This is a genomic window from Pseudomonas sp. MG-9 (genome assembly GCF_018729515.1).
In the GTDB taxonomy this organism is placed as follows: Bacteria; Pseudomonadota; Gammaproteobacteria; order Pseudomonadales; family Pseudomonadaceae; genus Aquipseudomonas; species Aquipseudomonas serboccidentalis.
Map to the genome: position 1 here is coordinate 278,815 of NZ_JAHHZH010000005.1, position 57,671 is coordinate 336,485.

A 57,671-nucleotide genomic window follows, 5' to 3' on the forward strand; every position below is an offset into this window, starting at 1 on the left:
TGCTGATCGCACTGTTTCAGTGGGGCTGGAGCGATCAGTTCATCTATCTGATGGCGGTCTACGGGATCATTCAGACGTTGGATGGCAACGTGCTGGTGCCGTTGCTGTTTTCCGAAGCGGTCAACTTGCATCCGGTGGCAATCATCTGCGCGGTGTTGCTGTTTGGCGGATTATGGGGCTTCTGGGGCGTGTTCTTTGCGATCCCCCTGGCGACGCTGTTCAAGGCCGTTCTGGATGCTTGGCCGCGCAAGGAACCTGTTGTAGCTCCATTGCTATAAAAGCAAAAAAGATCGCAGCCTTCGGCAGCTCCTACAGGAAATGCATCCCCAATGCAGGAGTCGCCGCAAGCTGCGATTTTTTGATCTTCAGGCCTTGTTCAGGGCCTGAGCCGCAGCCAGCACCGCATCCACATGCCCCGGTACTTTCACGCCGCGCCATTCCTGACGCAGTACACCGTTCTTGTCGATCAGGAACGTGCTGCGATCAACGCCCAGGTATTCCTTGCCGTAGAGTTTTTTCAGCTTGATCACGTCGAACAGCTGGCAGACAGCTTCGTCCTTATCGCTGATCAGCTCGAACGGAAACGCCTGCTTGCACTTGAAGTTCTCGTGGGACTTCAGGCTGTCGCGGGAAATACCGAAGATTTCCGTATTGGCTGCCTGAAATGCGGCGTATTGATCACGAAAGCCCTGGCCTTCCGTGGTGCAGCCCGGGGTGCTGTCCTTCGGGTAGAAGTAGATCACCACTTGCTTGCCTTTCAGGGCAGACAGGCTGACGGTCTGCCCGCTGGTGGCAGGCGCTTCGAAATCTGCAACCGGTTGGTCGATGACAACGGCCATGAAAGCTTCCTTACATTGGGTTTTGTGGGCGCCAAGGCTCGATCAGCGCATCCAGGTTCATCGCGTCGGCGAAATCCAGGAACTGGTCGCGCAGCCAACTGATCTGGGTGCCGGCCGGCAGCGTCACGGTGAACGTGGCGTTGAGCATGGTGCCGCCGGTCTGCGGGGCCTGATAGGTATCACAGGTCAGGTTTTCCAGTTCGACATTGTGATCCATGAAGAACTGGCACAGCTCATTGATGATGTCCGGGCGATACGCCGAGCTGACATAAGCCACGTACGGCAGCGCTTGCGGGCGGTTTTCCAGCGCCGCGCTGCGCACCACGTTGACGGTGAAGGCGTGGCGCTTGGCCAAGGTCGGCAGGCTGCCTTCGAGGCGGGCCAGGGCGTCCCAGCTGCCGGAGATCTCCAGCACCAGGGCGCTGCACTCGCCGTGGCGGGTCAGGCGGGAGGTGACGACGGCGCAGCGATTTTCATGGCTGGCGCGGCACAGGACGTTAGTCAGCTCCATGGGGTTGGCGCCAAGGGCACTGATGACAAGGAATTGTTCGCGAACTGTGGGGGTGGACATGCAGCATTCCTAAAGCGATGAGCGGTCGGTAGGTCGATGGGCGTTGGGCGTCGGGATGCGTCCGCGCGTGCCGATTCAGAAAGCCCCGGGCCACGGCTCGCAATTCGCTCCAATATATAGTGGAGCGCGCAGCAGCGACGCTGGAACGGGACCTGGGAGGCCGAAAAGGGAGGCTGGAACCCGGCGTACAAGCTGATCTGTACCGATCAAAGTCTGAAGGGTAGCGAAAAGCGACGCCAAGGGGAATGGCGGCGGCGCAGTACTTCGCTTGTGCAAGCATCTTGGCGCCAGTACCATTACCGCTCTCTTTTTCCGGCAGGAGCGGTTTCATGATTGCGGGCAGTATGGTGGCACTGGTCACTCCCATGGATGCACAAGGGCGTCTTGACTGGGACAGCCTCAGCAAACTCGTGGACTTCCACCTCAAGAACGGCACCCATGCCATTGTCGCGGTCGGTACTACCGGCGAGTCGGCAACCCTTGATGTAGAAGAACACATTGCCGTCATCAAAGCCGTGGTCAAGCAGGTTGCAGGCCGCATTCCGGTGATCGCCGGGACTGGCGCCAACTCGACCCGCGAAGCCGTCGAACTGACTCGTAACGCCAAGGCAGCCGGCGCCGATGCCTGCCTGCTGGTTGTGCCGTACTACAACAAACCGACCCAGGAAGGTCTGTACCAGCACTTCAAGCACATTGCCGAAGCGGTCGACATTCCACAGATTCTCTACAACGTTCCCGGCCGCACCTCCTGCGACATGCAGGCCGAGACCGTGATTCGCCTGTCCACCGTGCCGAACATCATTGGCATCAAGGAAGCCACCGGCGACCTGAAACGCGCCAAAGCCATCATCGACGGCGTGAGCAAGGACTTCATCGTGCTGTCCGGCGATGATCCGACCGCCGTCGAGCTGATCCTGCTGGGTGGCAAAGGCAACATCTCCGTGACTGCCAACGTCGCCCCGCGCGAAATGGCAGACCTGTGCGAGGCCGCGCTGAAGGGCGATGCCGAGACCGCACGGGCGATCAACGAAAAACTGATGCCGCTGCACAAGGATCTGTTCATCGAAGCCAACCCGATTCCGGTGAAATGGGCTTTGGTTGAAATGGGCCTGATGCACGAAGGCATCCGCCTGCCGCTGACCTGGCTGAGCGCACCTTGTCATGAAACGCTTCGCACGGCCCTGCGCCAGTGCGGCGTCCTGGTTTAATTGAGGAAGTACAACGCATGAAGCGAATGGCCGGACTTTCCGCACTTGCCTTGATTATCTCCAGCACCAGTGGCTGCGGATGGGTCTGGGGCCCGGAAGGTTATTTCCGTGACCGTGGTAGCGATTACCTGGAAGCGCAACAGACTGCACCGATGCAACTGCCACCGAATGTCAGCACCTCCAAGCGTCTGGATCCGCTGTTGCCGATCCCGCGCAATGTGGCTGACGACACTGCCAAGGGCGAATACGTGGTACCGCGCCCGCAACCGCTGACGGCCATTGCCGATGCGACCGATTATTCGCTGCAGAAGAGCGGTGACTCGCGTTGGGTCATGGCTCAGCACCCACCGGCCGAAGTCTGGCCAGTGGCGGTGCAGTTCTTTCAGGACAACGGTTTTCGTCTGGATGAACAGCGCCCGCAAACCGGCGAATTCACCACCACCTGGCAGCATTCCGACGAACTGTCCGCAGCCATGGCCAAGCGCCTGAGCGCGGCGGGTGTCGGCGCCGACAGCGAAACCCGCGTGCGGGTGCGTATCGAGCCGGGCGTGCAGCGCAATACCAGTGAAATCTACGTGGTCAGCGCCGAGCGTCCTGCTGGCAGCACCGCTGACGTCGACTTCACCAATCGTTCGGTCAACACTGGCCTGGACGCCGCGCTGGTCGACGACATGCTCGCGAGCATGAGCCGGACCTCCGAGAAGGGTGGTTCGGTGTCGATGCTGGCTTCGCGTGATTTCGATACCCCAAGCCGTGTCAGCCTCAGCGAAGACGGCAGCGGCAACCCGGTACTGAACGTCGGTCCGGACCTGGATCGTGCCTGGTCGAGCGTCGGTCGTGCGCTGGAGCAAGGTCAGTGGCGTGTTGAAGACATCAACCGCAGCCTGGGCCTGTACTACATCAACCTGGCCGAAAAAGCCGAGAAGAAAGACGACAAGCCTGGTTTCTTCAGCAGCCTGTTCGGCAGCGCGCCGACCAAGGAAGAAGTTGAAGCCCGCGCCGAGCGTTATCAGGTTCGCCTGAGCAAGGTCGGTGAAAACGTTCAGGTGACCGTCGAGAAAAACATCAACACCGTTGCGCCGGCCGATGTGGCCCGCAAAGTGTTGAGCGTGATTCAGGACAACCTGGGCTGATCACATGCGCTTTGCCGTTCTCGGCAGCGGTAGCCAAGGGAACGGCACGCTGATCGCCAGTGCTGATACGTATGTGCTGGTGGATTGTGGTTTTTCCCTGCGGGAAACCGAAAAACGCCTGTTGCGCCTGGGTGTGAACCCGGCGCAACTGAGCGCGATACTCGTAACCCACGAACATGCCGACCACGTGCATGGCGTGGGTTTGCTGTCTCGGCGCTACAATCTGCCGGTCTACCTCAGTCGCGGCACACTGCGCGGGATGCGCAAACCGATCGAACCCGCAGGCTTTCTGGCCGGCGGCGAGCAGCTGCAGATCGGCGCTCTGAACATCCGGGTCATTGCCGTGGCCCATGATGCGCAGGAGCCGACCCAGTATGTATTCAGCGATAACGAGCAGCGACGCTTCGGCTTGCTGACCGACCTGGGTTCCTACTGCGAGCGGGTGCTGGACGGCTATCGGGATCTCGATGCATTGATGATCGAGTCCAACCATTGCCGCGACATGCTGGCCCGTGGTCACTATCCGTACTTTCTCAAGCAGCGGGTGGGCGGCGAGCTGGGACATTTGAATAACCATCAGGCGGCATTCCTGGTGGCCGAGTTGGGGTGGCAGGGCTTGCAGCATCTGGTCCTCGCCCACCTGAGCAGCAAGAACAACCTGCCGCAGCTGGCCCGGCAATGTTTCGTCGACACCCTCGGGTGCGACCCGGACTGGCTGCAACTGGCCGATCAAGATTCAGGGCTCGACTGGCGCCATATCGCCTAGCCCATCTACTTAGCAAGCGGAGCCCATCATGGAAAAACGTGAAGAACTCTACCGCGGCAAAGCCAAATCGGTTTACAAGACCGACGACGCTGACCGCTTGATCCTGCTGTTTCGTAACGACACCTCGGCGTTCGACGGCAAGCGCATCGAGCAGCTCGACCGCAAAGGCATGGTGAACAACAAGTTCAACGCCTTCATCATGCAGAAACTCGAAGCGGCCGGCATTCCGACCCAATTCGACAAACTGCTGGGCGACAACGAGTGCCTGGTGAAGAAGCTGGACATGATCCCGGTCGAGTGCGTCGTGCGTAACTACGCCGCCGGCAGCCTGGTAAAACGTCTGGGCGTCGAAGAGGGCATGAAGCTCAACCCGTACACCTTCGAGCTGTTCCTGAAGGACGACGCCAAGGGCGACCCGTTCATCAACGAATCCCACGTCGTGGCATTCGGCTGGGGCACCGCCGAGCAACTGGCGCGCATGAAGGAACTGTCGCTCAAGGTCAACGAAGTCCTGAGCAAACTGTTCGACGACGCAGGCCTCTTGCTGGTCGACTTCAAGCTTGAGTTCGGCGTGTTCAGCGACGGCTCCATCGTCCTGGGCGACGAGTTCAGCCCGGACGGCTGCCGTCTGTGGGACAAGGACACCAAGAAGAAAATGGACAAGGACCGCTTCCGCCAGGGCCTCGGTGACGTCATCGAAGCCTACGAAGAAGTCGCCAATCGTCTGGGTGTACCGCTTTAATCGACGCAAGCATCTGATAGCACGAAGAAATTTTGCGAAAGAGGGTTTGCTTTCAGCAAAAGTGTTGTTATGATGCGCGCCGTTGGAGAGATGCCAGAGTGGCCGAATGGGACGGATTCGAAATCCGTTGTACCTTCACCGGTACCTAGGGTTCGAATCCCTATCTCTCCGCCATACGTACAAAACCCTCGCAAGTCGTTGATTTGCGGGGGTTTTTCGTTTTCGGATTTTTATCATTGTACGTAGGGATAGTACGTAAAATGTTTGCCGTCTTTATGAGATTTTAATCAATCCCTCGGCTGTTTATTGCTAATTTAGGCCAGTAACGTAATGGCCTAGGGGTTCAAGGTTCTAAGCCCATTGCATCGGCCATGCGTGATGTCAGCAGTGCGGCACGGTGCTTACTTGTTCAGTGTGTTGGCGCTGATTGAAAACTGACCCACCCTGCCGATTGAAAATTGACCCAGGACGGATTACTGATTTTTGCCCCAGCAATTGTGGATAAGCTTAGCAGCAGTGTTCCGATTGAAGACGCATCAAGCCCCACCGCATGCAGCAGGGCATTTATGGTGCGGATTAAAATGGCTCATCGTCCTCGACATCATCTCCGTCCTTGCGCTTTCGTTCCCGTGACTTGATCTTTGTCTGGGCGGCCAAGGTGCTGTGTTGTAGGCGGTAGGACTCGTTGCCCGTTTCGACGATGTGGCAGTGGTGTGTCAGCCGATCCAGCAACGCGGTGGTCATCTTGGCGTCGCCAAACACACTCGACCATTCCGAGAAGCTCAGGTTGGTGGTGATGACCACGCTGGTGTGTTCGTACAGTTTGGACAGCAGGTGAAATAACAGGGCGCCACCGCTTTGGCTGAAGGGCAAATATCCGAGTTCATCCAGTATCACCAGGTCTGTGCGCAGCAGTGCCTGGGCGATTCGCCCTGCCTTGCCATCGTACTTCTCACGCTCCAGCAGATTCACCAGATCCACCGTGGAAAAGAAGCGCACGCGTTTGTTGTGGGCCGTGATTCCGGATACAGCCAAGGCACTGGCCAGGTGTGTTTTCCCGGTTCCAGGGCCGCCGATGAACACGACATTCTGCGCGGTTTCAGTGAACGCTAAGCTGGATAGATCGCTGACCAGCCGGGCATCAGCGCTGGAAGCGCTGAAGTCAAAGCCAGCTAAGTCACGGTGCATGGGGAGTTTTGCCATGTTCATCTGATGATTCACCGAGCGCACCGCGCGATCCGCATGTTCCTGCTGAAGCAGATGTTCCAGCAGCCATTTCGATGAAGCCGTCGACGCTGTTCCTTGAGAGACCAGTTCTTCCCAAGCACTGGCCATGCCGTGCAGGCGAAGTTCTTTGAGTTCAGTCATTAGGTCACGCATTGCGATTCTCCTCATCGGTCGCACGGAGCCGGTCGTAGCGTGCCGTATTGGCAACAGGCGCGACCTTGAGTTGCAGGCTGGTTTCTACACAGGGAGGTGGTGCGGTGGAGGTCAGGCGGGCAACGACATTGAGGATGTGATCGGCGCTCAGACTTCCCGATTCAAGTACCAGCTCCACCGCCACCAGCACTGGTTCGAGACCCGCAATTGGCACAGCAGCCAGTACCTGCATCATGATTCGATCACCGTTGGTGTGACGCCTCAGTCCTCGTTTGAGAAGCCGTAACGGTTTTGGCAGATCAGCAAATGGCGCGCCGTTGCGCAATGCACCAGGCTTGCGTTCGATGAGTGGGATGTAGTGCTGCCAGTCAAAACTGACCTGATCTCGATCAAAGAGGCGCTCGTGACTGGCGATCACCGTTTCGTCGGCAATGACCACGATCCGCGAAGGGTACAAACGGCTGCTGACCCACTGGCCGACTCGCTCACATGGCACTGAATAGCGATTTCGCGCCACGCTGATCAGACAGGTGCTGGAGACCCGCACGGTACGCTCGACGTAGCCATCAAATGCCGCCGGCATTGGCATCATTTCGACCTGCTCCAGCTCCAAGACCTCGGCCACCGTCAGCCCGTTGTACTGCGGATGCACCAGTTCGCTCCAGAGCGACCGGCAACGTTGGCCGAGCCAGACATTCAGTTCCTCGAAGGTATGGAACATGCAATTTTGAGCATCGAGCCAGATTCGCCTCCGGCTGTCCTGCACGTTCTTTTCGACGATGCCTTTCTCCCAGCCAGAGGCCACGTTGCAGAAGTCCGGATCGAACAGATAGTGCGCGCACATCACGGAAAACCGGGCGTTGACCGTGCGGCCTTTGCCTTTGTTAACCTTGTCGACAGCCGTTTTCATGTTGTCGTAGATGCCGCGACGCGGCACACCACCCAAGGCTCCAAACGAACGGGTATGGGCATCAAACAGCATCTCGTGGCCTTGGCTGGGGTACGCAACCAACCAGAATGCGCGGCTGGCGCACAGCTTCATGTGTGAGACCTGGATACGTCGAAAAAGACCACCGATCAGCAGACCTTCTTCGCTCCAGTCAAATTGAAAGGCCTCACCGAGCGCAAACGTCAGCGGTACAAAAGCGCGTAAAGACTTGCCTTGCTCGCCTCGCCAAGAGCGCACAAACGCCGTGAGCTGGCTGTAACCGCCGTCATAACCCTTGGCCTTGATCTGCTCAAAAAGTGCTTTGGCGCTCCTGCGGTTGTGTTTTGGCCGGAACGAATCGGCCTTGAGCGCCTGCTCCAGGGTCTCGTGAAAAGGGCTGAGCTTATTGAAGGTTGCGCACCGTTGGTACGCTGGCTGAGTGGCTTCGGGCGCTCTGACCCATTTTCGGATGGTGTTTCTCGACAGCCCGGTACGCTTGGCTATCTGATGCAGCGAGAGCTTGTCGCGGAAGTACATCCGCCGGATTTTTCCCAACATTTCCATGCTGATCACCCTGTGTTCTCCTGCTCGAAAAGTGAGCAGAAGCAGTTGAACACCTGGGTCAGTTCTCAGTCGGCAGAAGAGCCTCTACTGGGTCAGTTTTCGGTCAGCGGCAACACATAGCCAGACATGCGGCTTCCTTTCGTCCTTGGAGGATTCCAGCGTGAGGCTGGGGCAGAGTGACCATACTGGGATACTCAGGGGCTAGCTGTAGGACAAATCCCAAAAACCATTCTGAATTTCCCAAATGTTCCGTGTCATTTGCTTTAGTGCGGAGAATACCGGGTCGGTTATTGCCTTTGAATGGTGGCAGTTAGCCGTACTTCTTTTTATGAATACTCTAGGCGCAAACATGAAACGTTGGACTGGAAGCTAATGGCAACAGCGCAGTTATGCAGCCAAACAGTGCAAGTATCATCAAACGACCGTTTGGTGATGCGCAAGATTAGCCGTCATAAACGTATCAATAAAATAGCATTTCATATTTTTGATACCGAATTATAGTGATGCCACGTTTAATGATACGTGAGCACATCCCATGTCTCGCACGTTTCTATACTGCCGAGTTTCAACATCCACTCAGTTCACTGCAAACCAAGTGCAAGAAGTGAAAACAGCCGGATTCGACGTACAGGCAAGCCGGGTAATAGAAGAGGTCATATCGGGCAGCATCGCCGCCAATGAACGCCAAGAGTTTCAAAAGCTATTAAATCGGATAGAATCAGGTGACCTACTGATAGTGACCAAACTCGACCGTTGGGCCGAAACGCAATAGATGTGCGTCAGACTGTTGAACATCTAGCTAGAGTTGGAATTCACGTACAATGGCTAGCTTTAAGCGGCGTAGACCTGACCAGTCCAGTAGGCAAGATGACAAAGCAGGGTTTGAGCACCGTAGCTGAGTTTGAACCTGACCTGCAGATAGAGCGCACGCAACAGGGGATGATGCGAGCCAAGGCTGAAGGAAAGCAGCTTGGTCGTCCAGTGGCTGTTAAAACAACGATTAACGTCCAGCGTTTGAAGGTGAAGGGTTACATTACAACCCAGGTATCAGCAGAATTAGGCATTGGCATTGCCACTGTGAAACGTCACTGGAATGTCAAAAACGTTTTTCCTGATACACGGTTGTCATCTTAACCTATATTACGCAAGCAATAGCGATATCCGTGGGTTGTTTTGTCTGAATTGTATGATGTTGTGCATGTATGTTGTAAGCGCGCATAAAAAGTCTGTTGTGGCATTGCGTGAGGCGAATAAAGCTAAGTGATTACACTTTGTACATATCCATGGATATTTTTAAAAAAAAATGGTGATGTTGCCCCAGCTAAAGCTTGAACCTAAGAAGTGCTTAGAATCCACAATGACTTTGGATAATTTCTGGCTTTGGCCGTAACCATCAATTCCGCGGGCTGAATGTCCACGTGCAATAAAGGGCCCATTTCAATCGTATAACGGATTTTAACGTTCATGTCCGGAGCAATGATGTCCGACGAGCGAGGCATTTCGAATGCCGTAATCATCAAGGCTCAAGTTAGCATTAGGTTCGCAGAAACGAATTCTTTCCATGCGAGCATTTCTTTACGAACCATAGCGTCCGATGAATCACGCTCTTTCACCTCTTTTTCAATAGAGTCAAGAATTGAGCTTGTGGTAATGACTATGGATTTCAAATCCAAGGCTAATCAATGTTGAGTTGAATCATCCATTATTTCTGTGATTTCAGATATTGGAGATTTTTTGACATTTCCACTGCTGCCTGTGTGCTGTGTGAGTATCGTTATCCGCAGCAAGTACTTGAGAAATTTTTTCAGATGATGGTGCCAGGTGCATGTTTTTCCGGAGTGGGGACCTAGGCCACTCGGCGCTATCGAGACGTTATTCCAGCAGCGTCACAAGGCATACTTAAACGATTTCAATGATGATCCCTGGCTATTGCAACCTTGAGCAACTGCTGGACAACCCATTTGCCTGCGAGGCGACCAAGTTTCGGGCGCTGCATGATGTATTCACGCTTTTGGCTGGCTCGCGTCATTGCTTTCCCGCTATTTATCGATGACAGGTGCGCCCGACGCGATCCAGGAGCGGTTGCTGTTTGTCAAAGAAGCCGGCGTACTTAAAGGGTTGATGGTAATGGCGCAGATCACCGGCAAAGTTCGCCGTCGCGATTTGATCGAGCGTTGTCTAGCCTTGGCAGAACTTGAGGCCCACTACCTGTATGAATTGCGTCTAACCCATCAGCAGGACATAGCCCATGTATGACAGCCAATGCAGCGCAGCTAGCCATTCCGATGACCCGGATGAGCCTGATGGTTAATTGTACGTCTTTGGCTTAATGATCGTTATTGGAATGTAGTTTCCATCCCGCTGACCGGTGTGCATCGGCCAGAGAACACAGCCTTCTATGCTGCGCCCCCGATATTTTCAGTTGCTACGGGTTACGCAGCACCCACCATCGCGCCTGTTTGATGGGCAATCAGATCGATTTTAGAATATTGCTATCAGGCTTGATCGTGACAAAAAAACTCACCCAAAGAAAGGTAAACATTGAGAACACATATAAAAATATCGATTTGTCAGATGTGTCTGCTCACGCGAAGATCATCAAACAAATTGGCGTTCTTTCTTCTGCATATGTCATGGATTTGTGTGGAGGGAGGATTTTTAGGAGTAATCCTATTGTTTTTCTGTTGCGCGATTAGCGATTGTTTTTAGTTGTGGTAAAGGGGTTTTGGATGATTGTATAAGCAACCGGAAAATCGCTAGGGGTAATATGAAAAAACTACAGAAGAAATTTTTCTCGAAAGCGAAAGTCTTGGTAATTTTAGTGTCGAATACGACGGTGTTTTCACCGCTCGTGCTTGCCGAAGAAGAAATACCCAAAAATTTTTCTTTGAAGCTTATGGTGTTCAATATATGGAATCGTCACGAGGACTCCAAAATGTGGGCTCCGAAAAAAAAAGATCCAAAGCATCGAGAATACACAGAGGCTACAATAAATTTATTCCGTGAGGTGTCGCCAGATATCCTGGTTTTGCCAGAACTTTTCAATAATGGTAAGGTCAATAACGAGAAAGAGGGTGACAGATATATATACGAATTTGAGCGGAATACGATTGATGTTCTAAATGATCGTCCTCTAAAGCAGAGTAACTTTGTTGTCGCGCGAAGAAATAAGGATGAGGATATAAATAAAGAGAGGACTACAGGAAGCATTTTTTCCACTGTGCGTTTTGAAGATCTGCCCGGGGATTCGATCCGGATTAGTCCGGGCAATGGCTTTCCTGAGTCTGTCGTAAATGCCATACATTTGAGTCACTCGGACGAGTCTGTTGTTCGGCTGGATCAGGCAAAAGCTCTCAATAAAGCTGCGGAAGCCAGTAACATACCAGTAATTTTGATGGGTGACTTCAATGCAGGAGAGATTTCTGAACGAGGGTTGCACAGTAAAGAACAGCAATTATTTTTGATTAGAAATGCTACAACCCCGTTGCGCACAGATCTTGCGTATGACTACCTCGGTCCTGAGAAGCTCTATTTGCCAGTAATCAAGAAATATTATTCCGGTAAAAAGGATGTTAAGGAGTTATCATGGGCGGAATGGGCAGATGCTTTGCTTAAAGATATAAAAAGGTCTGAGAAAAAAAGCATATTGCAGGATGAGCTTTATCCTGTAAAACATAATCGTCCGGTCACTATAAGTACCCTCAAGAAGCAGTATAAAATCTTCCGTCTTGACAAAAACAAGGAGCAATACAAACCTAGTGAAGAAAAAGATGAGCGTGCTACTTGGCCGAGTGATGGCGAGATGAAAGAGAATACTTACGCAGCTTGGACCCGGGCAACAATCGATCACATCTTGGTGTCATATCCCTTCGCAAAATGGATAGAGATTGCTGACGATGGAAGACCAACGGGCAATCTCAGTCTACTCGCCCGCGATGCTGAAGGCAGATCACTCTCAGACCATGAGCCAGTGGCGCAGAACCTGCGTTGGATTGGGCCGGACCTTGAAGTATATAGAGACGGTAGCGAGAGTAAAACAAGAATTGTATGGGGGAAGGAATCCTACGACTTTGCAGGTAGAAACAAGACATACTATTTCACACGTAATAACTATCGCAACGATGTCGAAGTTGGACAGGTCATAGATGACGAAGGTAATCCCGTATTTGCGGATTTGACAGTAGAGCAGGCGAAAGCCACTCTCGATTGCAACGGCAGGGACGCACGTTTCAAACAGGCTGCTAAGGATCTATGTATTGATGATCATTCCTTCATCAGTGAAGTACTTGTAAAAGACGACGGGACACTGATTGTTGATGAAGATGAAGCTTTGGGAGGGCGTAACGCTAAGTTGCTCTTGACCAACGGCGGATTGAAGGTGACTGGCACTTCAATGTCTGGGCTCGACCGAAAAATTGTTCTGGAACAGCGTGGATGGATCGATATTGCGGAACCCGGCCATGAGGTATCTGCGAATCAAGTTTTGATGGGCCCGGGTAGCCTCACGAAACTGGGGGCAGGGACGCTGCGATTTTCGTCGCCAAACAGCTATACGGGAGGAACATTTGTCGAGGAGGGAATCCTCAGGTCCGACATTGCAGATGGTTTTGTGAATAATACCGCCTACACCATCAATGGCGGTGCGATTGACCTCAATGGGTTTGACCTGACAGCGTCGAGACTCGAAGGAAAAGGAGGCAGCCTCCAGCTTGGAGCGGGCTCACTGACTGTGGATCAAGCTGTCGATACACATTATGACGGCGCCATCACGGGGCTGGGTGGGTTGATCAAAACAGGCAGTGGGAAGCTCACTCTCAACGGACAAAGTAGCTATGCCGGTGAAACCCTGATCCGTGAGGGGCATCTGGGCATCGGTGACAGCGATCATCCTCTCGCTCGCCTGCAAAGCGCAGTAACCATAGGCGAGGGCGCTAAACTTAGTGGCATCGGTACGCTGGGTGATTTGGTTATCAAATCTGGCGGAACCATTGCGCCGGGGAACTCCATAGGCACGCTACGCACCGGTAATGTAACTTTCGATGCGGGCTCGGTTTATGAAGTGGAAGTCGGTCCCGACGGACGTAGCGATAGGATCGACAGTAGTGGTGTCGTGACGCTTAATGGCGGTGATATCAGAGTTTCTCTAGAGAATCACACCAACCTTCTGACGGCGAATGAAGCCCAAACGCTGGTTGGACAGACCTTCAATATTCTTACAGCCGAAAAAGGAATAGTGGGTCAGTTTTCATCCGTCACGCCTGACTACCTGTTCATGGACACTCGGATCACTGGACCACGGACACAACAACAGCTCATCCCGGTTGCGCTCAACCCTTCCGAGCCAGGTGTTCAATCCAGCCCGATCGAGACGAGCGTGAGCGTCGCTCTTGAGCGAAATAGCACCAGCTTTGCCAGTGTTGCACAAGACCAAAATGAGCGTGCTGTCGCGACCTCGATTGAGACATTACCCTTGGGAAATCCGGTGTATGAGAGTCTGTTGACCTCCCTTACAGCCGAACAGGCTCGTCAGGCATTCAAACAGCTGGACGGCCAGGTTCATGCCGATGTCGCCGCGGCGCAGGTTGCTGACAGTCGTTATATTCGGGATGCGACCAATGCTCGCTTGCAACAGGCTCAAGCGTTGCGGCCGCAAGAAAATATTCGTGTCGATGACAGTAGCGGCGGTTGGGTGCAGTTGCTCGGAGGTCGCTCGCAATTTGAGTCCGATCACAACGCTTCCGGCTTCAGCTCATCTACAACCGGCGTCCTGATGGGCCTGGACACTGATATCGGTGATGGATGGCGATTCGGCGGGGCGGCGGGCTATACCCAGACCCGTCTGGGGGGGGCCTCCAAAAAGTCGGCCGACGCAGACAACTATCACCTGTCGGTCTATGGTGGAAAACGCTTTGACAGCATTGCACTACGCTTGGGCGGAGCAACGACATGGCATCACATTGAAACCTCCCGTCACGTGAGCTACGGCAATCAATCGGCGCATCCAACAGCCGCCTACACGGCGCGCACGGATCAGGTGTTTGGTGAGGTGGGCTATGTTGCGTGGTCAGGTTGGGAGCCTTTTGCAAATTTGACTTACGTTAACTTCCAGAGTGGCTCGTTCCAGGAAAAAGGAAAAGGAGCAGCATTGCGCGCTGGCAAGCAAAGTCAGGACGCTATCGTCTCCACGACTGGGCTGCGCGGGCATCTGCAATTGCCAATGGGTTCCAGTCGCTCGGTGAGGCTGCGCGGCGAGCTGGGATGGGAGCATCAGTACAAAGAAACTGACCGCACAAAAACAATGAAATTTATCGGCAATGATACTGAGTTTGGAGTGAGCAGTGTGGCAGCGTCCCGAGACGGTGTGCTGGTCAGGGCCTCAGCAGAAATGAACCTGACCAAGGACACTGTGGTGTCGCTGAACTACACCGGACAGGTGTCCGGCCAGGACAGTGGCAATGCGCTCAACTTCGGGGTCAGCTTCCAGTTCTGACGCTGGTATCGGTGATGAGCCATGAGGGCATTGAGTTTTCAGTGCCTTCATTTTATCACTACCTCGACAGGTTCTCCGAGCAGCTCGGCACAGGTCGTGTAGCCGGTGCTGAATTGCCCTTCATTCAGCCGCCCGCAATTATCTCCCGCCCATGAGCCAGATGAGCTTTCCGATTTTGAGCGCGCAGTTAAGCACCAACAAACCTGGCTATCGCGTTTCCAGGCCGAGATGTAACAGTGGCCTTCAGTGGTTTGCCGGCGACCAAATACAGCCAAGCAAGCACGATGCCGAAAATGCATCGGACGAAGAAAGGTAACCAGCACGGCTTCTACATGAAAGCACATATGCGTAGCGGCAGGTGATCAGTCAACACGACTGAAGGGCGTCACCTACCTGTTTCGATGAAGTCGGGATGTCAATGTTTTGGACAGGGCCCGAAGGGACCATGCTTCGCAGCGCAGGTTTTCGATGATGCACACGATACTGTTGGCATCGGAAGGACTAAGTTTATGTAATATGTCAAGAAGATCTGTTGCGCAACTTTCACTTACTGCGGCTGACTCAACAAGACGTAGTTGTATGGTTTGAGTATCTATAATCGATTGCATAGGAATAGATTTAAGCGCAGTTGTTGAAGTTTGAAATTGATTTGAACTTTTCCTGAAGTGCGCTGGTGTCGTCTATAAGACTAGTCCGATTTTTCGAATGGTGCTTGTTAGGGGTGCGAAGGTTTATTTGGAACTGTCGTCGAGCGGCGATCAGCACAAGCTGGAGCAGGTGAGTCAATGATCGGTATCAGCCATCAACGCTCAGTCGATTTGATCGAAGCCCCTTTCGTGCGAGGTGTGCTCAGTGCCATGGATTCTGTTTTTAGTCCTAGTCCTATTTCATTTTTTGAAGGGGTTGATAAGCTTTATTAGAGACAGTAAACACGGAATATTATTTCATGCGATTGAATATAATTGCGCCCAGCACGTTTGCAACATTGCGCGTCATTATATTGGCGGCGGGCGGAGTTCCTGCTCAACGTATGAGGGGCATGCTTAAGGCTGACAGTATTAAGCCTCTGGCGAGCTTTGCTACACTGGGCGAGCTTGAAGCTTATTTGAGTAAAGGTACTGTCGATGTGATCCTTTGCCAGATTTGCCCCGCTTGCGATGCCGGCCTGTTGTTGCTGAGCGTGCTAAATCGCATGCATAAAAGCGGTCAATTGGAGCAGTTACCTAGCCTGTTCTGGATGGGGGAGACATCAATGATCGCGTTGGCTCGCCCCGGCGATGTAAGTTGCGCGTCTGGGCTGCCTGCAATTGGCAAGACAGCGTGGATCAAGTGCATGGGCGGGGTGCCCATGACTGCGCTGGAGTCTCTAGCGCGTTTGGCCAGGGCGGCAGGTATTCATGTGGAAATTCTGCATCAGGGTGATGCAATGGCCTTGAATGATGCCTTGCGGGCGGCGCTGCTGATCCATACCAAGATCGATGCAGTGCCTGCCCAAGCGACCTTCGATGCATTGGCTGAAGATGAACTTATCAATGCACTCACGACGGGGGAGGGGCTGCGTTTCGTGTTTCAGCCACAATTCGATCTGTTGAGTCGGCGTGTGGTCGGGGCCGAGGCGTTGGTACGCTGGAAGCATCAGCGGTTTGGTGACATCCCGCCTTCTTTGATGATCCCGCTGGTCAACCGACTGGGGTTGGATTTGCTGTTGTTCAGCTTGGTGGAGATGTGGGCGATCAAGGTCATGCTCGCGCTCAAGCACGAGAACTGCCAGATTCCCATCGCCGTCAATGCTTCGGCAAAGACGCTCTGTACACCGCAATTCGCCGAGCGGCTAGCAGCGCGCATGCGTGGAGTCGGTTTGTCGACCCGTTTGTTGAAGCTAGAGTTGACCGAGGACGTGCCCGAGCCGGACGAGCTCTTGTTGTCAGCAGCGTTGACTGCTATCAGAGCCAAGGGCTTTCAAATATCACTGGATGATTTTGGCGTTGGGGCGGCAACGATGAACCTGTTGGTCAACATTTCATTTGATGAAATGAAAATAGATGGGTCATTTGTCCGGGCTCTTGGAGAATACTCGTCCTCGGGCAAGGTCATCAGTGGTCTTGTCAATTGGGCGCGGCTGATGACTGCGAATGTAGTCGCAGAAGGTATTGAAGATGAGTCGACGATTCCCATGTTGCATCGATTAGGTTGCCGAGTTGGCCAAGGGTATGCCTTGGCGCGTCCCATGGAGTTTGATGACTTTATGATGTTCATGAAGAAACAGAAATAATCAACGAGTGCCGCTGCGTTATCATCACTCAAAAAATCTGGGTAAGTTCGATACTGCCCAACTCGTCTTCCATGCCATACCCGCTCTGCTAATGGCAAATATCGGGGTGCGTGACATGAGGCTTGTGGCTGTAGGCTGCACTCCATCGCACGTCGTCGCCGTTCTTGCAGAGTCTGGAGGGCCGTTTGCTCTGCGCAGGACAGGGTATTTGCGTGCGGGTAGAGAAGGCTGAAATGATAATTGATTTGGGTTTGCGGGGCGGGCAGACGGACGATTGGCGTAGGCAAATTCAATTGTGAGATGCATGAAGTTTATGGGGCAGGGAAACTGAAAAGCTTCTAGTGCATCAGCTTGCCCATTTACAACTGCGGCTTATACTCGTTTGAACGCTGTGCGTCGTATTGATTGTGTTTATATTTTGACAGCGTTGTACGTGCTGGGTTGAGTGAGTTAAAACGCGATGAAATCTATACGTATTGCGTTATTGGATGACCATGCTGTTGTCAGGCATGGGCTGGTGAAGGCTCTGGCGGTTGAGACGGATCTGAAGGTCGTTGGCGTTTATGGAAGGAGTCGCGATCTTATCGGCGGGCTGGCCGAATCCCCCGCGGACCTGTTGGTTCTGGATTTCTCCCTGGGTCCAGACGAGCTGGATGGCGCATCGCTCATCCGTGCTGTGCGTGCCAAATACCCCAGTTGCCAGGTCTTGGTGCTGTCCGCGCACCACGATCCGGCGACCGTCAGCTTGGCGATGCGTATCGGTGCCCGCGGCTTCGTTGGTAAGGGTGAGGATATGCAGCAGTTGCTCAAGGCGATTCGCCAAGTGGCGTCCGGTACGGTGTACCTCAGTCCGGTCATGACCTATCGTTTGGCTGAAGCGGTCACCAGTGAACCGCCAAAGCAGGCGACGGATACATTGGACGCCTTCGCCCAGGCAGAGCTCAGCAGCCGCGAACAGGAGGTTATCCGTTGTTACCTCGCGGGTATGACCGTTAGTGAAATTGCCAACAAATTCAATCGCAGTCTCAAGACCATCAGTGCTCAGAAAGCGTCAGCGTTTCGCAAGCTTGGCGTGACGTCGAACAACGAACTATTCAAACTCAATAAAATCATCAGTCCGCCATGAGGGGGGACGTAGCCAAGAGGCTGGTGCTGTTGGGGCTGCTTCTAGCGGCGCCTCTGATTCAGGCCAACTCGATCGAGTTAAGCCCAGAGGAGCGCAGTTGGATTGCCCAGCATCCGGTGTTGCGGGTGGGGGTTGACGAGAACCTGGTGCCTTTCGAGTTCCTCGAGGGGGGCGTGCTGCACGGGCGTGCGAAACAGTACCTGGACTTCATCGGTCTCGCCACTGGGCTGCGATTCCAGTATGTGACGGGTAAGAACACGTCGGTCCGTGAGCAAATGCTACTGGACGGCCAAGTCGATCTACTTTCCTCCCACCTGCGATTCGAATCCCAACTTGGGAATCCTGCGATCAAAACACTTGTCTATCACACCACCTCCCCGATTATCGTGACGCGTGTCGATCGTCCAGATATTTTCGAACTTGATCAGTTGCAGGGCAAGACCGTGATGATCCCGGATGTCGAGCGCTACGAGCGTATGTTTGCCGAGCGGTCGATTGATGCCCGTCTGATAAAGAGCATATCGGCGCAGGAAATGTTGAGCAGAGTGGCAGATGGCAGTGCCGATGCGGTGGTCGCTATTGAAACGTTCCTCATGCCGTATCTATACCGTCGGTTTCAGGGAGTGCTGGAGGTATCCGGGGTGGTTGGGAGTCAACTGCTGTTCGTGAGTATGGCCGCTCGCGCGGACAATACGCGATTGGTGTCGATTCTCGAGAAAGTGTTGGGGTCTATTTCGCCAGAGCAACGCAAGGCGATATACGAGCAGTGGTACCACGACCTGAACGTGGACGAGCCTACGCTATTGAGTATCAGCAGCCATTATTTGCACGCCCTGATCCTGGCGACCTTGGCATTTGGCGGCTTGGGTGTATTCGTGTTCCGTGGCTACCGCCACTGGCGCAGAGCTGCGCATAACGAGCGGGAAAAAATGAGGTTACTGCGCCACATCAACCGCGAGCTTCGCTCACCCATGAATACCGTGCTTGCCGCGATGGAGCTGTTGTTGCATACCCCGATCGATTCCCGGCAGCGACACTTTTGCAACTTGGCAAATAGCAGCGCAGCCGGATTGAGGCGCGTGTTGGATGACGGTCTCAATGTGTTGGAAGCACCAAGACCGGGCTTGGCTGGACAGCCGGCGATCGAACCTACCGAAGTTGGGGCATTGATGGAGGGGGTGGTGGGTTTGCATCGGCTGCGTGCGCAGCAAAAGGAACTGGAACTCAAGCTGGATGTCCCTGCGCATTTGCCCCTGTTGCTGCTTGACGGTTCACGGCTGACTCAGGTCATCCATAATCTGCTTTCCAACGCGATCAAGTTCACTGAAACCGGCGGTGTCCAGGTGAGGGTCAACCTGGTGCGTTCGCAAGATAACGTCCTGCGTCTGCAAGTCGTCGTCCGCGATACGGGCGTTGGTGTGTCTGAATCGGCAGGGGCATCGTTGTTCCAGCCTTATGCGCAAGCCCAGCATGACAAGAAGGTTGGCGGTACTGGGCTCGGCCTGGTGATTTGCAAGCAGATGGTCACTGCAATGCAAGGCGTCATGACGTTCGACAGCAAACAGGGAGTGGGTACCACCGTCACGCTTTGTCTGCCCGCGGACATTGCACCTGAAAGGGACGAAATGTCGAAAGTACCAGTCATACTGACGCCGCTGTCCCAGAGTGGTCTATGGATCCTGGTGGTGGAGGACGTCCGCGCCAACCAGGAGGTGCTGCTGGCGCAGATCCGTGGCCTGGGCTGTTGTCCGGTGATCGCGGCCAATGCCGTGCAGGCGAAGGCTTTGTTCAGGGACCATGACTACGACATGATCCTGATGGACTGCAACCTGCCCGATCAGGATGGCTACAGCCTGACCCGCGAGCTTCGCGCCACCGAGAATCAGCTAGGGCGAGCGCATTGCCCGATCATCGCAATTTCCGCTTCGACGGGAGGAGGGCATGCCAGACGCTGCAAGGACGCTGGAATGGATGGGGTGCTGAGCAAGCCTATCCGACTTGGGCAACTGAGTGAGGTCATCGAGCGCTGGTGCGATGTCAGCCTGACGTTGCCGTCGCCGATTGTGATGGCATCTGCTCCGCTGTCGGCTGAAGTGAGCGAGGAAATGGCTGTTGACCTGGGGCGCCTCATTCAGGCCGTGGCGTTATGTGATCGTCCTTGTGCACTGCGCTTTGCCCACCGACTGCGGGGCGCGGCATTGATGATGAAGTGGTCGGCGCTGGGCCACGCTGCAGAGCAAATGGAGGAACTATTGCGCGAAGGTCGGGGGTGGGACGATCCGTCATACGCGCGGTTGCTGCAATCTGTCGTTCGACATTGGCAAATCTTGAGCGGCGGTATGTCACTGGATGCGCTGCACCTGTCATCGACTACCTGGAGGGGGGAGTCGTGAACATGCGGTTCCTGGGGATGCTTGCGCTGGCGTTGGCTGGTGGCGCGAATGCGGAGGTCGACCCGCTGCCAATGACTCTGAGTCAGCAGGAGCGGGACTGGATTGCGGCCCATCCAGTGCTGAGGGTCGGGGTCTTCGACGACCTTCAGCCATTCGAATACATGAGAGGTGGCGAGCTGCGAGGACTGTCAGCCAAATATCTGCAACTGATCGCGCGGCGTACCGGGTTGCAGTTCGAACCGGTGAATACCACTACCCGCAGCGCCCGAAAAGACATGCTGCTCAGTGGGGAAGTGGATGTCTTGTCCACACGCCGCAGGTCTGTCGATCCCTTGGCGGACCGGGGGATGCTCTACACACAACCCTATAACACCAGTTCGACCATCCTCGTCAGTCGCTTTTCCGACCATCCTTTTGTGGATCTGGAACATTTGACCGGCAAGCGACTGGTCATGCTTGGCCGTGAAGGCTATGCCCCGTTTCTGAACAGCCAAATTAGTGATGTAACGGTGATCAGTGCTAAAAACGCGGAGGACATGCTGGCGATGGTTAGTCGCGGAGGCGCCGATGCCGCCATTGCCTCCGAGTGGTTGGTTATTCCCTACTTGTCACGTCAATACAAAGGCGTATTGCAGATTTCCGGCGTGGTTCCTTCGTTGCACAGAGGGGTGAGCATGGCCGTACGTGACACCGATGTCATACTGTTTTCCATTCTGGAGAAGGTGCTGGCCTCCATCAATACAGATGAGCGCAAGCGGATTTACGAAGAATGGCTGGCCGGGCTGGATGTTGATATTCCGACGATTCAAGCCATTACCGAGCATTACGAATCGGAGTTGTGGCTTCTGCTGACCATCACGCTATTGCTGCTGATGTTGGTCTGGCAAAGCCGGGTTCTACGTATACGTGCCACACAGGGCGAGCGGGATAAAGCGATGTTCCTGGCGGTGATGAGTCACGAAGTGCGATCGCCCTTGAATGCAGTGCTGGCTGCGATGGAATTGCTGCAGCAAACGCCGCTTGATGAGCACCAGCGCAACCTCGCCAACCTCGCCATCAGTGGTGCCCATACCTTATTGCGCCTAGTGGATGATGTGCTTGATATCTCCAAGATGGAGGCCGGAAAGCTTCAGCTTGACCCAGAGCCTACGGACCTTTTGGCACTTACCGAGGCGGTGGTCGAGGGGTATCGGGAGTCTGCCGAGGAAAAGGGCCTTGACCTGACACTGACCGGCGACCGCCAGTTGCCGTGTTTGATGCTGGACCATCGCCGTGTCGCCCAGGTGGTACGACACCTGATTGCCAATGCAATCAAGTACACCGAGTGCGGAAGCGTCCAGGTGCAGTTGCATAGGTTGGGCGGTACGGGTGAAGTCGAGCAGGTAAGTGTTCGTGTCATTGATACAGGCGTGGGGCTGTCCAGGCAGGCACAGCGCTCGCTGTTTCGACCGTCCTGGCGCTTCAAGCATTCGTCCAGGCGCATGGGGGGCACGAGACTGGGTCTGGTGCTTTGTCGGCGGCTGGTAAGCCTGATGCAAGGCCAATTAGTACTGGCCAGCAAGCTGGGGAAGGGTACTCGGATAGACATGATACTGCCGCTGGTGCTCGCTCCGCGTGTCGATACTGTCCGCAACAGCGAACAGATGCAGGCTTTGGCGATGAACATCGTGCCGCCCCGTGGCGTGCGGGTATTGCTGGTCAAGAAACCGACCTTACAGCGGCAGGCGTTGGTCGAGCTACTCCTGCGCTTAGGGTGCGAAACCTTGGTGGCGGACGATGCAGAACAGGGATTGTCGCTATTTCGTGAGAACGCGTTTAGGCTGGCGTTGCTGGACTGGGACTCGTTGGACGGTGGCGCCGTACGCCTGGCCGAGGCGTTTCGCGAATGGCAGCATCAACGGCAGCGACCGTACCTTCCCCTCATCGCCTTGGGGGGGGCTACCGGGCATGACGGCCAGGAACACTGTTTCGATGCAGGGGTGGACGGCCTGCTGATCAAGCCCGTCCAGTCAAACCAGCTGGAACAAATCATCGCGCTGTGGTGCAATGTGCCGCTGACGCCCGAGCTGCCCACTCACGCCGAAACGTTCGAAAGTACATTGCTCAACTCCGAGTTGCGCACGCATATCAACAACCTCGTCGAAGCGTTGGCGATGCATGACAACAGCCGGGCTTCACAGGTCCTGCATCAATGGCGCTTGGCGCAGTCGGAAGACTTCGCGCGCCTTACCCTCGCCCTCGAGGCAATCGACCGATTGTTGAAAGGCAGCACCGATTGGCCTGCTGAGGCCCTCGCACTGCCACTTCGTATGCTGCTCATGCAGTGGACCGAGCTGTGCCACGCCGCACAGGCGCCTGGAAACATGCCTGCCCCTTAGAGGCGTCGAGGCAGGCTTGCGCATGACTCATGCGTTGTAAGTGCCGGCGATGAAGAGTACTGATGCGCAACTCGTCATATCGAGGGCAGCGCCCGTTTCTCACCTGTATTGGCTTTTCACGACCGCCGCTCTTAAGCGTCCGGCGAACTCACCCTCCGAGCTCCAGATTTAAGGACGATGGTGTCGGCGTATTTTAAAGCGGCGCGATAAGCCTTATCGCCAGGATTTCCATGCGCCAACGAAGCCCTTATCCGAAACCTTTCAAAGCCCAAGTCGTTCAGGAATGCCTACAACCTGGAGCAACTGTGTCCAGTGCCGCCATCAGCCACGGCACTAATTCCAACGTTATCCGTAAATGGATGCTGCTCTATCGAGACCCGCCCGCAGCAGCTTCACTACCGGCATTCGTTCCGCTAAAAGCCGCACCTAATCGACCCGCCGAAGCGTCAGTGATCACTTGCCCATGGCTGGGCAAGTGATTACGGTGAAATGACCAAGCTCAGATTCCGAGGGCTGCGCGCAATTTATTCGGGCTGTAGCTCAATGATCCGCATCGATGCGATCTGGCTGGCCACCGAGCCTATGGACATGCGCGCCGGCACCGAGGCGGCATTGGCCCGGGTGATCGCGGTGTTTGGTGCGGCGAAGCCGCACTGCGCTTATCTGTTCGCCAATCGCCGGGCTAACCGAATAAAAGTGCTGGTGCAAGACGGTGTCGGGATCTGGCTCGCAGCGCGGCGACTAAATCAAGGAAAGTTCCACTGGCTAGGCATTCGATATGGCTGCGAGGTCGAACAGGACAGCGAACAACTCCAGGCCAGTCTACGTGTCGTCGTCCCGTGCCTGCTCTGGCACAATCGGCGGCATGACTTCCTCGCCTAGCCTCGATCAGATGACCCCGGAACAGCTTCGTGCCTTGGCGGCACAGTCGTTGCAGTTGTCCAAGGGCGAGGCGAGGAGGAAGATCCAGACCGATCAAACCGTCATTGAACAGCTCACCTTCGAAATTGCCCTTCTCACACGGCACAAGCTTGACAAGCGCAGCAAGTAAATCAACCCGGCACAAAGCAGCTTGCTGGATGACCTGTTCGACACAGACCTTGAAGCTATCGAGGCCGAGCTAAAACAGCTCCTCCCCACTGCGCCAAAGGCCGAACCACGGCAATCCCCCAAGCGTGCGCGATTGCCGTCGCCGTTTCCACGCACGGTGATTCGTCACGAACCAGAAAGCACCCAATGCGCCTGTAGCTGCCAACTTCAATGCATCGGCGAAGACGTCAGCGAGAAGCTGGATTACACGCCGGGCGTGTTTACCGTAGAGCAACACGTACGTGGTAAATGGGCCTGCCGTCAGTGCGAAATACTGATCCAGGAGCCGGTGTAGGCACAGGTTATCGAAAAAGGTATCCCGACCACAGGCTTGTTGGCCCACGTCATGGTGACCAAGTTTGCCGATCACTTGCCGCTGTGCCGGTAGGAGAAAATCTTTGGCCGCGCCGGGCTGGAAACTGCTCGCTCGACCTTGGCTCAGCGGATCGGCCAAACCGGCGTGCGGCTCCAGCCGCTAGTCGATGCACTGCGTGAAGAGGTGCTGAGCCAAGGGCGTGATTTACGCCGATGAAATACCCGTGCAAATGTTTGCGCCGGGCGAGAAGAAAACCCACCGAGCCTAAGTGGGGCCTACAGCACTACGCCGTCTTCGGCGCTCAAAGCAATGGTGAGTAACTTCAGCCCAAGCCGTGCTGGCGAACATGCACGTAACTTCTTGGGTGATTGGAACGGCAAGCTGGTCTGCGACGACTTCGCTGGATACAGAGCCGGTTTTGAGCAAGGCATCACTGAAATAGGCTGTATGGATCACGCCCGTCGCAAGTTTTTCGATCTGCACGTGGCGAACAAAATAAAGCTAGCCGAACAAGCGCTGCACTCGATCAGCGACTCGTACGAGGTCGAACGCCTAGCACGGGGCACGAGTGATGAGGATCGTTGGCGAATACGTCAGGAAATGGCGGTACCGATCATCAAAACACTGCATGAATGGATGTTGGGCCAGCGCGACTTGGTGCCCAACGGTTCATCTGCAGCTAAAGCCCTCGACTACAGTCTGAAACGCTGGGTAGCGCTGACGCGCTACCTTGACGATGGGCTGTGCCCATCGATAACAACCAGATTGGGAGCCAGATACGTCCATGGGCACTCGGACGTTCAAACTGGTTGTTTGCCGGGTCGCTGCGCAGTGGCAAACGGCCGGCTGCAATCATGAGCTGATCCAATCGGCGCGCATGAATGGGCATGATCCATATGCCTATCTCAAAGATGTGCTGACGCGCCTGCCGACGCAGCGGACCAGTGAGTTCGGGCAACTGCTGCCGCATCAGTGGTTGCCGGCCTGACCTACGCAAGGTGAGTTAGCCGGACGCTTACTGCCGTTCGGCAATCATTTATAAAAAACTAATATCAAGTTTAAGTTGGTCGGATTTTTAGGAGTAATCCTATTGAAGAGCGAACACATTGACGAGTGTCGAGCGTGGGGAGCTGTTTTGCCAATATTGCCGAGTTGTTGTTTTTAGGAGCGCTCCTATTCCATGCGTTTTAGAGCAACTCTAGTATTGCGCCTGCAACAGAACAGGAGTGTCTCCGCTAAATAGGCCTCCACTTAAATTATGAATGTAGTTGTTTCGGAGTATTTTCATGAAATATACCGCTTGCGCTCTTGCCATGCTGGTCGCTGCTACCATCACCTCCGCTGCAATGGCTGCGGAAGGCACTATCAACTTCAACGGCGAGCTCAAGGCAGAGACCTGCCAGGTCTCGGTGGGCGGCGGCGGTAATTCGACCGTCACCCTGCCGACGCTTGCTACTTCGGAGCTGGCTGAGCCTGGAAAGGTAGCCGGTCTGACTGCTTTCAATATCCAGCTTAGCAAATGCTCTGCCGCCCTCAAGACGGCGGCTGCGTTCTTCCAGGCTGGCGGTACCGTCGACCCTGCCAACGGTAACCTGAAGAACTCTGGTAGTGCTACCAAAGTTCAACTGCAGTTGGTTGATATGACTAATGGCAAACCGATTAAAGCAGGAAGCGGCGAGCAGCTTACCAGTACCAGTCATATTGCTCTTGATGAGACGAGCCTGTCAGCGAATCTGCCATATGCAGTTCAATACTTCGCGCAAGCGGCTACCGGCCCCGGCACGGTGGTGAGTTCCGTGACTTACAATATCGATTATAAGTAAGTTGCAACGAGGGGCATGTACGCTTTGCTATTAAGGTGTGCATGTCCTGGCGGCGACGGGGCAATTCCATGATTCGTTCAGTTCTACTTATGCGCCTGCTTTTTGTGGGCTTGGCAGCACTTCCAGCCGCTCAGGTATCTGCGGGTGTGGTGATCACCGGTACCCGACTGATCTACCCGGCTGGCCAAAAGGAAATAACGGTCAAGCTCGACAATGCGGGCACACAGCCTGCATTGACCCAATCATGGCTGGATACCGGCAATGTCGAATCGACGCCTACGCAGTCCAAGGCACCTTTCCTGATCTCGCCTCCTGTGGCGCGCATCGATCCTGGTAAAGGGCAAACGCTGCGGGTGATGTTCACTGGCGCTGCGATGGCGCAGGACAAGGAATCAGTGTTCTGGCTCAACGTCCTGGATATCCCGCCCAGGCCGCAGGATGGCGGTGACATGAATATCCTCCAGATGGCGTTCCGCTCGCGGATCAAGTTGTTCTACCGGCCTGAGAAATTGGTGGGTACTGCCAGCGAGGCGATTGAACAGGTGCAATGGCAGGTGGTGCCTGGCCGAAACGGCCAAGGGTGGGGGCTGCAGGCGTTCAATCCGTCGGCCTTCCATGTCTCGCTGATAGAGCTCGAGCTCGTCGAAGGTGGTAAGCGTGAACGCAGCGAGGACGGGATGATCGCACCAGGTGAGACGCGTACGTTTTCACTGACGGCACTCAAGGCCCGGCCGGGAGCTGCCGCTCACGTCCAGTTCAATGCCATCAATGACTATGGCGCTCTGGTTCCTGTCCGCAGGGCGCTCAGTTCTCAGTAATCCTCAACGATTTTAAGCGCGAGCCATTTATGCATAAGCCATCCCTTCCCGGGGCTCTGCCGGGGAAGCGCTCCCACTTCGCCTTGAATCCGCTAAAGGCTTCGGTCTTGAAGGGGCTATTCATCAGCGTAGGCGCCTGCTACGGACCGTTTTTGGTGGCTCAGGAGGTGCAGTTCAACGATGCATTCCTGCCCGAAGGCTCGCGCGACCTGGATATCAGTGCTTACCAGGCAGGTAATCCGGTGATGCCGGGAGTGTACCGCGCTGACGTGGTACTCAACGGACAGTTGAGCTTTCGTCAAGACGTCCGTATCGAGGCTCAACCCGATGGTCGCAACCCCGTGGTTTGCATGAGCCGAGAGCTGCTGGAGCGTCAAGGCCTGGAAATGACCAAGCTGGCGGCCGAGGCCGTCCTGGCGCTCGACAATGAGGGGTGCCCGGCATTGGGGCGTTTGGTACCAGGCGCCACCGCGAGTTTTTCGCCCGAGAATCAAACGCTCGAACTCAGCATCCCTCAAGTTTCACTCAAGCGTAATGCACGGGGTTATGTCAGCCCTGAGTTGTGGGACCGCGGGGTCACTGCCGGCCTTCTTAGCTACAACTTCAACAGCAATCGAAACCATACGCGCAACGGCGACTACGACTCTGCCTACCTGGGGCTCAATGCTGGCCTCAATCTGGGGGACTGGCGCCTGCGTCATAATGGTTCGATGAGCTGGCGATCCCGTCAGGGAAATAACTACCAGGCGCTAAACAGCTATGCCCAGCGCGATGTCACGGCATTGAAAAGCCAGTTGACGGTTGGCGAGTCCATCACCAGCGGTGAGCTCTTTGATACGTTGTCATACCGCGGGGTGCAATTGGCCAGTGATGATCGTATGTTGCCCGACTCTTTGCGCGGCTACGCGCCGGTCATTCGCGGTATCGCGCGGACCAATGCGCGGGTAGTCATCCGCCAGGGTGGCAATGTGCTGACGGAAACCACCGTAGCCCCTGGCGCTTTCGTCATCGACGACCTGTACGCCACAGGGTACGGCGGCGACCTGGACGTGAGTGTGCTCGAAGCGGACGGTAGTGAGCAGAGCTTTACCGTTCCCTATGCATCGGTCAGCCAGCTGCTGCGGCCTGGTACAGCGCGCTTCAGCCTGACGGCGGGTCAAACCCGAGACAACTACATCAACGAACAGGCTCGTCTGCTGCAAGGTTCGCTGCAATATGGCCTGAACAACACGTTCACAGGCTTTGCAGGCGTACAGTCAAGCGAAGAATACCTAGCGGTGCTATCGGGCTTGGCTTTTGCTACCCCAATTGGCGCGATGGCCGTGGACATGACTCATGCCCAGACCACGTTGGCGAGTGGTACCGCCAAAGGCCAGAGCCTGCGGCTGACTTATAGCAAGAACATTCTTAGCACTGGCAGCAACTTCTCGGTGGCAGCCTATCGGTTTTCCACCCGTGACTATCTCGACTTCAGCAATGCAGTGCAACTACTGGATGCTGAGAGGAGCGGCGAGGACGTCAGTCAGTTCGGGCGCCCGCGCAGCCGTTTTTCAGTTACTGCAGACCAAAGCCTGGGCTCATGGGGGCAGTTAGCGGTAAGTGGCTTCACGCAGAACTACTGGAACCTGCCAGGCAGTGATGTGCAGTACCAACTCAGCTACAGCAGACAGTTTGACCATTTGGCCTTCAGTGTCAACGCCAACCGTAGTCGCAGGGGGCTGGGCGATATGCAAAACAGCTTCTTGCTGACGTTGAGCATGCCGCTGGAGTTTGGCGCTTCGGTCTTCAGTCCGCAAATGACCGCTCAAATCGGCCGAGATGCACAAGGCAATTTCGATCAGCAGGTCGGGATCACTGGTTCCGCTGGTGAAGACCGTCAATTCGGTTATGGCGCGAACTTCAGCCACGATGGCGCGAGCCACACGAAAAGCGCTTCGGTCAACGGCCAGTACGCGGGCGCTCAGTCCACGCTAAATGCTTCCTTGGGGCGTGGTGCCAACTACACCAGTATGTCGCTGGGAGCCAGTGGCAGTTTGGTTGCCCACTCCGGCGGCGTAACGCTGACACCCTATCGCGGCGAGACCATGGCGATCGTCAGTGCGCCGGGTGCCGAAGGGGCGAAGGTAGCCGGCTATCCAGGTCTCAAGCTGGATGGCAACGGCAATGCCGTGGTGCCATACCTGCGCCCTTATCAACTCAATGAAGTGGGCATTGATCCGATTGGTAGCTCGCTGGATGTGGATCTGAACGAAACCAGCCTGCAAGTGGCTCCGCGTTCCGGCGCCGTGGTGCACCTGCAGTACACCACCACCAAAGGGCGTGCGGTGTTGCTCAATGTACGTCTGGACGATGGCAGCAGTTTGCCATTCGGTGCCAGCGTGGTGGACGCCGAGGGTATTTCGGTGGGTACGGTGGGACAGGGCGGGCAATTGTATGCGCGGATAAAGCCCGAGACCCGGCAGTTGCTGGTCAACTGGGGAAGCAAGGCCCAACAACAGTGTGCGTTGGTAATTCCCCCTGCACCTGACAAGGAGCAGCAGCTTCAACAATTGGACGCTGTTTGTGGAGCCGGCAAGCAGGTGGCTGACGGCGCTCCGGCTGATACTCGAAAGATACCTTTATGAAATGCGCGCTTCTAGTTGAAGAGATCGCCCTGTGCCGAGCCGATGTTTATGCGAGCCCGGCGAGTATCACGCGAATGCAATAACACATGTAGTCCCGCCCTCTGAAGGCAGAGGCAGTGTGGCGTCTGGAGTATCACTGGGAAGTTTCTGGTTATGTATCAGCCCGTGCTTATTCTCAGTATTTATTGGGCGCTCAGCGATGCGAAGGTTTACGTCCGGAGGATTTTGACATGAGACGTTCAGTTTGGATTAAGGCGACATTGTTTTTCGTCGTAGGTTTCGCTGCGGTCGATGGAGCTATGGCTCGCGTGCAGTGTGAGAGGGTGGGTAACATAATGCAAGTCGACATGGTGTTGAATGTACAGGAGCTTGATGTCGGCCCCAAAGTAGCGGTGGGGAGCGAGGTTTATAGTCAGGAATACAGACATCGTGGAAACTCTCCTGGTTTGGAGTGCATGTTTGACAGGACCGATGAGGCTGTGAGCGTATATTTTATGCCGTCTAATGATTCCGTCAAGGTTCCTGGTGATTTCCCAAGATACAGAAACATTTACAAAACCAATGTGGATGGGCTGGGGGTTGCTTTCATTAATAGCTCCATAGGCAAAGATATATTTCAGATAGAGACGCTGAAGATGTCGAGATATTTTGAGGACGCTAAGACGAGTGATGCCTGCAAGATAAAAACACAGTGTGCGTTGTTTTATCTTCCGAGTCTTAAAGTTGTGTTGGTGAAAGTTGGTAGTGTGAAGTCAGGTCGGATTAACGATATTCCAAATGTTATAATGTACTCTGAGTCAGGTGTGACGCTGCAAGTTTTTAGGCTCTTAATTAAGTCGAATGTTTCGATTGTATCCAAAACCTGCTTGGCAAATCCTGTAGAAGTGAACATGGGGGGGTACTCTACCAGAGCCTTTACCGATATCGGCAGCACTACACCTTCGAAAGATTTTTCAATCGAGTTAACGAATTGTCCTGCCTTTAACGGGTTGAGTAAAAGTACCTTGAAGTTCCGCATAGATCCAGCTTTGCCTGCGATCAACGCGAGTCACGGTGTACTGCGTCTCGACGCCTCTGCTTCGACGGCTGGAACGCGTGCCGCAATGGGGGTGGGTGTCCAGATCGTGACGACCAAAGACAGCCCGCTGCCCTTGGGAAAGGACCAAGATAGTGGTCTCACTCTGAGAAACACTGAGGCAAGCTATTCGATTCCTCTGCGTGCTCGATTTCTGCAGACCGACAGCAAAGTGACCCCAGGTCCAGCTAAGGCTACGGCAAACTTCACGATAATTTATCAGTAGGAAATAGTGCGCCAACTTAGCGATAAGAATAATAAAGGAGCCTATATGAAAAGCAAAGCTAGTATGTTGTTTGTACTGATTACATCGTCCACGTTATGTGTCGTTTACGACATGGCAAAGGCAGGAGATCAGGTGCGGTTGAAATCCGACGTGACGAACAATTCGGTTTTTAAAGAAAAATATCCGCGCGTTGTATTGTTTGGCGATAGCCAGTTGGATGTGGGCAATATTACTAAAGATTTTCTTATTAACGGAGCTTCTGCAACGCTGCCGCTAGGTGCGCCTTTTACTCCGGGGGCTGGTAATTTTGCGGAGCAAGTAGTGGGGGAGTCGTTCATAAATGCAAATCCTATGTACTGGTCAGACACTTTTTCGCCCACACAAAATTATAAAATTAAAATGGAGGTTGTCAGTAAGGCCGGTAAAAAACCTATAGAAAATGACAGGCATGTGAATATGGCGCAAGGCGGTGGTAAGCTGACTTCGACGTTTCCTGGTGCAAATAAGGATATTTATAAAGCCATTGCTCGCCAAGGGGTGAACGGATACATTGATGGGTTGCCGTATTGGCAAAAAATTGTTGCCAAACTTTTAGCTGAGGTAATGATAGATTTTACGGTCAATCGCATGGATGCCCGAAATATTGCGTTAGTAGATAAAATTACGGAGCAGCCGAAACGTTTCAGTGAAGGCGGAGGAGTTTTTAGCGTCAATGATTTAGCTATTGTTATGGCCGGTGGTAACGACGTTATTGAACAGGGCTATACCGGTGCCAGATCGCCAGCCATTGCTAGGAAAGAAATTGCAGATGGTAGGCAGAAACTTCTTATCGATGTCATGCAGCTAGGTGCAAAAAATATTCTGTTCGGAAATATCCCGGATATTAGGTTGACTCCGACACTGCTGAATTGGAAAAAAGGCGAACAAAATGTTCTTCATCTCGGTAATACGAAGGACGCTAAAAGTGCTAGCACCAGCATTTCTCTTATAACAGACTATGTCAATGCCAGAACCACGCCCATGGTACTAGGCGCGTTGTTACAGCAGCCGGGGGTTACGGTCACACTGTTCGATACATTTAAAATGCTTGGGCATATAGTAGGGCAGGGGGAGTTGTATGGTCTCGATGGAGATCCGAAATTATCGTGTAACGCAGTAGCTGAGTGCAGGGTTGGTAAGGATGCCAAACAAGACCGATACCTCACTCAGGATGACCTTCATCCGAGTGTCAATACAAGTAGGGTTTTCGCAAAGGCCTACACGGATTACTTGCAAACGCCTTTGACCCCTCTGGTCAACCGGGCATCCACGCCAAGCCGTAGATACAACGCTTATTTCGATGCGTTTGTCGACCTGACCGCTGTACAAGAAAATGACACGGTCAGGCACCATATCAAGGGCGGCCTTCTGGACCTGAGCCTTCAGCACGCCGCAGACGCGTTGTCGCGTGAAGTTCGTATCGACGGCGGCGTCCTGTACTTTGATAGTGCTGCCGAGAACCTCAATTCAAATACCTATACTCAAGCGTTCACCTCTGACTTGTTGATCGGTGCCGAGGAGGGAAAAGGTGGCGCGGCTATCGATGTGGCGAACAAAGATGCGATCCTGACGTACAGTGGCAACGCCTCGGGCGGGCCGCTGCTGAAGAGTGGCCCTGGTCGGCTGATGTTGAGCGGGAACAGTAATGTCATGGCTCTGCAAGTCAATGAAGGCGTCTTGCAGATTGGCGACGGCACTGACAGAGGGTGGATAGATAAGCCCATCTATAATTACTCGGTCGTGGAGTTCAACAGGAGTGACAACCGGGTATTCGAGAGTCAAATCCATGGCTTCGGTACGCTCGTAAAAGCGGGAAGCGGCTCATTGAACCTGACCGGCGAGTTGAGCATGGATGGGCGTGCTGAGGTGAACCACGGCGGGTTGGGGCTCAATGGGCAGTTGTCAGCTGTCGATGTCAACGTCAATGAGGGGGCCTTCGTGTACGGTTCGGGCGCGGTCAGGTCGATTACGCTTGCGCACGGTGCGGCCGTAGCCCCCGGTAACTCCATCGGGACGTTGAAGGTGTCGGGAGACGTGACGTTCAATAAGGGGTCTATGTATAAGGTGGAGGTCAATGCTGCGTCTCTGAGTGATCGCATCGAGGCGGGCGGTACTGTGTACATCGGAGGCGGCGAGGTTCAAGTCGATGCCGAAGCGGGTGATTACAACTTCGAAACCACATACAAGGTCCTGTCGGCAGAGAAAGGTGTGGAAGGGCGTTTCGATAACGTCACGTCGAATTTTTCTTTCCTTGAACCCAGCTTGAAATATGGTCTCAACGCTGTGGCTTTGTCTCTGTCGCGTAACGATGTCAGACCTGCCGACCTGTGCACAGGTGAGAACGGCAAAGCCGCTTGTGGACAATTGCTTCCATCGGTCGTAGCAACGCAGGTAACTCCAACGGTAACCGTGCAGCAAGCTGCCGAACCAGAGGCTCCAAGGGGGACGCAAGCGCCGGTGGTAGAGGTCGCGAGTTTTGTTGAGCCTGAAGCCGTAGCGGTAACGGCTCCCTCCCAACCTGAAGAATCGGCCATGCCTGCTGCTCAAACCTCTGGGCCCATCAGCGCAGACCTTCTGAACGACGGCGAATCCGGTCTACTGACTCTTGAAAATCGAGTGGTCCTGGGGATGTCCCGTTCCGAGTTCATGGCGTTTTCGAAGGCACTGCCGGGAGATATTCACCCCACCCTTGTCACGGTTCTGGATCACGGCTCATCCCATACTCAAGCGTCGGTCACCCATCGTTTGTATGAAACTCGCAGGGGTTTGATGGGGGCCGGATCCTGGGGGCACATGTACGGCTCCGAGGGTTCGGCGCGAAGCACCCGTGGTATTGCCAGCCTGAGCCGCAATAGCGAGGGTTTCGTTCTCGGAACCGACGTGGAGATCGAGGACATCAGCGTTGGTGTGTTCGGTGGGTACCACAAGACCTCGATATCGCAAGCATTCGCCTCAGCCGATGTTGAAACCTACGACCTTGGGATCTATGGCGCCAAGCGCTATGACGCCTGGACTGCGAGTCTGGGTGCAAATGTGGCGTGGCACGATGTTTCTACCAAGCGGCGGATTCATTACAAAGATCAGGTTTCGACGCCTAAAGCCAACTACCATGGAACCACGCTGCAGCTCTCCACAGAACTGGCTTACGACTTGGACTTGGGGCGAGTGAGTGCCGAGCCTTACGTCGGGCTCTCATATGCGCGTCATGACCTTTCCGGTTTCTCCGAGAAAAAAGAGCTGTTCTCTTTGAAAGGCAAACGCGAAGTTCAAGAGGTCTATGCCGGCACACTGGGCGCACGGGTCAATTATCCTGTTCAGCTCAGCGAGGAGGTGACGATGAACTTCCAGACCGGCGCAGCCTGGAAGCATGCCCTTTCGGATATTTCCACCCAGACGAACATGCAGTTCCAGTCCCATGGCGAAGATTTTGCCATTGCCGGACGGCCTTTACAGCGGAACACCGTGCGACTGAACGGAAACATCAACGTTCAAACCAGGCATGGGCTGTCGATGGGGCTGGATTACTTGGCCGAGCGAGCGCCTGGTATGCGTGACCAGTCCATTTCGTTGTCTGGCTCGTGGACGTTTTGATGCAATCGGGCCAGCTTCGAGCCAAGCTTTTCCACGTTGGTAAAGTCGGCCGCGGAAGCGAGCCGACCCCAGAAGGGGCATGGGTGCAGTTCAGGTTGGGTGAGGTCTGTGCATCTAGGTCTGAAGGTGCTGCCTACTAAGCATAGAGGCAGCACCTTCAGTCCTAAATCTTTCTCAGTGGCGTTTCGCCGTGCCCTTGATCAACTCGGTCATATGAAAGTAGTCGGCCTTGTTCACATACGGCTTGCCACTGGCAATTGTCTCGTGGTTCCCCGTCCCCAGTCTCCATCGCCGTCGGCCTTTACCGCTGCTCAGGGGGCCTCGGGATTGCCTGTAGGTCTCGAAATATATTCAGTTCGCTGCTTGCGATGGTGTTTGAGACAACCTGTGCGGCGCATCGACGCAAGCCTATCGGAACGAGTTTTTTCGCTACCGGGCATTTGTTTCCAATCGTTGACATATGTATCCGAAGAGTTCGTGTTAGAGCGGTGCATTGGCATCTGGATTGGCCAAAATGCCGTCATTTACACCCTGTAAGGCTATCAACGTTATTGCTTTAAATACGAGCCGGCTCAAGGCGCCGAATACCCTTCGGCGACCGACAATCACTATAAGAAGGTATTCCCTTGACTGAGCACGGAACGCCACAGACCACACGGGTTGCGTTATCGCTGGTTGTCCATGTTTTTAACGAGGAGGATAGTCTCGATGCCTTCATCCTGCGCATTGATGAAGTCTTCCACGCTCAGGTCTCGATCGATCTGGAACTGGTGTTCATCCATGATGGCAGCGCGGACGCCACTTTCGAACGTCTGCTTGAGCGTCAGTAGCACAGTTCGCGGCTGCGCATCGTCGATCTGAGCCGCAACTTCGGCTAGGAGGCGCGCTGTCCGCCGGTTTGCAGGTTGCCCGCGGGCAGATTTTGGTGCCGATCGACGCTGATCTGCAGGGTCCGCCCGAAATCATTCTGCAAATGATCGAGCGTTGGCGCGAGGGCTATGAAGTGGTGCTCGGTCATCGCGTCAGCCGCCGCAGCGCCACTTGGGCCAAACAGACGTTCGCCCACTGATTCTATCGCTTGCACAACAAGATTGCCGAACAGCCATTACCGGAAAAGGAGGTGATTTCCGCTGGATAGATCGCTGCGTGGTCGATACTCTGCTGACCTTGCCCGAGTCCCGGCGCTTCATGGTAGGCCTGTTCGCCTGGGGCGGCTTTCGCACCGCTCACGTTGATTACGAGCGGCCCGAGCGAGTGGGGGGCAGAGCGAGCTCAATGGCTGGCGATTGTGAGTGTGGGTAATTTCGAAATGGCCTCGAGTTTCTGACTCATGGATGCACCCTGACTATACACATCAAATGTAACTAGCCCAGTTTCATGACCAACAAGTTCAGCAATCAAAGTGCCTGGTACGCTCGCCCTGACAAGCTGGGTAATAACGGTCTTCCGGATGGAGTGAAAAACACGATCCGAACCAAACCCTTGGGCTGTCTTCAACCTGCCAAAGGCCTTCACCATCGGGTCTGATCGGATGCCATATTTGCTACGACTTTTGGTAGCGATAAGGTATTCATCAGTCGAATCGTTCATCAGTCGCTTCACAAGATCGATGATGCCAGGGTGGACTGGGACGACCCGAATTCCAGCTTTGGTCTTGCTGTCAGTAATATCGAAGCTAAGAACATTATCCACGGTGATCACGTTGTCTTTCTTCAATTGGCACAGTTCTTCGATACGGGCCCCTGTGGAGGTTCCAAGTATGATCAGGTCCGCGAGGGCCAGCATTCCTTCTGAAACCGCTGCCGCGTGTAGCTTTGTAAGGTCATCCAAACTGAAGTCCTTACGTTGCGCATCTACCCTATCCCTGCCCCTCACTTTCGGCAGGTCGTGTTCTTCAAACGGGTTGGCTCTGTCCTTGTAGTCGACCCGCCAACGAGCGTCGTGCTTCATTGCCCATTTCCAGAAGACATTCCCCGCCAATAGGTATTGTGACAGGGTCTTACTCGCCAAATTGATTGAATCCAACCACGACGAAATTGCATCGAAGTCCAGCGGTTTAGCTGTTTGTGTGAGGTAAGCCGACAGCTTTTCCAATTTGGACTGCTGTTGATCAATCGTTTTAGCAGCGATGTTTCTGTTTTCTCGAAAGGTTCGGAACGCTGCGAGCCTTGCTTTGGTAATGGGGGATTTGCGTGTGTATGACTTCGGGTTATTGATCAGTCCGGTCAATTCTTTGTGTTCGTCAAAAGACAGACGATGCGTTGAGGCGAATTCGTTTTGAATTGTTTTTCTGAATGCTCGATGCAATCCTTCTTGGATGCGCAATTCACCTTCTACACCGTTGTCCCACTCATGATCGATGATTCTTTCGAGTAGTGCGACAAACCCTGGATTCTCTGCCTTGAACGCTTCGACTTCTGATTCGCTGACGGCCAATGGCGTTGCCGGTTCACCGATGATGCTGAGTTTTCGGTTCCGTTTCATGGACTCCAGTTCAAGCAGTCCTGAAACTAAATTGTCCTGCCAGCCTTCAGGCAATGGTTTGCCTTCACGTGCAATTTTGATTTGACCTTTCCATGCCGCAAGAATGGGAAGCCTGCGATCCATTGCTTCTTGGTGCACACCTGTCATGAGTGTTTGAGAAAGCACACGACGTCCGCCGAATGCTTTTTGTACGTCTACGGGGACGGCTAACCTGACGTGATAGGTGCCCCCTTGAAGCTCTAAGTTGTTTGCCATTTGATGTTCCTGTGATCGATTGTACGTATTTATTGTACGTAAAATGACCGCGGGAGCTGCTGTTGTCAATGGTATGTGGGGTTTTGATCGTTGTATGGAGGGTCCCTATCTCTCCGCCATACATAGAAAAAGCCCCGTAGCTGAGAAGCTGCGGGGCTTTTTTGTTTCTGCGGATTTATCAAGCACCCGCCTCAGTCACTCACGGCTGCGAGTGCCCCAGCTTCTGTTTGATCAAGTCATACACTTCCTTGTGCGTCGAGTTGCGCAGCGTGTTGTCCTTGCAAGCCGAGGCCAGGAAGGTTTTCACTTCGTCCTTGGCGTGCGGATAGAGGCTGGCGACGTAATCGGCTTCGTGTGTTTGGGTGCAGTTGAAGTGCTTGTCGTCTTTCGCCTTGTCTCTAGCCATGGTGCGGCTCCTTTTTTGGGTTGAATGTTATGTGGCGGAACAGGGCTGGATGGCCCCATACGCTGAAGAGCGTAGGGGCGCAAAAGTGCTTCGCCAGTGGTTCAGGCAAAAAAGGAAGAAGCTGTAGGAAACCGCGCTATATCGACTGGCGGGATCAGATTTCCTTCACCGGCGTTTCGCCCTGCACACCCTTGATCAACTCGATCACATGTAAGCAATCGGCCTTGTTCACATACGACTCGCCACTGGCAATCGTCTCGTGGTTCCCCGCTCGTAGCCTCCAGCGCCATTGGCCTTTGCCGGTGCTTGGGGTGCCTCGGGATTGCCTGTAGATCTCGAAATACATTCAGTTCGCTCCTTGCGATGGTGTTTGCGACAACCTGTGTGGCGCATCGACGCAAGCCTAGCGGAGCGAGTTTTTTTCGCTATCGGGCATTTGTTTCCAATCGTTGGCAGATATTTCTGAAGGGGGCGGGCTAGAGCGCACGCATTGGCCGCTGGATTGGCCAGAATGTCGCCATTTCCACCTTGCAAGGCCATCGACGCTACTGCTTAATACGGGACGGCTCATGGCGTCGAAAACCCTTCGACGACCGACAAACACTATAAAAAGAGCACTCCCTTGACTGAGCATGGAACGGCACAGGCTACACGGGTCACGTTATCGCTGGTTGTCCCGGTTTTTAACGAGGAAGACAGTCTCGCTGCGTTCATTCTGCGCATCGATGAAGTCTTCCAGCCCCAGGCGTCGATTGCGCTGGAGCTGGTGTTCGTCAATGACGGCAGCACCGATGCCACGCTTGAGCGGCTGCTGGAACGTCAGCGGCACGACGCGCGTCTGCGCATCGTCGACCTGAGCCGCAACTTCGGTAAGGAGGCGGCGCTGTCTGCGGGTTTGCAGATCGCCACCGGGCAGATCGTCGTCCCCATCGACGCCGATCTGCAAGACCCTCCCGAAGTCATCCTGCAAATGATCGAGCGTTGGCGCGAGGGCTATGAAGTGGTGCTCGGCCATCGCGTCAGCCGCCGCAGCGACACCTGGGCCAAGCAGACGTCGGCGCACTGGTTCTATCGCCTGCACAACAAGATCGCCGAGCAACCGCTGCCGGAAAACGTCGGTGATTTCCGCCTGATGGACCGTTGCGTGGTCGATGCCTTGCTGACCTTGCCCGAGTCCCGACGTTTCATGAAGGGGTTGTTTGCCTGGGTCGGGTTTCGTACCACCCACGTTGATTACGAACGGCCCGAGCGTGTGGCCGGGCAGAGCAAGTTCAACGGCTGGCGGCTGTGGAATTTCGCCCTGGAAGGCATCACCAGTTTCAGCACCGAACCGCTGCGAATCTGGACTTACATCGGGGCGCTGGTCTCGCTGGTGTCCTTTGCTTTCGCCATTTTTATCGTGCTGCGCACGCTGATCCACGGCGTGGACATGCCCGGTTATGCCTCCTTGATGGTGGCCGTGACGTTCCTCGGTGGCCTGCAACTGATTGGCATCGGCGTGCTCGGCGAGTACCTGGGCCGCACTTATATCGAATCCAAACGCCGGCCGGTTTTTCTGGTGCGTCGCGTCTACGACCCCAAGGACTGAAACATGGATCTCAAGGAAACCGACATCCTCGGCGACAGCATCGGTGAGCATTGGTATTACTGCTCCAAGGCCGCTGCAACCCGCCGTTTGCTGGGCGATGCGCCGATCACGCGGATTCTCGACGTGGGTGCCGGCTCGGGTTTTTTCTCCCATCATCTGCTCACCCAAACCGCTGCGCAGGAAGCCTGGTGTGTTGACATCAGTTACCCCGCTGATTCGGACGCGACCACCGTCGGCAAACCGGTGCATTACCGCCGCGATATCGACGCCATCGATGCGGATCTGGTGTTGCTGATGGACGTGCTGGAGCATGTCGACGACGACCTCGGCCTGCTCAAGGCTTATGTCGATAAAGTGCCGTCCGGCAGCCGTTTCCTGATGACGGTGCCAGCGTTCCAGTTCCTCTGGAGCGGGCACGACGATTTCCTCGAACACAAGCGCCGGTACACCTTGCCGCAGTTCGAAACCCTGGCCCGTGACGCGGGTTTGACTGTGCAGCGCGGTGCCTACTATTTCGGTGCGGTGTTTCCGATCGCGGCGGTGCTGCGTTTGCTGCCCAAAGGGCCACAGGCCGCAGTGCCGCAGTCTCAGCTCAAACGCCATCACCCGTTGGTCAACGGCGTGCTCAAAACCCTCTGCAGCCTTGAGTTGCCGCTGATGGGCATGAACCGCCTGGCCGGCCTGAGCGTCTTTGTGCTGGCGCGCAAACCGTGACCTCAGCCGACCGATCAGCGTTGATCCAGCGCGGTTTGCGCTTTGCCGTGACCGGTCTGTTCGTCACCGCTCTGCATGCGCTGGTGGCGGTGCTGTTCATCAATTTTGTTGCGCCTCAACCGCCGCTGGCCAACGGTGTGGCATTTGCCGTGGCGACGGTGGTGTCCTATGTGATCAATACCACCTGGAGTTTTTCCGCCCGGCTGCATGGCAGAACGTTGGCGCGCTTCATGCTGGTGTCCTGCGGCGGTTTTCTGTTGGCGATGTTCGTCGCGTGGGCGGCGCAGATCGCCGGACTGCACTATTTACTGGGCATCGGCGCCGTGGCACTGATCATTCCGGCGTTCACCTTCGTGCTGCATAACTTCTGGACGTATCGATGAAGGGTTTGAACAAGCACCCGGCCTTGGCGCTGTTGCCGATCCTGCTGGGGGCGCTGGCGTTTTTTCTGGTGATCGGCCCGCGTGCCCTCGACCCGCAAAACATTGCCTGGCTCAAGGACGGTGATCCGGCGACGCATTACCTGGGCTGGGCGTTCTTTCGCCATTCGCCCTGGACCTTTCCCCTCGGGCTGAACCCGTCCTATGGGATGGAACTGGGCAGCTCGATCATTTTTTCCGATTCCAATCCGCTGCTGGCGCTGTTGTTCAAACCGTTCAACGGGTGGCTGCCGGAGACGTTCCAGTACTTCGGCGTGTGGTTGTTGCTGTGCTTCGTTCTACAAGCCTGGTTTGCCTGGAAGCTGCTCGGCCTGATCACCGACAACCCTGTGTTACGCCTGCTCGGCGCCGGACTCCTGGTGTTTTCGCCGCCGATGTTTCTGCGTACCGGCGGGCATCTTTCGCTGGTCGGGCACTTCCTGATTCTCGCGGCGCTGTATCTGGCGCTGCACCCGGTGTTGCAGCGCCGGCGCCTGGCGTGGGGCGCGCTGCTGGCCGTGACGGCGCTGGTCCACGCCTACCTGTTAGGCATGGTAGCGCTGATCTGGGTGGCGGATCTGTTCGGCAAACTGTGGGCTGGCAAGCTGAGCCGCCGTCAGGTACTGATTGAGCTGGTCAGCTTGTTCGCGCTGGTGAGCGTGTGTTGCTGGCAGGCGGGTTATTTCAGTCTTTCCGGTGGCACGGTGAGCGGTGGCTTCGGCTTCTATCGAATGAATCTGCTGTCGCTGGTGGATGCGGACGGTTGGTCGTTTGTCCTGACCGACATTCCCACGGCCGGCGGCGATTACGAAGGTTTCAATTATCTGGGGCTTGGCGTGCTGTTGTTGGTGCCATTGGCTTTGATCGGCGGGTACCGCAGCGGCATTTCGCTGAAGGCGCTGCTGAGCCGTCGCCCGTTGCTGTTCTGGGCGATGCTCGGGTTGACGCTGTTCGCGCTGTCGAACCAGATCGGTGTCGGCCTGCAGACCTTCAGTTATCCATTACCGAAGTTCGTGGTGGGGCTTTCGAACATTTTTCGCGCCTCGGGACGGATGTTCTGGCCGGTGTTTTACGTCATCGTGATACTGCTCACTTATCTGGTGGTGCGCGGCTATCGCCCGCGTATTGCCATGGGGTTGCTGACGTTGGCGCTGCTGGTGCAAGTCGCCGATACGCGGATTGCCTGGGCCGGTTTGAGAGCGGCGAAAATGGTTCCGGAAGCTGCGGTCTGGGTCAGCCCGATGCATGACCCGTTCTGGGACAGTGCAGCGGCGCATTACAAGAGCATCCGTGCCGTGACACCGAAAAATCAGCCGGACCAATGGCAGGCGATTGCCGATTTCGTCGCCACCCACGGGCTGAAAACCGATGCGGCCTACTTGGGGCGTACGAGCCCCAAGGCACTGGAAAAGCTTCAACGCACGATGCAAAGCCAGCTTGCCAGCGGTCAATACGACACCGATTCCCTGTACATACTCGATGACGACGCGTTGGCGCTGGCGGTAAAAAGCATTCACAGCGATACCGATCTGTTGACCCGAGTCGACGACTTTGTCGTGTTGGCGCCGGGCTGGAAACACTGCGCTCAATGCCTGGCGATGGTCGATCAGGGCCGGGCGATGTCGCCAATACCGTTGAGCCAGCCGGGGCTGGTGCAGACGTTCAATCACAGCACCCGGCAACTGGTCAAAGGCTGGTCCACACCGGAAGCATGGGGCACCTGGAGCGAAGGGCAGGATGCGGAACTGCTGCTGCGCGTCGCGCCCGGGACGCGTGCGATCGTGATCGATGTCGTAGCGTTCGCCATGCCGCCGAATCTCAGCCAGCGGGTGATCGTCAGCATCAATGGCGTGGAGGCGTATTCGACGCGTCTGACTCAGGTACAGGACAATCGGCTGGAAATTCCGCTCAGTACGGTGCCGGCCGCCGAGGAATATTTGAATGTCCGGCTGCATCTGCCCGATGCCGTCAGTCCGAAAAAGCTCGGCTTCAACGACGACGCACGCGTCATGGGCCTGGGATTGAAAACACTGACGGTGCAGTGAAATTGTTCAACAAGCGGCCAATCGTCTGATAGACGCCAGTCCCAGGGACTTCATACACTGCCCGCAGTCTGGGGATCGGGGGGCAATGGATGAATCGAAATGAACTACGCAAGGCCGACATCAACCTGATGGTGGTGTTCGAAACCTTGATGCTCGAACGCAACGTGACCCGGGCGGCGGAGAAGCTGTTTCTCGGCCAGCCGACCATCAGTTCGGCGCTCAATCGCTTGCGCGCGATGTTCAACGATCCCTTGTTCATCCGCGTCGGCCATCGCATGGAGCCGACCGCCCGCGCCGAGGAACTCTTCCGGCATCTTTCGCCGGCCCTCGATTCGCTGTCGGTGGCGCTGAGCCTGACCCATCATTTCGATCCTGCCGTGAGCAACATGACCTTTCGCATCGGCCTTTCCGATGATGTCGAGTTCGGTCTGTTGCCACCGCTGTTGCGCGCCTTGCGCCAAGAGGCGCCGAAAGTCGTATTCGTGGTGCAGCACGTCGATTACTGGCGCATCCCCGACCTGCTGGCCGCCGGCGACATCACCGTCGGCATCAGCCAGACCCGAGGCCTGCCGGCCAATGCCAAGCGCAAACTGCTGCGGCATATCCAGCCGAGCATCCTGCGCGCCGATGCCTCGGATTCGCCGCTGACTCTCGATGAATACTGCTCACGCCCGCACGTGCTGGTGTCCCACACCGCCAACATCAGCGGCTATGCCGATGAGTGGCTGGCGGAAATCGGCCGCACCCGGCATGTGGTGCTGTCGGTGCCGCAATACAGTGCGTTACCGGCGTTGCTGGCCGGCACCGACCTGATCGCCAGCCTGCCGGACTACACCGCCGAAGCCATGGCCGCCTCTGGCCGGTTGTTCAAGGAACCGTTTCCGTTCAAGACCCCGATGCTCGATCTGTCGATGGTCTGGCTCAGCCATGTCGACAGCGATCCGGCCGAGCGCTGGCTGCGTTCGCGGCTTGAGGCGTTCATGAGTGAGCGGCCACTGACCGCACCCTGATTCCCAACACCAATCTCCTGTAGGAGTGAGCCTGCTCGCGAAAGCGCTGGGTCAGACAACATTGATGTGACTGACACGCCCTCATCGCGAGCAGGCTCACTCCTACACGGGGGTTGCGTTCGTCTGGCCGGGCTGCTTTGCTCAATGGCAATGATCCCCGGGTGGAGACCTGTCCCATGAGCATTTCCCGTTCGTTGCTGCGTGGGCGCGGCAGTCTCGACAGCGGCAAGGTCGGCATGGTCGAGCTGTTTTTCGATCTGGTGTTCGTTTTTGCCGTGACTCAGTTGTCGCATTCGCTGCTAGCGGATTTGTCGATACTCGGCGCAGTGCGGGTAGCGCTGCTGATGGTCGCGGTGTGGTGGGTGTGGATTTTCACCTCGTGGATCACCAACTGGCTCGACCCGGAAAAACTGCCGATCCGCCTCGGATTGTTCGGGCTGATGATCGCCGGCCTGTTGCTGTCGTCATCGATTCCCAAGGCCTTTACCGAGCGCGGGCTGATGTTTGCCTCGGCGTTCGTATTCATGCAGGTCGGGCGCACGCTGTTCGCGATCTGGGCGGTACGCGGCGAATCACTGGGCATGACCCGCAATTTCCAGCGCATTCTGGCGTGGCTGATGTTCTCCGGGGTGTTCTGGATGGCGGGGGCGTTTCTCGAAGGCCAGCAGCGTCTGCTGTGTTGGGCGCTGGCGCTGCTGATCGAGCTGATTTCACCTTCGCTGTATTTCTGGGTGCCGGGGCTGGGGCGTTCGTCGCTGAGCGACTGGAACGTCGAAGGCAATCACATGGCCGAACGCTGCGCACTGTTTGTGATCATTGCCTTGGGGGAATCATTGCTGGTCACCGGCGCGACGTTCGCCGAGCTGACGCTGAGCGTCACCGGGGTCATCGCGTTTCTGGTGGCGGTGCTGGGCAGCATCGGCATGTGGTGGGTGTACTTCGACAGCGGTGCCGAGCGTGCGCATCACCGCATCGCGCATTCGAGCGATCCCGGGCGTCAGGCGCGAATCGCCTACACGTACCTGCATGTGCTGATCGTCGCCGGGGTGATCGTCAGTGCAGTGGCCGACGAGTTGGTGCTGGTGCACCCGGATCACGCCAGTGACGCCGGCATTCTGGTGATCGTGGGCGGACCATGGCTGTTTCTGTTGGGCAATGCGCTGTTCAAGTGGGTCATGTCCGACCGGCCGCTGCCGCCGTTGTCGCATGTGGCCGGGCTGGTGTTGCTCACGCTGGCGCTGCCACTGGCGTTGAACCACTGGTTTTCGGCGCTGATGCTCGGGGCGCTGACCACGGCGATCGTGGTGTTGGTTGCGCTCTGGGAAACCCTGGCAGTGCGTCAGACGGTAACCTCGATACCGTCAGAAAAACCCGCAGGAGAGTAGGGCGGTGCTGTGGTATATGTACGACCTTTCTGCCGACCGACTGGAGCACTGCCATGCCACACCTGCACATGGAATACACCGCCAACTTGCCGCAGTTGAACGCCGATGTGGCGTTGATCCGGCTCAACAACACGCTGGTGGCTTCCGGTCAGTTCGCAGCGGAGTTCGATATCAAGAGCCGGGCGGTGAAGATCGAGAGCTTCAAGGTCGGTACCGGTATGGGCGAGCGCGCCTTTGTCCACGTGAAGCTCGCGCTGCTCAGCGGTCGTTCGCCACAGATCAAGAAGCAGCTCTCGGAGAGTCTGCTGGCGGTGTTGCAGGATCTGTGCGAATGGCCGAGCGGGGTTGAAGTGCAGTTGTGCGTTGAGTTGCTCGATATCGACCGCGATTCCTACACCAAAACTGCCATCGGCGTGTAGGACTCAGGCCGCTTCCAGCTCACTGCACACCTTGATCACCTGTTCGCGCAGCCAGACGTTGGCGCTGTCCTGATCGGCGGCCTGGCTCCACTGCATGTCGAGGGTAAACCCTGGCAGGCCGTTCGGCGCCTCGCAGTGATTGAACACCGCTTCATTGGTCAGCAGGCGCTGGATACGCCGGGGCAGGGTGAGGATGAAGTCAGTGCCGGTGATCATCTTCAACGCCGCACTGTAGCTGTTGGAGCGCGCGACGATCTGCCGTTTCTGCGCCTGACGCGCCAGCCAGCCGTCGACCATGTTGGTGGTGGAAGTCCACGGTGTCGGGAACACGTGCCGTCGTTCGGTGAAGGCCTGCAGACTCAGGCGCGGTTCCAGCGGTGTGGCGCGTTTGTCGAAGACACAGACCAGATCGTCCTCCAGCAACATCCGCGACTTGAGGTCAGTGTGGCTGCGGTGGAAGTTGGGGCCGAAGCCGATCACCAGATCGAGGCTGCCGTCGCGCAGTTCGTCGGCGGGCACGTCGGTCTCGAACTTGTGCATGTTGACCATCACCGGCAAATCGTCGAAGTCGAAACGCTTCAACAGACGCGGCAACACCAGTTGCTCGAAATATTCCGGGGCACAGATATTGAAGGTCACCGCTTGCCGGGTCGGATCGAACGTCGGGGCGCCGGCGTGGCACAGGTTGATGCTTTCGAGGATCTTTTGCACGTGGCCGTACATGGTGCCGGCCTTGTAGGTGGGGCGCATGCCGGTGCGAGTGTTGATGAACAGTTCATCTTCGAAACTGGTGCGCAATTTTTTCAGGCAATAGCTGACGGTGGACTGGCTGACGCACAGCGTTTCCGAGACGTCGGTGACGCTGCTCTGCTCATACACGGCGATAAATACCATGAGGTCCTGCATGTCGAGCTTTCGAAGCAAGTTACTGTTCAGCATCCGTTCCGTCTCGCTGTGCTCCTTGCGCTGAATCCGCGCAAACGTGTGCGCATGATCGTAACGGAACGATGGTGCCAGGACAAAGCCCTGTAGGACGTTTCAATGTCAGTTGTGGGACAGAAAGTTTTAGTAACACGACGTCGCCAGACAAACCGCAGAAAGATGGCAAGAAGCCTCTAGCCAGCGAGGCTTTTCGGCCTCAATGAATGTGTCGGGCGTACTGCCGGGGATCGAAGCGCAGCACCATCAGCAGCATCACGATCATCACTGCGGTCAGCGACCACCACGCCCATTCGAAGCTGCCGAGGCGGTCGCGGAGGATGCCGGCCAACAGCGGCGAAAGCCCGGCGATCAAATAGCCGATGCCTTGCACGAACGCGGTCAGGCCACCGGCGCGCTGCGGGTTGTCGAGGTGATCGAGCGAGACGATCAGACTCATCGGAAACAGTCCGCCAATGCCCAGTCCCAGCAGGCACGGCCACAGCAGGCTCAGGTGTTGCGGGCTGAGGATCAGTCCACAGAAGCCGCCAATGATCAGCAGCAGCAACGCCGCCAGAACCACGCGTCGATCACGGCTGCGGTTGGCGATGGCCGGTGTCAGCAGCCCGGAAATCACCTCCATGGCCGTCAGAAAACCCAACAGCAGGCCGGCGTGTTGTTCGCTCCAGCCTTGCTCCACGTAATACGGCGCCAGCCAGGCGAGTACGCAGGTGTAGGACGCTGTACCCAGACCGAAGAAGACAGCGAGTAACCACGCGCGGGAATTGCCGAAGAACGATTGTTTTCCTACTGGCGTGTTCTGCCTGGATGACGTGGTCGGTTGTGTCCACCAGACCAGCAACGCGAGCAAGGCCAGCACCGCCCAGATTGCCAGCCCGATGCGCCAGCTGCCGGTCTGCACCCTCACCAGTGGCGCAAACGAGGCGGCCAGTGCGGCGCCGCCCATGATCGAGGTCACATACAAACCCATGCACAGCGCCACGCTGTCGGGAAAGCGTGACTTGATCAGCGCTGGCATCAACGCCTGAACCAAGGCGATGCCCATCCCCGCCAGTACCGCGCTGCCAATCAACTGCGCCGCCGAATCGAGCCACAGCCGCGACAGTGTCGCCAGCCCGATAATCAACAGCGACAGGATCACCGTGCGCTGCTCGCCCAGACGCCGACTGATGCCGACGCCGAAAAACATTGCCAGCCCCATTGCCATCACCGGCAGCATGGTCAGCAGCGAAGCCAAGCTGAAACTCAGGGGAATGTCGCCGCGTATGGCCGACAGCAAGGGGCCGACCGCGGCCATCGACGGGCGCAGATTGAGCGCGACGAGCATGATGCCGAGCATCAGCCAGACAGCGGGGCGAGCGGTGGCGCGAACGTTTTCCATCGGCAGACTCTGGATTGCGGAGGCTGTCGATTAGGCGGTGCGCCGCATGTATCGGCAAATCAGATTTCCCGAGTACTATTTAAAAACTAAATATGACTCTCCCCGTGTAGGAGCTGCCGAAGGCTGCGATCTTTTGATTTTGTTTTTCAAGATCAAGATCAAGATCAAGATCAAGATCAAGATCAAGATCAAGATCAAGATCAAGATCAACAGATCGCAGCCTGCGGCAGCTCCTACAGGGGGAGGTTCGTATTCCTCTTGCTGACCACGCTGTAAGACTATTCTTTCTGCCTGGCAGGACATTTCGTTACAGCTCTGGCCCAGCGCAGGCGCGTAAAACACCAGCGGCGATATATACTGCGCGCCATTCTTCAAGGGAGAGCCGTGTGGCCATCGATATTCACTGGATTCGCGACAACGAAAGCCTCGCGCAGTTTTGCGCCGAGTGGCAGCAGCTGCCGTTCGTTGCCCTCGACACCGAATTCATGCGGGTCGACACCTTCTACCCGATTGCCGGCCTGTTGCAGGTCGGCGACGGCAAACGCGCCTACCTGATCGATCCGCTGACCATCGACGCCTGGCAACCGCTGGCGGCATTGCTGGAAAACCCGGCGGTGCTCAAAGTCCTGCACGCCTGCAGCGAAGACCTCGAGGTACTGATGCGCCTGACCGGCAGCCTGCCGGCACCGCTGTTCGACACGCAACTGGCGGCGGCCTACCTGAACCTCGGGTTCTCGATGGGCTATTCGCGACTGGTGCAGGAAGTGCTCGGCATTGAACTGCCCAAGGGCGAAACCCGTTCCGACTGGTTACAGCGCCCGCTGTCCGACACGCAGATCAGCTACGCCGCTGAAGATGCGGTGCATCTGGCGGAAGTTTTCGTACAACTGCGGCCGAAACTGTCCGACGACAAGTTCGCCTGGGTGCTGGAGGACGGCGCCGAACTGGTGGCCAACCTGCGCCGCGAGACCGATCCGTACGAGGTCTATCGCGAGGCCAAACTGGCGTGGAAACTGTCCCGTGCGCAACTCGCGGTATTGCGTGAGCTGTGCGCCTGGCGCGAGCGTGAAGCCCGCGCGCGCAATCTGCCGCGCAACCGCATCGTCCGTGAGCACTCGCTGTGGCCGCTGGCCCGCACGCAACCGGACAACCTCGTGGCGCTGGGCAAAATCGAAGACATGCACCCACGTACCGTGCGTCAGGACGGCCAATTTCTGCTTGATCTGATCAAGCGCTCTGGCAGTGTGGGGCCTGATCAATGGCCGCCGGCGGTGCCGGAGCCCTTGCCGGTCGAAGCCGCCGCGCTGATCAAGCAACTGCGCGCCCTCGGTCAGGTCGAAGCCGAACGCCTGGGCATCGCGCCGGAACTGATGCTGCGCAAGAAAACCCTCGAAGCCCTGGTCAAAAGCGGCTTCCCCGAGGGGCCTTATCAATTGCCTGAGTCGCTGCGTGGCTGGCGCCGCGAACTCATGGGCCAGAAGCTGCTCGACAGCCTGGCCACCGCCGGAGAACAGCCTTGAAACGTATTTGTTCCATTTACCAAAGCTCCAAGCGAAGCGGGATGTACCTTTATGTGCTCAAGAGCGATGCTCTGGAGCGCGTGCCGGAACCGCTGATGTTGGCGTTCGGCAAGCCGAAACATTCTTTCGATCTGGTCCTGTCGCCTGAGCGCAAGCTGGCCAGCGAGGACATCGTCGTAGTCTTGGAAAACCTCGACAAGCAGGGCTATCACCTGCAGATGCCGCCGGCCGAGGACGAGTACATCGAACACCTGCCCGAAGAGTTGCTGCGACGCAACGACCCGGTCTGATCTGCGAGGCCCTGTTCTGGGCCTCTTGCCACCCTGGAACTGATTTTACGGCGACGACCGCCACGAAGGAGCGCGACTCCTTCGGCGGTTGCCTGCACGGTTTGCGAAAGGTTTGAAGATGCGCGTTCTGATTGCTGAACACGACCACGCGGTGTACGCCCGGCTGCTGCGTCAGGCGGCCCCCGAACTTGAAGTACTGACCAGTGGCGACTCCGCCGAACTGGCCCGTCAGGCTGCCGATTGCCCGGTGTGGCTGGGCCAGCCGGATCTGCTGGCGACGCTGTTGCGTCAGGGCCATCAACCGCAATGGCTGCAATCGACCTGGGCCGGCATCACGCCGCTGCTCGCCGACGGCTTGCGCCGCGATTATCGCCTGACTCGCGCGGTGGGGATCTTCGGTCAGGTGATGGCCGAATACGTCCTGACCTACATGCTCGGTCACGAGCGTGAAGTGCTGGCGCGTCTGGTCAGCCAGGTCGAGCGCAAGTGGGACAACCGCACCGGTCAGAGTCTGGTCGGGCGCAAGGTGTTGATCGTCGGCACCGGTGACATTGGCCAAAGCGTGGCGCAGTTCCTGCTGCCGTTCGGCGTCGAGTTGTACGGCATCGCCAGCAGCGCACGCGAGCAGGCACCGTTCGTTGAAGTCGGTGCGATGGCGGATCTGCCACGGCTGGTGGGCGAGGTCGATTACGTGGTCAACCTGCTGCCGAACACCGCGCACACTCACGATATCTACGACGCGGCGCTGTTCAAGCAATTCAAGCCGACCGGGCTGTTCATCAACGTCGGCCGCGGCGTGGCGGTGGTCGATGCCGATCTGGTGGAAGCCTTGAAGGAAGGACATCTGGCGGGCGCGGTGATCGACGTCTGCCGTCAGGAGCCGTTGCCGCAACGCCATCCGTTCTGGACCGCCTGGGGCCTGCTGCTGACCGGGCACAGCTCGGCACCGACATCGCCGGCGTTGATGGTGCAGTTGTTCGTCGAAAACCTGAAGGCGTATCAGGCCGGTGAAGCGCTGCGCGGGGAAGTGGATTTCAACCGCGGATATTGAGGTGTAATCAAAAGATCGCAGCCTTCGGCAGCTCCTACAGGGACCAATGTAGGCGCTGCCGAAGGCTGCGATCTTTTGCTTTTAGAGGGTGAAGCTGCCTTCGGCCACCAGCTCGCTCAGCGGACGACGCGGGCTTGGTTCTTCACGGGCCTGCAGGTACTCGGCCAGCGTTGCCTTGTCACCAAGCTTGCCGACAGCGACGGCCGCGTGCAGCGCATAACCTTCAGGGATATTCAGCTCTTTGCGGGTCAGCTCCTGATCGAAGCCGGCCATGCCGTGGGTGTGCCAGCCGCTGATGCTCGCTTGCAGCGCCAGGTGGCCCCACGCCGAACCGGTGTCGAAGGTGTGCCACAGCGCCGGGGTCTCTTCGCTGGCGCCGGGTGCGGTGAAGGTGGTTTTCGAAATCACGATCACCAGCGCCGAGGCGTGTTGCGCCCAGCTGCGGTTGAACTCATTCAGCAAACCTAGAAAACGCTCCCAGTTCGGCGTGTCGCGACGCGCATAGAGGAAGCGCCACGGCTGCGAGTTGTAGGCCGATGGTGCCCAGCGCGCAGCTTCGAAAAAGCTCAGCAGGGTTTCTTCCGGGATCGCTTCGCCAGTGAAGGCGCGGGGCGACCAGCGATCGGTGAATTGCGGGTGAATGGCGTAATCGGCAACGCGAGGGTTGGCACTCATCGAAGTTTCCTTGCTGTGTTTGAGTCATGAATTCGTGGCAAAACCCTACTGGGCGGCGATTCGGCTGACAAGCGGGATTTACCGACAGTCGCCAGCGCTTGGCCCGCAAGGCCTGGGGCACTAGACTGGCGGCCTTTTCACCACCTGATGTTGATGCTTGAGCCATGGCCGCCAAAGTCGAACCGTTCTGGAAACGCAAAACCCTCGATCAACTGGATCACGAGGAATGGGAATCGCTGTGCGACGGCTGCGGTCTGTGCTGCCTGCAGAAACTCGAAGATGAAGAAGACAACAGCGTCTATTACACGCGCATCGCCTGCAAACTGCTGGACCTGAAAACCTGCCAGTGCAGCGACTACCCGAACCGCATCAAGTTTGTCCCGGACTGCATCCAGCTCACTCCGGGCCAGGCCGAAGAATTCAAATGGCTGCCGCCGACCTGCGGTTACCGACTGGTCAGCGAAGGCAAGGATCTGCCGTTGTGGCACCACCTGGTGTGCGGCGACCGTGACGCCGTGCACCACGAACGGATTTCCCAGTCCGGACGCATGCTCGCCGAAGGCAGCGTGCCGGAGGATGACTGGGAAGATCACCTGATTTTCCGGGCCGGTTAAACGCCCGCAGATTCACGTTTCACCCAGGAGTGTGTATGGCTGTGGGATTGCGGCGGGCGCTGGGCGTTGGGCTGCTGGCGTTGAGTGCGCCAGTGTGGGCGGCAAAGAAAGTCGATCTGGACTACCACGTGCGTCTGTTGCCGCAAAGCGATCAGGCCGAGGTGCGTCTGACCCTGGCCAAAGGCGAAGCGGTGCGCAGCCTCGACTTTGACCTTGGCGATGGCAGCCACTACAGCGACTTCAAGGCCGACGGCCAGTGGCAGTTGACCCCGGGCAAACGGGCTCGGGGTCTGTGGCGGCCGACGGGCGACAAAGCCAGCCTGACCTACCGCGTCAGCGTCAGCCACGGGCGCAAGAGCGGCAGCTTCGACACGCGCATGACCCCGAGCTGGGCACTGCTGCGCGGCGATGATCTGGTGCCGCCGGCCAAGCTCGATCAGCAGGATGGCGTTGAGCTGGTGTCACGTCTGCAATTCGAACTGCCCAACGGCTGGAAAAGCATCGAAACCGCCTGGCCGCGCATCGGCAAGAACACATTCCGCATCGACAACCCTTCACGCCTGTTCGACCGCCCGACCGGCTGGATGCTCGCCGGCCATCTCGGCAGTCGTCGCACGCGTCTGGGCGAAACCGAAGTCACCGTGGCCTCGCCGCAAGGCCAGGGCATGCGTCGTATGGATGTGCTGACCTTGCTGACATTCGTCTGGCCGCAGGTGCAAGCGGTCTATCCCCGGCATCCGAAAAAGCTGTTGATCGTCGGCGCCAATGACCCGATGTGGCGCGGCAGCCTCGGTGCGCACGAGTCGATCTACTTGAACACGCGCCTGCCGCTGGTCAGCGAGAGCGGCAGCAGTGCGCTGGTGCGCGAACTGGCGCAGGTGTTCGGGCGGATCAACGACGAGCAGCGCAGCGACTGGATCAGCGAAGGGTTTGCCGAGTACTACGCGATCGAACTGGTGCGCCGCGCCGGCGGCATGAGCGATGAACGCTATCAGGCGTTGCAGGCAAAGTTGACCAGGGACAGTCAGAAAGTCACGACCTTGCGCGGCGAGCAGATCAGCCCGGCGCAGCTTTCAAAAGCGGTGATTGTGTTGCAGGAACTGGACCACGAGATTCGCCTGAAGACGCGCAACAAGCGCTCGCTGGATGATGTGTTGCGCGGGGCGATGCATTTGGGGACAGTGGATACCAAGGAATTTGTGCAACTGGCCGAGAGTGTTCTTGGCGAGTCCTCCAAAGTCCTTGATACCGCGTTATTACAGTAAAGATCAAAAGATCGCAGCCTTCGGCAGCTCCTACATGTGAAATGCGTTTTCCCTGTAGGAGCTGCCGAAGGCTGCGATCTTTTGCTTTTAAACCATCAAACCCCGGCTTTCGGCGACTTCACCGAATCATTGCCTGTTACGGTAGCGGTGCGGGTCGCCGCCTCGGCATTGGCTTTCAGCTGGCTCAGCTCTTCACCGGCACGCTCGATTTTCGCCCGCACGTTGTTCATGTCCTGACGGCTTTTTTCCAGCAGGCTTTTCACTGAGCTGTGCCCGGTGATGCCTCGGGCCATCGCCACACCGCCAATCGCCACCTGAACCAGACCGAAGACGCCGCCACGGCGCAAGCCCTTGCCGACCATGATCACGCCACCGGCCAGCGAGCCGATGCGTTCCCAGCCCTGCACGTTCTGCTGCGAAGGGCTTTGGAACGGGGTGGATTCGATACGTTGGACACGTTTGAGTTCGGTCATGATCTGTCTCCCAGGCAATGTGCAATAGATAGATAAGCTGACTGCCGGGGCGGCCAGCTTGTTCCATCGGATGTACGACGTTTCAGCGGAATTTCGGCCCCGAGCGGGTGTTCAGACCCTTGGCCATGCGGTCGTAGAGCACGACGTTGACGGTGGCGGCGAGGTTCATGCAGCCGGTGGTCGGGATGTAGACCACGTCTTCGCACCAGTCGCGGATCTCTTTATCCAGCGAGCCGTCTTCCGGGCCGAAGATGTACAGCGCACGGTCCGGGTGAGTGTATTCAGGCAACGGGCGGGCGCCTTCGACCAGTTCCACAGCAACCGGGACGCAGTTGAGCGGGAGGATCTTTTTCAGGTCGTCGATGCCGATGAGCGGGATGTCGTAGTGCACGCGCTTGGTGTCGGTGACGAAATCGGCGGCGCGTTCATAACGCTTGCCGGTGTAGAACACCGACGCGACGCCGTAACAGCCTGCGGCGCGCATCACCGAACCGACGTTCTCCGGTGACTTGGGGTTGTACAAACCAATGCAGCTGTAACGTTTGTCTGCCACGAGCGGGGTGCCTTCGGGAAAAAGGAGGCGATTATACGGGGATAAGATCAAAAGATCGCAGCCTTCGGCAGCTCCTACAGTTGAATGGCGTACACCCTGCAGGAGCTGCCGAAGGCTGCGATCTTTTGCTTTTAATCTTCTTTTTTCATGAGCCCGGCGAGGGCCGCAAACGGATTATGCGTCGCCTTGGCAATCTTCGGCGTGCTCAGCGAGCCGTCGTCGAAGTATTGCTGGTCGGTGTAGCGCGAGTGTTCGTTGTCGTGGCAGTACAGGCACAACAGCTCCCAGTTCGAGCCGTCCTGCGGGTTGTTGTCGTGGTTGTGATCGCGGTGGTGCACGGTCAGTTCGCTCAGGCGCTTGCCGGAGAACTCACGGGCGCAGCGGCCACACACGTGCGGGTACATTTTCAGGGCCTTGTCGCGGTAGCCCATTTCCTTGTCGCGCTGGTTGTCGGCAAGGATGCGATCGAGCTTCGACGTGTTGGTCGGGGTGGACGAACTCATGGGTTCACCTTTGTAAAAAAGACTAATGACGGTTATGACGCCAGTTTAGCTCAGCCCTTGAGCTTCTCGGCAATCCAGATCGTGTGGCGCGTGCCTTTGTTGCCGTGGGCGAACACCTGGACTTCTTCGGCCTTGAAACCGGCCTTCTTCAATTTGTCGGAAAACTGCCGGTCAGCGCTGGCCGACCACACTGCCAGCACCCCCTTGGGCCGCAGGGCCTTGGCGCAGGCGTTGAGCCCAGCGGCGGAATACAGCCAGCTGTTGGCCTTCTGCGTCAGGCCTTCGGGACCGTTGTCGACGTCGAGCATGATGGCGTCGAAGCCATTCGGCTCGCTTTGCAGCACCTTGGCCACGTCGTCCTGACGGATCACCGTGCGCGGATCGAGCAGCGGCCGACCGGACTTTTCACCCAGCGGCCCACGGTTCCATTCGACGACGCCCGGCACCAGCTCGGCGACCACCACTTCAGCACTCTTGCCCAGATGCTTGAGCGCCGAGGCGAGGGTGAAACCCATGCCCAGACCGCCGATCAGCACCCGCGAATTCGGCCGTCCGGCGACCTTGCGGCAAGGAATCTCGGCCAGCGCATCTTCGGAACCGTGCATGCGCGTGTTCATCAATTGCCCGCCGTCGCCGCCCTGGATCTTGATGACGAAATCCTCGCCATACTCGAACAGGCACAGGGCGCCACCGTTATCAGGGATCGGCGTGGTGTCGAGCAGAACGAAACGTTTCATGGAAATCTCTACAAGGGGGAAGGCAAGCTGGCCCGTTGGGAGTAGCCTGAGCGCAGACTAGAGGCCAAACGGAGCCCTTGATGAAGCGCACCATTCTAACGGTCATTGCCCTGGCCGCGCTCTCGATTACTGCAGTGCAGGCGCAGCAGACCATTCCGGTCAGCCCGACGCCACAACCCGGGTCGCCCGGTACCGCAACACCGACGCCGTATCCGCAAATCACCCCGATCAGCGTACCGAAGGCCGGCGCCGGCAGTGGCAGTCCGCCGCTGGTGCCGATCGAAATGCCCAGCCCGCCGAGCAAGGATCAACCGGTGCCGGGCATCGAACCGGGTGGCACCAAGAACAAATCCCCCGGCGGCTAGATCTGCTGCGCCGCCAGTTGACCGTCGGCCATGCGCAGGCGTTTGGAGAGGGAGACGGCGAGGGCGCGGATGATTTTCGCGGCGATCTTCGGCGCGTCGTTGAGCATCTTTTCCAGCGAGTCCTTACCCAGATTGAGCAACTGACAGTTGCTCGCCGCGATGCAGGTGGCTGAGCGCCGTTCGCCGTCAAGCACGGCCATTTCACCGAACGCCCGACCGCTGCGCAGGGTCGCCATGGTGATGACCTGGCCGTCGGCCCCGGTCTTCTGCACGGCGACCTGACCGGTGTGGATGATGCACATGAAACTGCCGGCATCGCCCTCGCGGAAAATCGCTTCGCCTTGCGCCACGGTGCTGATGCTGAAATAGCCCGAGGCCGCGGCAAAGTCCGCCAGTTGCAATTGATCGAACAGGCCACAGTCCATCAGCCAGTCGCGAATTTCGTTGTTCAGTAGAGTGGGTTCTGACATGTCATTGCGGTCTTTTTGTTTTCACTGTTTCAGGCTTAACACGGTTCCTTGTAGGAGCTGCCGCAGGCTCGGGCCGCGATCGGACGATCTTTTGATTTTGATTTTTTGAAAAGCAAGATCAAAAGATCGCAGCCTTCGGCAGCTCCTACAGGGGATCTCGGTGATATCGGCCTCTTGGGTCTGGAATTAAGACCCAAGTGACCGACGGAGTTCCTCAGACGATGCCCAAAACCTTGAACACAAATGCATATTCGAGCGCTACGTCACGTAATCCCTGATAACGCCCGCTCATGCCGCCATGCCCGGCGCCGAGTTCGGTCTTGAGCAGCAGCAGATTATCGTCGGTCTTGGTCGCGCGCAGTTTTGCCACCCACTTGGCCGCTTCCCAGTACTGCACGCGACTGTCGTTGTAGCCGGCGATCACCAGTGTTGCCGGATAATCCTGCGCGGTGACGTTTTCGTACGGCGCGTAGGCTTTGATCCGCTCATAGACGTCCGGCTCTTGCGGGTTGCCCCATTCGTCGTATTCGGTGACGGTCAGCGGCAGCTCCGGGTCGAGCATGGTGTTGAGCACGTCGACGAACGGCACTTCGGCAATCGCCACGCCGAACAGGTCCGGACGCTGATTGAGCACCGCGCCGATCAGCAGGCCACCGGCGCTGCCGCCGCTGATCGCCAGGTTCTCGGCGGTGGTGATGCCATTGAGGATCAGGAATTCGGCGCAGGCAATGAAGTCGCTGAAGGTGTTGGGCTTGTGTTCCTGCTTGCCGGCGCGATACCAGGCTTCGCCCAGCTCGCCGCCGCCACGCACGTGGGCGATGGCGAAGGCCATGCCGCGATCCAGCAGACTCAGGCGTGCATGGGAAAACCATGGGTCGAGGCTGGAGCCGTATGCGCCGTAACCGTAGAGGTACAGCGGCACCGCTTTGCCGACCATTTCGCGTTTCATCACCAGGCTGATCGGCACCTGCGTGCCGTCCGGCGCGGTGGCCCACAGGCGCTGGCTGACGTAGGCGTCGGCGTCGAACGGGCCGAGCACCGGGGTTTCTTTCAGAACGGTTTGCTCGCCGGTGGCCAGCATCAACTGCCGCACCTGTGCCGGACGGTTCAACGCTTCGTAGCGCAGGCGGATGCGGTCGCTCTCGAACTCCAGGCTGTTTTGCACATAGAGGCTGTAGGCCGCGTCCGGCAGTTGCACGCGATACGGCGTCAGGCCTTGCGGGTGAACTTCGATGATCGGCAAACCGCCTTCGCGCAGGCTCAGGGTCATGGCCTCGGCGTTGAGGGTCACGCCGTCGAGCATCACTGTGTCGCTGTGCGGGATCAGGTTCTGCCAGTCGGCTTCGCTCGGCGCGAGCCCGGTATCCGGCGCCTGATACAGGGCGAAGTTGATGCCGTCGCGGTTGGTGCGAATGAACCACGTCCACGCGCCATCGAGCATGCCGTGGTCGACGTCGTATTCGTGATCCTCGACCCGTGGCGCCAGGCAGGTGAAGGGCAGGTGCGGCTGGTGGGCATCCAGCGCCCAGACTTCAGTGGTGGTCTTGCTGCCCAGGGTCAACAGCAATTGCTGCTCGGAACTGGAGCGGTAGCAATGCAGGAAGAAACGCCCGTCCGCCTCGTGGAATACCTCTTCAGCAGCGGTGCCGTCGAGGCGATAGCGAAACAGTTTGTGCGGACGATGAGTGTCGTCGAGCACGCCGAAAAACAGGGTCAGGC

General features: G+C 56.7%; 50 protein-coding genes, 1 tRNA gene and 5 pseudogenes (2 of these 56 only partly in view). 38 read left to right on the forward strand and 18 right to left on the reverse strand.

Features of this window, described 5'->3' with window-relative positions:
• Positions 1–278, forward strand: partial view of an AI-2E family transporter gene (locus KKQ10_RS15140; RefSeq protein ID WP_127649745.1) — the 3' end only. 793 nt of this gene lie to the left of the window's left edge; only the last 278 of its 1,071 coding nucleotides appear in the window; the start codon falls outside the window, past its left edge; its stop codon occupies positions 276–278.
• Positions 279–365: 87 nt separating this feature from the next.
• Here KKQ10_RS15140 and KKQ10_RS15145 read toward each other — a convergent pair whose 3' ends face one another.
• Together KKQ10_RS15145 and KKQ10_RS15150 are read right to left on the reverse strand one after the other, a co-directional pair.
• Positions 366–839: a peroxiredoxin gene (locus KKQ10_RS15145; RefSeq protein ID WP_215501556.1), complete on the reverse strand. Its 474-nt coding sequence runs from the start codon at positions 837–839 to the stop codon at positions 366–368.
• Between the two features lie 10 nt (positions 840–849).
• On the reverse strand, positions 850–1,410 hold the full coding sequence (locus KKQ10_RS15150) for a glycine cleavage system transcriptional repressor (protein WP_007963284.1): 561 nt from the start codon (positions 1,408–1,410) through the stop codon (positions 850–852).
• A 329-nt stretch (positions 1,411–1,739) separates the two neighbouring features.
• Between KKQ10_RS15150 and dapA the strand changes: the two genes are divergently transcribed.
• From dapA to KKQ10_RS15175, 5 genes are all read left to right on the forward strand, one after another.
• Positions 1,740–2,618 (forward strand): 4-hydroxy-tetrahydrodipicolinate synthase, encoded by an 879-nt coding sequence (dapA, locus tag KKQ10_RS15155; protein ID WP_215501557.1) that lies wholly within the window; start codon positions 1,740–1,742, stop codon positions 2,616–2,618.
• Between the two features lie 17 nt (positions 2,619–2,635).
• Complete coding sequence (gene bamC, locus KKQ10_RS15160; protein ID WP_127649749.1) at positions 2,636–3,751, forward strand: NlpB/DapX family lipoprotein; 1,116 nt, start codon at positions 2,636–2,638, stop codon at positions 3,749–3,751.
• 4 nt (positions 3,752–3,755) lie between these two features.
• Entirely contained in the window at positions 3,756–4,517 is a 762-nt protein-coding gene (locus KKQ10_RS15165; protein WP_127649750.1) for an MBL fold metallo-hydrolase, read from the forward strand.
• A gap of 28 nt (positions 4,518–4,545) precedes the next feature.
• Complete coding sequence (gene purC / locus KKQ10_RS15170; RefSeq protein ID WP_007963288.1) at positions 4,546–5,259, forward strand: phosphoribosylaminoimidazolesuccinocarboxamide synthase; 714 nt, start codon at positions 4,546–4,548, stop codon at positions 5,257–5,259.
• Between the two features lie 84 nt (positions 5,260–5,343).
• Positions 5,344–5,433, forward strand: a tRNA-Ser gene (locus KKQ10_RS15175).
• Positions 5,434–5,835: 402 nt separating this feature from the next.
• Here the strand turns inward: KKQ10_RS15175 and istB are convergent.
• A complete protein-coding gene (gene istB / locus KKQ10_RS15180; RefSeq protein ID WP_044311019.1) occupies positions 5,836–6,639 on the reverse strand; it encodes an IS21-like element ISPsy20 family helper ATPase IstB in 804 nt (267 codons plus the stop codon).
• Complete coding sequence (gene istA / locus KKQ10_RS15185; RefSeq protein ID WP_215501558.1) at positions 6,632–8,131, reverse strand: IS21 family transposase; 1,500 nt, start codon at positions 8,129–8,131, stop codon at positions 6,632–6,634. The genes istB and istA overlap by 8 nt, the downstream gene beginning before the upstream one ends.
• Before the next feature lie 535 nt (positions 8,132–8,666).
• On the opposite strand from istA, the pseudogene KKQ10_RS15190 reads away from it, so the two are divergent.
• The 17 genes and pseudogenes from KKQ10_RS15190 to KKQ10_RS15260 all read left to right on the forward strand — a co-directional run bounded on the left by KKQ10_RS15190 (position 8,667) and on the right by KKQ10_RS15260 (position 34,391).
• Positions 8,667–9,265, forward strand: a pseudogene (locus KKQ10_RS15190) (recombinase family protein).
• An 894-nt stretch (positions 9,266–10,159) separates the two neighbouring features.
• On the forward strand, positions 10,160–10,387 hold the full coding sequence (locus KKQ10_RS15195) for a hypothetical protein (protein ID WP_215501559.1): 228 nt from the start codon (positions 10,160–10,162) through the stop codon (positions 10,385–10,387).
• Positions 10,388–10,898: 511 nt separating this feature from the next.
• Positions 10,899–14,621 (forward strand): autotransporter domain-containing protein, encoded by a 3,723-nt coding sequence (locus KKQ10_RS28395; RefSeq protein ID WP_252191619.1) that lies wholly within the window; start codon positions 10,899–10,901, stop codon positions 14,619–14,621.
• A 1,039-nt stretch (positions 14,622–15,660) separates the two neighbouring features.
• Positions 15,661–16,893 (forward strand): EAL domain-containing protein, encoded by a 1,233-nt coding sequence (locus KKQ10_RS15205; protein ID WP_215501560.1) that lies wholly within the window; start codon positions 15,661–15,663, stop codon positions 16,891–16,893.
• Between the two features lie 460 nt (positions 16,894–17,353).
• A complete protein-coding gene (locus tag KKQ10_RS15210) occupies positions 17,354–18,019 on the forward strand; it encodes a response regulator transcription factor (protein WP_215501561.1) in 666 nt (221 codons plus the stop codon).
• 23 nt (positions 18,020–18,042) lie between these two features.
• Positions 18,043–20,412 (forward strand): ATP-binding protein, encoded by a 2,370-nt coding sequence (locus KKQ10_RS15215; RefSeq protein ID WP_353844744.1) that lies wholly within the window; start codon positions 18,043–18,045, stop codon positions 20,410–20,412.
• 2 nt (positions 20,413–20,414) lie between these two features.
• Entirely contained in the window at positions 20,415–22,790 is a 2,376-nt protein-coding gene (locus tag KKQ10_RS15220; RefSeq protein ID WP_215501702.1) for an ATP-binding protein, read from the forward strand.
• Positions 22,791–23,020: 230 nt separating this feature from the next.
• Positions 23,021–23,269 (forward strand): transposase, encoded by a 249-nt coding sequence (locus KKQ10_RS28630; protein WP_215501562.1) that lies wholly within the window; start codon positions 23,021–23,023, stop codon positions 23,267–23,269.
• Between the two features lie 64 nt (positions 23,270–23,333).
• On the forward strand, positions 23,334–23,672 hold the full coding sequence (gene tnpB / locus KKQ10_RS28400; RefSeq protein WP_252191620.1) for an IS66 family insertion sequence element accessory protein TnpB: 339 nt from the start codon (positions 23,334–23,336) through the stop codon (positions 23,670–23,672).
• A 325-nt stretch (positions 23,673–23,997) separates the two neighbouring features.
• The gene (locus tag KKQ10_RS28635; protein WP_353844749.1) at positions 23,998–24,174 is read left to right on the forward strand and encodes an IS66 family transposase zinc-finger binding domain-containing protein; all 177 of its coding nucleotides are present in this window, start codon (positions 23,998–24,000) and stop codon (positions 24,172–24,174) included.
• 138 nt (positions 24,175–24,312) lie between these two features.
• Positions 24,313–25,058 (forward strand): annotated as a pseudogene (tnpC, locus tag KKQ10_RS28640) (IS66 family transposase).
• A gap of 14 nt (positions 25,059–25,072) precedes the next feature.
• The gene (locus tag KKQ10_RS28645; RefSeq protein ID WP_353844745.1) at positions 25,073–25,183 is read left to right on the forward strand and encodes a transposase domain-containing protein; all 111 of its coding nucleotides are present in this window, start codon (positions 25,073–25,075) and stop codon (positions 25,181–25,183) included.
• 298 nt (positions 25,184–25,481) lie between these two features.
• Positions 25,482–26,018, forward strand: coding sequence for a fimbrial protein (locus tag KKQ10_RS15240; protein WP_215501563.1), 537 nt, complete (start codon positions 25,482–25,484; stop codon positions 26,016–26,018).
• A gap of 68 nt (positions 26,019–26,086) precedes the next feature.
• Positions 26,087–26,836: a fimbrial biogenesis chaperone gene (locus KKQ10_RS15245; protein ID WP_215501564.1), complete on the forward strand. Its 750-nt coding sequence runs from the start codon at positions 26,087–26,089 to the stop codon at positions 26,834–26,836.
• 29 nt (positions 26,837–26,865) lie between these two features.
• Positions 26,866–29,460: a fimbria/pilus outer membrane usher protein gene (locus KKQ10_RS15250; protein ID WP_215501565.1), complete on the forward strand. Its 2,595-nt coding sequence runs from the start codon at positions 26,866–26,868 to the stop codon at positions 29,458–29,460.
• A 230-nt stretch (positions 29,461–29,690) separates the two neighbouring features.
• Positions 29,691–30,761: a fimbrial protein gene (locus KKQ10_RS15255; RefSeq protein WP_215501566.1), complete on the forward strand. Its 1,071-nt coding sequence runs from the start codon at positions 29,691–29,693 to the stop codon at positions 30,759–30,761.
• A gap of 45 nt (positions 30,762–30,806) precedes the next feature.
• Positions 30,807–34,391, forward strand: coding sequence for an autotransporter domain-containing protein (locus KKQ10_RS15260; protein ID WP_215501567.1), 3,585 nt, complete (start codon positions 30,807–30,809; stop codon positions 34,389–34,391).
• A gap of 174 nt (positions 34,392–34,565) precedes the next feature.
• Here KKQ10_RS15260 and KKQ10_RS28650 read toward each other — a convergent pair whose 3' ends face one another.
• Positions 34,566–34,742, reverse strand: a complete 177-nt coding sequence (locus KKQ10_RS28650) for a DUF1508 domain-containing protein (RefSeq protein WP_502941609.1) — start codon at positions 34,740–34,742, stop codon at positions 34,566–34,568.
• A gap of 275 nt (positions 34,743–35,017) precedes the next feature.
• Here KKQ10_RS28650 and KKQ10_RS28655 point away from each other — a divergent pair.
• Positions 35,018–35,680 (forward strand): annotated as a pseudogene (locus KKQ10_RS28655) (glycosyltransferase family 2 protein); the annotation flags it as partial.
• Here the strand turns inward: KKQ10_RS28655 and KKQ10_RS28770 are convergent.
• A complete protein-coding gene (locus KKQ10_RS28770; RefSeq protein ID WP_502941610.1) occupies positions 35,664–36,176 on the reverse strand; it encodes a tyrosine-type recombinase/integrase in 513 nt (170 codons plus the stop codon). The pseudogene KKQ10_RS28655 and the gene KKQ10_RS28770 overlap by 17 nt on opposite strands.
• A 46-nt stretch (positions 36,177–36,222) precedes the next feature.
• On the opposite strand from KKQ10_RS28770, the pseudogene KKQ10_RS28775 reads away from it, so the two are divergent.
• Positions 36,223–36,309 (forward strand): annotated as a pseudogene (locus tag KKQ10_RS28775) (hypothetical protein); the annotation flags it as partial.
• A gap of 653 nt (positions 36,310–36,962) precedes the next feature.
• On the opposite strand, the pseudogene KKQ10_RS28780 reads toward KKQ10_RS28775, so the two are convergent.
• From KKQ10_RS28780 to KKQ10_RS15285, 3 genes and pseudogenes are all read right to left on the reverse strand, one after another.
• A pseudogene (locus tag KKQ10_RS28780) lies at positions 36,963–37,130 on the reverse strand (DUF6538 domain-containing protein); the annotation flags it as partial.
• 199 nt (positions 37,131–37,329) lie between these two features.
• Complete coding sequence (locus tag KKQ10_RS15280) at positions 37,330–37,536, reverse strand: hypothetical protein (RefSeq protein ID WP_047598090.1); 207 nt, start codon at positions 37,534–37,536, stop codon at positions 37,330–37,332.
• Between the two features lie 154 nt (positions 37,537–37,690).
• On the reverse strand, positions 37,691–37,882 hold the full coding sequence (locus KKQ10_RS15285) for a YegP family protein (protein WP_007963291.1): 192 nt from the start codon (positions 37,880–37,882) through the stop codon (positions 37,691–37,693).
• 276 nt (positions 37,883–38,158) lie between these two features.
• Here KKQ10_RS15285 and KKQ10_RS15290 point away from each other — a divergent pair, with 276 nt between their 5' ends.
• The 7 genes from KKQ10_RS15290 (at position 38,159) to KKQ10_RS15320 (ending at position 45,116) form a co-directional block, all read left to right on the forward strand.
• Positions 38,159–39,124 carry a glycosyltransferase family 2 protein gene (locus KKQ10_RS15290; RefSeq protein WP_215501569.1) on the forward strand — a complete coding sequence of 322 codons (966 nt, stop codon included), beginning with the start codon at positions 38,159–38,161 and terminating at the stop codon, positions 39,122–39,124.
• A 3-nt stretch (positions 39,125–39,127) separates the two neighbouring features.
• Positions 39,128–39,838: a class I SAM-dependent methyltransferase gene (locus tag KKQ10_RS15295; protein ID WP_215501570.1), complete on the forward strand. Its 711-nt coding sequence runs from the start codon at positions 39,128–39,130 to the stop codon at positions 39,836–39,838.
• A complete protein-coding gene (locus tag KKQ10_RS15300) occupies positions 39,835–40,221 on the forward strand; it encodes a GtrA family protein (RefSeq protein ID WP_215501571.1) in 387 nt (128 codons plus the stop codon). The genes KKQ10_RS15295 and KKQ10_RS15300 overlap by 4 nt, the downstream gene beginning before the upstream one ends.
• The gene (locus tag KKQ10_RS15305; RefSeq protein ID WP_215501572.1) at positions 40,218–42,302 is read left to right on the forward strand and encodes a DUF6311 domain-containing protein; all 2,085 of its coding nucleotides are present in this window, start codon (positions 40,218–40,220) and stop codon (positions 42,300–42,302) included. Before KKQ10_RS15300 ends, KKQ10_RS15305 begins: the two co-directional genes overlap by 4 nt.
• Before the next feature lie 89 nt (positions 42,303–42,391).
• Positions 42,392–43,312 carry a LysR substrate-binding domain-containing protein gene (locus tag KKQ10_RS15310; protein ID WP_215501573.1) on the forward strand — a complete coding sequence of 307 codons (921 nt, stop codon included), beginning with the start codon at positions 42,392–42,394 and terminating at the stop codon, positions 43,310–43,312.
• Positions 43,313–43,488: 176 nt separating this feature from the next.
• Positions 43,489–44,697 (forward strand): low temperature requirement protein A, encoded by a 1,209-nt coding sequence (locus tag KKQ10_RS15315; protein ID WP_215501574.1) that lies wholly within the window; start codon positions 43,489–43,491, stop codon positions 44,695–44,697.
• Between the two features lie 53 nt (positions 44,698–44,750).
• Positions 44,751–45,116: a 5-carboxymethyl-2-hydroxymuconate Delta-isomerase gene (locus KKQ10_RS15320; RefSeq protein ID WP_215501575.1), complete on the forward strand. Its 366-nt coding sequence runs from the start codon at positions 44,751–44,753 to the stop codon at positions 45,114–45,116.
• Positions 45,117–45,119: 3 nt separating this feature from the next.
• Here the strand turns inward: KKQ10_RS15320 and KKQ10_RS15325 are convergent, their stop codons facing one another.
• Both KKQ10_RS15325 and KKQ10_RS15330 read right to left on the reverse strand, forming a co-directional pair.
• The gene (locus KKQ10_RS15325) at positions 45,120–46,055 is read right to left on the reverse strand and encodes a LysR family transcriptional regulator (protein ID WP_215501576.1); all 936 of its coding nucleotides are present in this window, start codon (positions 46,053–46,055) and stop codon (positions 45,120–45,122) included.
• Between the two features lie 199 nt (positions 46,056–46,254).
• Complete coding sequence (locus tag KKQ10_RS15330; RefSeq protein WP_215501577.1) at positions 46,255–47,436, reverse strand: cyanate transporter; 1,182 nt, start codon at positions 47,434–47,436, stop codon at positions 46,255–46,257.
• Positions 47,437–47,822: 386 nt separating this feature from the next.
• Between KKQ10_RS15330 and rnd the strand changes: the two genes are divergently transcribed.
• The 3 genes from rnd to KKQ10_RS15345 all read left to right on the forward strand — a co-directional run bounded on the left by rnd (position 47,823) and on the right by KKQ10_RS15345 (position 50,297).
• A complete protein-coding gene (gene rnd / locus KKQ10_RS15335) occupies positions 47,823–48,956 on the forward strand; it encodes a ribonuclease D (protein ID WP_215501578.1) in 1,134 nt (377 codons plus the stop codon).
• On the forward strand, positions 48,953–49,246 hold the full coding sequence (locus tag KKQ10_RS15340; protein WP_047598109.1) for a YcgL domain-containing protein: 294 nt from the start codon (positions 48,953–48,955) through the stop codon (positions 49,244–49,246). The genes rnd and KKQ10_RS15340 overlap by 4 nt, the downstream gene beginning before the upstream one ends.
• A 118-nt stretch (positions 49,247–49,364) precedes the next feature.
• Positions 49,365–50,297, forward strand: coding sequence for a D-2-hydroxyacid dehydrogenase (locus KKQ10_RS15345; protein ID WP_215501579.1), 933 nt, complete (start codon positions 49,365–49,367; stop codon positions 50,295–50,297).
• A gap of 81 nt (positions 50,298–50,378) precedes the next feature.
• Here KKQ10_RS15345 and KKQ10_RS15350 read toward each other — a convergent pair whose 3' ends face one another.
• A complete protein-coding gene (locus KKQ10_RS15350; RefSeq protein ID WP_127649764.1) occupies positions 50,379–50,972 on the reverse strand; it encodes a nitroreductase family protein in 594 nt (197 codons plus the stop codon).
• A gap of 164 nt (positions 50,973–51,136) precedes the next feature.
• On the opposite strand from KKQ10_RS15350, the gene KKQ10_RS15355 reads away from it, so the two are divergent.
• Together KKQ10_RS15355 and KKQ10_RS15360 are read left to right on the forward strand one after the other, a co-directional pair.
• Positions 51,137–51,586: a YcgN family cysteine cluster protein gene (locus KKQ10_RS15355; protein WP_003222605.1), complete on the forward strand. Its 450-nt coding sequence runs from the start codon at positions 51,137–51,139 to the stop codon at positions 51,584–51,586.
• Positions 51,587–51,621: 35 nt separating this feature from the next.
• The gene (locus KKQ10_RS15360; RefSeq protein WP_215501580.1) at positions 51,622–52,851 is read left to right on the forward strand and encodes a hypothetical protein; all 1,230 of its coding nucleotides are present in this window, start codon (positions 51,622–51,624) and stop codon (positions 52,849–52,851) included.
• A 95-nt stretch (positions 52,852–52,946) separates the two neighbouring features.
• Here the strand turns inward: KKQ10_RS15360 and KKQ10_RS15365 are convergent, their stop codons facing one another.
• The 4 genes from KKQ10_RS15365 to KKQ10_RS15380 all read right to left on the reverse strand — a co-directional run bounded on the left by KKQ10_RS15365 (position 52,947) and on the right by KKQ10_RS15380 (position 55,117).
• The gene (locus KKQ10_RS15365; RefSeq protein ID WP_215501581.1) at positions 52,947–53,324 is read right to left on the reverse strand and encodes a YgaP family membrane protein; all 378 of its coding nucleotides are present in this window, start codon (positions 53,322–53,324) and stop codon (positions 52,947–52,949) included.
• An 82-nt stretch (positions 53,325–53,406) separates the two neighbouring features.
• A complete protein-coding gene (locus tag KKQ10_RS15370) occupies positions 53,407–53,877 on the reverse strand; it encodes an RNA methyltransferase (RefSeq protein WP_007911337.1) in 471 nt (156 codons plus the stop codon).
• A gap of 131 nt (positions 53,878–54,008) precedes the next feature.
• Positions 54,009–54,380: a YajD family HNH nuclease gene (locus KKQ10_RS15375; protein ID WP_064586446.1), complete on the reverse strand. Its 372-nt coding sequence runs from the start codon at positions 54,378–54,380 to the stop codon at positions 54,009–54,011.
• Between the two features lie 50 nt (positions 54,381–54,430).
• Positions 54,431–55,117 (reverse strand): spermidine synthase, encoded by a 687-nt coding sequence (locus KKQ10_RS15380; protein WP_047598150.1) that lies wholly within the window; start codon positions 55,115–55,117, stop codon positions 54,431–54,433.
• A gap of 80 nt (positions 55,118–55,197) precedes the next feature.
• Between KKQ10_RS15380 and KKQ10_RS15385 the strand changes: the two genes are divergently transcribed.
• Positions 55,198–55,482, forward strand: a complete 285-nt coding sequence (locus tag KKQ10_RS15385) for a hypothetical protein (RefSeq protein WP_127649767.1) — start codon at positions 55,198–55,200, stop codon at positions 55,480–55,482.
• On the opposite strand, the gene KKQ10_RS15390 is transcribed toward KKQ10_RS15385, so the two are convergent.
• Both KKQ10_RS15390 and KKQ10_RS15395 read right to left on the reverse strand, forming a co-directional pair.
• Positions 55,479–55,952 (reverse strand): cyclic nucleotide-binding domain-containing protein, encoded by a 474-nt coding sequence (locus KKQ10_RS15390; RefSeq protein ID WP_215501582.1) that lies wholly within the window; start codon positions 55,950–55,952, stop codon positions 55,479–55,481. The genes KKQ10_RS15385 and KKQ10_RS15390 overlap by 4 nt on opposite strands.
• A 214-nt stretch (positions 55,953–56,166) precedes the next feature.
• A protein-coding gene (locus KKQ10_RS15395; protein WP_215501583.1) for a S9 family peptidase crosses the window boundary here: on the reverse strand, positions 56,167–57,671 show its 3' portion. It continues 550 nt past the right edge of the window; the window shows 1,505 of its 2,055 coding nt (coding positions 551–2,055); its start codon lies off the right edge, out of view — the gene reads right to left on this strand; its stop codon occupies positions 56,167–56,169.

Coding starts and splice junctions, on each gene's coding strand:
- KKQ10_RS15145 (WP_215501556.1), bottom strand. CDS start 839: ATGGCCGTTGTCATCGACCAACCGGTTGCAGATTTCGAAGCGCCTGCC.
- KKQ10_RS15150 (WP_007963284.1), bottom strand. CDS start 1,410: ATGTCCACCCCCACAGTTCGCGAACAATTCCTTGTCATCAGTGCCCTT.
- dapA (WP_215501557.1), top strand. CDS start 1,740: ATGATTGCGGGCAGTATGGTGGCACTGGTCACTCCCATGGATGCACAA.
- bamC (WP_127649749.1), top strand. CDS start 2,636: ATGAAGCGAATGGCCGGACTTTCCGCACTTGCCTTGATTATCTCCAGC.
- KKQ10_RS15165 (WP_127649750.1), top strand. CDS start 3,756: ATGCGCTTTGCCGTTCTCGGCAGCGGTAGCCAAGGGAACGGCACGCTG.
- purC (WP_007963288.1), top strand. CDS start 4,546: ATGGAAAAACGTGAAGAACTCTACCGCGGCAAAGCCAAATCGGTTTAC.
- istB (WP_044311019.1), bottom strand. CDS start 6,639: ATGCGTGACCTAATGACTGAACTCAAAGAACTTCGCCTGCACGGCATG.
- istA (WP_215501558.1), bottom strand. CDS start 8,131: ATGGAAATGTTGGGAAAAATCCGGCGGATGTACTTCCGCGACAAGCTC.
- KKQ10_RS28395 (WP_252191619.1), top strand. CDS start 10,899: ATGAAAAAACTACAGAAGAAATTTTTCTCGAAAGCGAAAGTCTTGGTA.
- KKQ10_RS15205 (WP_215501560.1), top strand. CDS start 15,661: ATGCTTAAGGCTGACAGTATTAAGCCTCTGGCGAGCTTTGCTACACTG.
- KKQ10_RS15210 (WP_215501561.1), top strand. CDS start 17,354: ATGAAATCTATACGTATTGCGTTATTGGATGACCATGCTGTTGTCAGG.
- KKQ10_RS15220 (WP_215501702.1), top strand. CDS start 20,415: ATGCGGTTCCTGGGGATGCTTGCGCTGGCGTTGGCTGGTGGCGCGAAT.
- KKQ10_RS28630 (WP_215501562.1), top strand. CDS start 23,021: ATGCGCCAACGAAGCCCTTATCCGAAACCTTTCAAAGCCCAAGTCGTT.
- tnpB (WP_252191620.1), top strand. CDS start 23,334: ATGATCCGCATCGATGCGATCTGGCTGGCCACCGAGCCTATGGACATG.
- KKQ10_RS28645 (WP_353844745.1), top strand. CDS start 25,073: ATGAATGGGCATGATCCATATGCCTATCTCAAAGATGTGCTGACGCGC.
- KKQ10_RS15240 (WP_215501563.1), top strand. CDS start 25,482: ATGAAATATACCGCTTGCGCTCTTGCCATGCTGGTCGCTGCTACCATC.
- KKQ10_RS15245 (WP_215501564.1), top strand. CDS start 26,087: ATGATTCGTTCAGTTCTACTTATGCGCCTGCTTTTTGTGGGCTTGGCA.
- KKQ10_RS15250 (WP_215501565.1), top strand. CDS start 26,866: ATGCATAAGCCATCCCTTCCCGGGGCTCTGCCGGGGAAGCGCTCCCAC.
- KKQ10_RS15255 (WP_215501566.1), top strand. CDS start 29,691: ATGAGACGTTCAGTTTGGATTAAGGCGACATTGTTTTTCGTCGTAGGT.
- KKQ10_RS15260 (WP_215501567.1), top strand. CDS start 30,807: ATGAAAAGCAAAGCTAGTATGTTGTTTGTACTGATTACATCGTCCACG.
- KKQ10_RS28770 (WP_502941610.1), bottom strand. CDS start 36,176: ATGCTGGCCCTCGCGGACCTGATCATACTTGGAACCTCCACAGGGGCC.
- KKQ10_RS15280 (WP_047598090.1), bottom strand. CDS start 37,536: ATGGCTAGAGACAAGGCGAAAGACGACAAGCACTTCAACTGCACCCAA.
- KKQ10_RS15285 (WP_007963291.1), bottom strand. CDS start 37,882: ATGTATTTCGAGATCTACAGGCAATCCCGAGGCACCCCAAGCACCGGC.
- KKQ10_RS15295 (WP_215501570.1), top strand. CDS start 39,128: ATGGATCTCAAGGAAACCGACATCCTCGGCGACAGCATCGGTGAGCAT.
- KKQ10_RS15305 (WP_215501572.1), top strand. CDS start 40,218: ATGAAGGGTTTGAACAAGCACCCGGCCTTGGCGCTGTTGCCGATCCTG.
- KKQ10_RS15310 (WP_215501573.1), top strand. CDS start 42,392: ATGAATCGAAATGAACTACGCAAGGCCGACATCAACCTGATGGTGGTG.
- KKQ10_RS15315 (WP_215501574.1), top strand. CDS start 43,489: ATGAGCATTTCCCGTTCGTTGCTGCGTGGGCGCGGCAGTCTCGACAGC.
- KKQ10_RS15320 (WP_215501575.1), top strand. CDS start 44,751: ATGCCACACCTGCACATGGAATACACCGCCAACTTGCCGCAGTTGAAC.
- KKQ10_RS15325 (WP_215501576.1), bottom strand. CDS start 46,055: ATGCTGAACAGTAACTTGCTTCGAAAGCTCGACATGCAGGACCTCATG.
- KKQ10_RS15330 (WP_215501577.1), bottom strand. CDS start 47,436: ATGGAAAACGTTCGCGCCACCGCTCGCCCCGCTGTCTGGCTGATGCTC.
- KKQ10_RS15345 (WP_215501579.1), top strand. CDS start 49,365: ATGCGCGTTCTGATTGCTGAACACGACCACGCGGTGTACGCCCGGCTG.
- KKQ10_RS15350 (WP_127649764.1), bottom strand. CDS start 50,972: ATGAGTGCCAACCCTCGCGTTGCCGATTACGCCATTCACCCGCAATTC.
- KKQ10_RS15355 (WP_003222605.1), top strand. CDS start 51,137: ATGGCCGCCAAAGTCGAACCGTTCTGGAAACGCAAAACCCTCGATCAA.
- KKQ10_RS15360 (WP_215501580.1), top strand. CDS start 51,622: ATGGCTGTGGGATTGCGGCGGGCGCTGGGCGTTGGGCTGCTGGCGTTG.
- KKQ10_RS15365 (WP_215501581.1), bottom strand. CDS start 53,324: ATGACCGAACTCAAACGTGTCCAACGTATCGAATCCACCCCGTTCCAA.
- KKQ10_RS15375 (WP_064586446.1), bottom strand. CDS start 54,380: ATGAGTTCGTCCACCCCGACCAACACGTCGAAGCTCGATCGCATCCTT.
- KKQ10_RS15380 (WP_047598150.1), bottom strand. CDS start 55,117: ATGAAACGTTTCGTTCTGCTCGACACCACGCCGATCCCTGATAACGGT.
- KKQ10_RS15385 (WP_127649767.1), top strand. CDS start 55,198: ATGAAGCGCACCATTCTAACGGTCATTGCCCTGGCCGCGCTCTCGATT.
- KKQ10_RS15390 (WP_215501582.1), bottom strand. CDS start 55,952: ATGTCAGAACCCACTCTACTGAACAACGAAATTCGCGACTGGCTGATG.